The organism is Gracilibacillus sp. JCM 18966, assembly GCF_055392695.1.
The window spans coordinates 4,152,347-4,210,017 of record NZ_AP043883.1; the positions used below are offsets into that span (position 1 = coordinate 4,152,347).

The window sequence follows — 57,671 nt, forward strand, 5'->3', positions numbered from 1 at the left end:
CTTGAGCGAGAAGTTATCCCCTATCAAACACTTGAAATTGGCGAGTCTGATACAAACGGACGCTATGAAGGCGCCTTTCCATTAGAAGCAAGAGAAAAAGCAGAAGCGTTGTTTAAAGACAATGAAAAATATATTATAAAAAATCCGACCGTTACGTTAGACTCAGCAACCTTTGATTTAAAAAGCGAGGAACTAAATACGATGATAACAGATGCAACCTTCAATTATATCTTAGGCGAAATAGACGAAGAAGGCTTTGATCAAGCAATTGCGGATTGGAAAGCAGCTGGTGGAGATGATGTAATCATGGAATACAATCAAGCAAATTTAGAAAATTAAGCGAGGAAGATTGGAAATCCGAACCATCTTCTAACTAGCGGTCACAATCCTATGGTTTGGATTCCCCCCTTCCTCTCATCCATCTTCCTCCCAAAACAAATCATCTAACGTTTTATTTAATGTACGACAAATCGCTATACATAATTGTAGGCTAGGATTGTACTTACCTAGTTCAATTAGCCCGATCGTTTGTCGAGTGACGCCGACTAATTTGGCTAGTTCTGCTTGTGATAGATCATGTTCTGCTCTGGCCATCTTTAGCTTTAAATTTTTCATCCTCTCACCTATTCCTCTAGCTGCTTCTCTATGACTTTGTCACTCTTTTTCTTTGCTGCAGAATAGCTTCCAAGCATTAACAATAATAGAATTGGCATATAAATGATCAGAGTGACGATAAAAACTAGAAAGAAATAATAATAGGCTTGCATTTGACTGTCTGCATATTGATAGGCACTATTTACTCCGAAAATAATACCAAGCAATACGCCAATTCCAATTCCTGAGAAAATCGTTTTTGACTGGTAGCTCCATTTGTTTTTCTGATCGTGAATTTCCACCTCAGCTGAAAAAAGTCCAAGCTTAGCTGATCGTATCGCATAATAAATTCCGCTAACTAATACGATTAACATCTCCGTTCCTACAAGATTTAATGAAATCTCCCCATTCATAATGAACTTATAAACAATAGATAAAAAACAAATTACATATATTAATAAATAAATTTCTCGATAAATCCTATTTTGTTCCGCTGTTACTCGCTCATCTTGATAACGTTTTTTGCGAAATAGCATCTTCATTCCTCCATGTTTTTCTTTTATTATAATTCAACACATTACATTTTGCAATATATATTTGCCTTTAAGAATAATAAACCAAACAAAAAGACTCCTTTTCTATAAAAGGAGTCCCTTCGCTATCGGATTTTATGAAATTTTTGTTCCATTCTCTACTTCCTCATCAGGATGCAGAAGAACAACATCTGTATCATTTGGCACTCCACCTAATACGAGAACCTCTGACTTATACCCTGCTATTCTCATTGATGGAAAATTGACTACAGCAGCTATTTGTCTACCGATTAATCTTTCAGGGGTATAGCGTTTGGTAATTTGAGCAGATGATTGTTTGATCCCTAATTGTTCCCCAAAATCAATTTTTAGTTTGATGGCTGGTTTTCTTGCTTCCGTAAATGGCTCTGCCTCCAGAATTGTTCCTATTCGTAGATCCAGTTTCATAAAATCATCAAATGTCGCCATGCTATCACTCCTATCAATTTCTATCTATTAAAAATATCATAATTAAACAACTTTTTTAATTGGACGATATACTCTATTGGGGCTTATAATTATTTTTATCGTTCATTAAAACACATAAAATTCCTTATTTTATCACTATAAAAAACAGGAAAAAAGTCCTGTTATGGAGATAAATATCTCTATATCAACTATTAGCACTATCTTTTCTATTAAGCTTAATATTTTCCCGAGTTTTTTCTATTGTAAAAAAGAACATTTTAAGATAGAATACAATATATAGTTAAAAAACAAAGAAATTCATCAATATATTGTATTATTTATAATTCTTTCTTTTAAAAAGATAATGATATTTTCGCTCTGATATGGGCGCTTTTATTATGTATATGGAGGTTTTCTTATGACAACAGAAGTTCAATCAATGAAGCAAAGTGTTTCAAAAGCACTGGAAGAGGCGACAGAAAAATATGGTCTAGACACAAAGGATATTCAAAGTAAAATTAACGAATCCATGAAATCTCATGATGAATTAACACAGGAAGCACTATTCTATTCTTTGAACAGAATCTCCATGGATCAACCAAACTGGACGTTTCTAGCGGCACACTTACATTTAACTCAATTATACCAGGAAGCAGCTAAAAATCGAAGCTTTTCTGAAACAGAAAAATATGGTGATTTCTATTCCCTTATCCAAGCATTAACCGATAAAGGTATTTACAATCCTGAATTATTAGCTAGCTATTCTAAAGAGGAAATGGACGAATTACATAAAGCCATTGTGCCAGACAGAGATAAATTATTCAATTATATTGGACTCTTCCTTTTGGCTGATCGATATTTGGCACGTGATCATGACCGTAATTTATACGAGCTACCACAAGAGCGCTTCATGATTATTGCGATGACATTAATGAAAAACGAACCAAAAGAAAAACGTATTGACTTCGTTAAGGAAGCATACTGGGCTCTAAGCCATCTCTATATGACAGTAGCTACTCCAACATTATCTAATGCCGGGAAAAGCTATGGCCAGCTATCTTCCTGCTTTATTGATACAGTAGATGATTCCTTAGATGGTATCTATCTTAATAACTGGGATATCGCCCGCCTGAGTAAGGATGGTGGAGGAATTGGTATCTATTATGGCAAGGTTCGTGCACTAGGATCAGATATTAAAAAATTCAAAGGGAATTCCTCTGGTGTTGTTCCTTGGATTCGTCTGATTAACGATACGGCAGTGAGTGTTGATCAGCTGGGTCAACGTCAAGGTGCTGTCGCTATTTACCTAGACGTTTTCCATAAGGATATTATGAATGGATTTTTAGATCTGAAAACAAATAATGGGGATGAACGCCGTAAGGCACATGATATTTTTACAGGTGTTGCGATTCCTGACTTATTTATGGAGCAACTACAAGAAAAAGATGCGAATGGAAAAAGTATTGGGGAATGGCATACCTTCTGTCCACACCAAGTGAAGCAAATAATGGGCTGGAAGGACGAAGCTGGTAACCCGCTTGGGTTAGAAGATTTCTATGATGAAAAAGATCATAAATATTTTACCGAGAAATATTGGGAGGCCGTGAATCATCCACTACTTCCTAGAAAAACGTATCGTGCGATGGATATTATGGCACGTATTATGGTAGCACAATTAGAAACAGGTACACCATATATGTTCTACCGTGATGAGGTAAACCGTCAAAATCCAAACAAGCATAAGCGCGGAATCGGTAAAACGTCTATTTATTGTAGTAACCTATGTACGGAAATTGCGCAAAACATGTCACCAACTACTATTTCAAAAGAATACCAAGATGAAGATGGCAATATTGTGATTGTCCGTAAGCCTGGTGATTTCGTTGTGTGTAATTTATCCTCTATTAACTTACCAAATGCGGTGCGCGAGAAAGTATTAGAGCGTCTCATCAGCATCCAGGTCAGAATGTTAGATAATGTTATTGACTTGAATACTATTTCGGTTGGGCAAGCACAGGCAACGAATAAAAAATATCGTGCAGTTGGTTTAGGAACTTTTGGCTGGCATCATCTATTAGCATTAGAAAGCATCCATTGGGAATCTGAGGAAGCGGTAGACTATGCTGATAAAGTATATGAAGATATTGCTTATTATACGATTAAAGCATCCATGGAATTAGCGAAAGAAAAAGGAGCTTATTCTGAATTTGAAGGTTCTGAATGGCAATCAGGTGTTTATTTTGATCGTAGAGATTATCACTCTGATCGCTGGAAGCAACTACGTGAAGAAGTTGCCGAAAATGGGATACGCAATGGCTGGTTGATGGCTGTAGCACCAAACTCCTCCACTGCAAAAATCGGCGGATCAACAGATGGAATTGATCCATTATATGCAGTAGAGTATGCAGAGGAAAAGAAAAACTTTAAATTTAAAGTAACTGCACCTGATTTAGACCACGTCACGTATAACTATTACCGCCGCGCACGCCATGAGCTTGATCAAGTATGGAGTATTAAACAAAACGCTAAGAGACAACGCCATATCGACCAAGCGATTAGCTTTAACTTCTATGTGCGCCACGATATAAAGGCAAAGGATTTACTCAACCTACACATTAGTGCATGGGAAAATAAATTAAAAACAACCTATTATGTTCGTAGTACATCACAAACAGAGATAGAAGAATGTGAAGCATGCCATAGCTAATTGTTATGGCTTCGCTTTTCTACTGATTGATATGAAAAAGGAGGCACTATCATCATGGCAAAAACAGACGAAACTTTAACGAAAATAAAGCTACTTAATCCGACATATCCGAATAAAGCAACAGGGATCATTAATGGGGAATCATCAGGACTATTAAACTGGAACGATATTGCTTATCCACAAATGTATGATTTGTATCAAACATTATTGTCTAATTTTTGGAAGGCACAAGAAATTAATATGCAGGATGATATTAAACAATGGGATCATTTAAGTGAAACGGAAAAAGATGTTTTCCTACGTATTAATACACAATTGGCATCACTCGACAGCCTACAAACACCGACAATGACACATGTAATGGACTATGTAACAGACTCTAGCTTCAAATCAATTTTTGCCGTTATTGCCCAACAAGAGGCTGTACACAATGAATCCTATTCTTATATCCTTAGCTCACTTGTACCATTACGAGAGCAAAACGATCGCTTTAACCAAGCGAAGGATGACCCAATTGTTCGAAAAAGAAATCAACTCATTTTAGATAGCTATGATGCTTTCCGAGATAATCCAACACCTCAGCGTCTTTTTGAGCTAGCGATTAACTCCATTAACTTAGAAGGTATTTATTTCTATGCAGGATTTGCCTTCTTCTATCATTTAGCTCGTCAACAAAAAATGTTAAAAACAAGTACAATGATTAGCTATATCCAACGTGACGAAATGCAGCATGCTTATTTCGTTTCACAATTTGTGCGCATTCTACTTACGGAAAATCCGGAGTTAAATACAAAAGAAAATATTGATTTTGTTTACAAAACAATCGATCATGCTGTTCAATTAGAGAAGGAATGGGCAGACTATATTTTAAAGGACATCGATGGAATTAATCTGGAAGAATTCCATGGCTATGTAGAATATTTGGCTAACAAACGTTTCCGCCAAATTGGACTTGATAATTATTATCCAGACCGCGAAAATCCGATGGCATGGATTCATGTTTTTAGTGATGAAATGATGAATGAAACCAAATCAGATTTCTTCGAGCAAAAATCTCGTACGTATACAAAGGTTTCCTCATCTAATGGTTTTGATGAACTATAAGGGATTTTTTATCTAGGCGATCATTTTATAACAAGGAGGTTTCACCAATGAAAGCAGCCATTATCTATACATCTGTAACAGGAAATACATCTACCCTAGCTGAAATCATTCATGAAAAAATGGAAGCACGTGATATCGAAACAGATCTCCTACTAGTGGATGAATGTGATTTTAGTACACTGAAAGAATACGACATGATAGCAGTGGGAACATACTCGTGGGATAATGGAGAATTACCGCTTGAAATGGAAGACCTTTTTGAAGCATTTGAACAGGAAGATATGAAACATGTGACCACAGGTGTGTTCGGAACCGGTGATAGCTTCTATCCATATTTCTGTGGTGCTGTTGATATTTTCCGTGACATGCTTTATGTGCAAACAAATCTTGCTGTCACCTTAAAGGTCGAACTTACTCCACAAAATGATGACTATTTGCGCTGTGAAAAATTCTGTGATCGTCTAGCACGCGAGCTCGTCTATGCATAAGAATGGCTTAACTATTTGACATCTATCTAAAAAATCGATAATCTTATTTCAAGATCGCAAGCAAAATATTTTGTTTGCGATTTTTACATATTCGAGCTCCACTGCTATTTTGCGAGATTCTGGATTATTTTTGCAACTTCGGCTACTTTTTTGCAAGTTCCCGAGTATTTTTGCAGCTTCGGCTACTTTTTTGCGAGTTCCCAATTATTTTTGCAACTTCGGCTACTTTTTTGCGAGTTCCCAATTATTTTTGCAACTTCAGCTACTTTTTTGCGAGTTCCCAATTATTTTTGCAACTCTGGCAATTTATTAAGAGGGTGATCAAGATGGAATCCATCTATCCAATACTAGTACTGATTCATATCATATCTGCGATTGTTGGCATCGGGCCTGGCTTTGTATTAACAAAAATAATTAAGTCGGCGAAAACGATGGATGAAATTCGTTATGCTTTTAGGTTAAAAAAGAGAATTCATGTATTCGTCATGACAGGTGGCATTCTACTGTTAGTCACAGGGCTGCTGATGGGGTTCATCCATCCAATTTTATTTAAACAAGGCTGGTATTTGACAAGCTTAACGCTCTATTTTATTGCAATTGGACTTGGACCAACGTTATTAAAAAAATATGCAGCACCGATTAATGAGATGCTGAAAACACATAAGGGAGACGATGTACCAGAATCTTATGCCGATCATGTTCAAAAGCTACTACGTACAGAATATGTGGAAAACACGTTGCTACTGTTTATTATTATAATGATGATACTGAAGCCATTTTAAGACAAGTCCCCTACCCTCCTCCTAGAACTTGTATATTTAGTGGATAGACATAGGGCTGCTCTGGTTGATCGATTGTCTGGTATTCCTCTATTTCTAGTAAAGGGATGGACGTGCCCTGGTATTCCGTTAGACGAATTGTTCCTGTCACCTCCATCCACGTATCCTCACTCACCGTCATTTCCTGATCAAATTCTGCTAAAAAGCCGATCAAGCCTGCATCTGCTATACAATGTGTGATCAAAAATCTACCAATAACTAGCTGATTGGATGCAAAGTCTTGCTCTCGATAAACAAAACCATTTAAGGTGATTTTTCTCCCATTGAACATATTTATATTTTGTGTGACCTCTTGGTAGATGAGGGCATACAGGGTATCTTCCATTTTCAGATGGGGTTGATGGAACAAATCCTGTTGTATCCACTCATACTCCTCTTTTGAAACCTTATTCTTATAAACATTTGGATCTATTTGATTTGGATCATTCGTAGGTAGAGGCGCAGATTCAACCTCTCTTTCTCCTTGGTTCCTTAAGGAAAGTGTTGCCCCCTTATTCTTAGCAATGGAAGCATCTAATGTTGCAAATGGTAGAAGGAAGCCCGTTGCTAATGGAAAAAGGATGATGAGATAGCTGATTACTTTTTTGATATTTATCGGCTTGTCACCATGATCGTGTCGATGATCTGTATGCTCACAATGGATATGGTTACTTGATACTGAGAAAATGCGAAAAAGCTGCACGAAAGACAGAACGAAGAAAATGGTAGCCCCTATCATACTTAGCGTCTCGTACTTCGGATTGATGAGCTGTAGTATTTCCCCACTATGATGTAATCGATAAATAAAAAATGCAAACAAGAAAAGGATGATCGCTCGTACTAATTGCTGGACATTTATTTTCATCTACCTCCCCTCCATTAAAATAAGAGTTGCCAGCAGCTGATGCTGATAAATACAATGACTGTTACGATCATGACAAAAGCAAAGACAAATCGTGCTTTGAACACACTTAGCATCATGAACGTATTTTTTAGATCAATCATCGGTCCATAGACAAGAAAACCGAGTATGGCACCCTTCGGAAAAATATTGCTGAACGAGGAACCGATAAAAGCATCCGCCTCCGAGCATAGGGAAAGGAAATAGGCTAATCCCATCATAACGAATAAGGAAGTGAACGGCCCGTCCCCAATCGAGACAAGTAGCTTGGTGGATACATATACTTGAACAAAAGCGGCGAGAAATGCTCCAATAATTAAATATTTGCCCATATCAAAAAATTCATCTACCGCATGAAGCAATGTTTTTCTTGCTTTGGTTAGAAGGCTTGTCTCATAATTAGTCTGAGTGGTTGTATGGACAGCTTCTTGTTTTAATTGATTGGTTCGATAGAGAAGGCTGATGATAAATGCGATAATAAGTGCTACAATAAAACCAATTCCCATACGTAGTAAAGCAATTTCTAGGTCATTTCCGAATGCCATATAGGTAGAAAAAATGACGATCGGATTGATCAAAGGACCTGTAAGAAGAAAACCAATCCCCGCAAAAAGTGGTACACCTTTAGCAATTAATCTACGAACAATAGGAACAATTCCACATTCACACGCTGGAAATAATGCCCCAACGACACAGCTCATTAAAATCGCAGCATATTTGTTTTTTGGTATCCATCGCTTCAATTGATTTTCCGTAATAAACATTTGAATAAAACCAGCAATCAACACACCTATTAAAACAAATGGCAGCGCCTCAATTAATATACTAAGAAAGATCGTATTCATTTGATAAAAGGAATCAGGTATTTGAAAAACGCTGTTGTTTGGATTAAGACTAACAAGACAAACAACAGCCGCAAATAATAACAAGAGACAACTATCAATCGTAAGAGAGGACAGGTTTCTTTTCATAGCTTCTCCTTCCATTTTTTTATTAAAACGTAATCATTACGATTATATGCTAGATTCCCGAATAATAGAACCAAAAACTAGCATTCTATTCTGTTTTTATCTTTAAAGCTGATTATGGTACAATGTTACACGTTATCTGTTTTTTTAATAGTTTCTTCTAAGATAGAATAATATAGAGCAGGTTTGGTTATAAGGAGGGAAATACATGTCACAAGAAAATTTGGCACGCACAACAGGTGATCGAAAAATAAATCAGCTAACCTTTCGTCTTGGCCCATTGGGTGCTGCCATTCCTTTATTGTTTTTTGTTATTTGGGCCATCACAACAAGTGTTCTTCAATTATCATCTGAAATCGGCTTAGTGCTTGGAGCTGTATTCGGTATTACACTAGGATTATTTTTCTGTAAAAGTAAATGGGCTGATTATGCACAGGGGTTATTTGACGGACTTGCGCAACCAATTGGAGTTGTAGCAATGGTTGCATGGTTCTATGCAGGGATGTTTGCACAAGTCCTGCAGGTAGGTGGTTTAGTAGAGGGCTTAGTATGGATTGGATCGATTACTGGATTTACTGGTGGATTATTTGTTGGCATGACATTTGTGCTTGCAGCGGTTTTTTCTACCGCAGTCGGAACAGGGTATGGTACTACAGTTGCTTTCTGTACTTTAATGTATCCAGCAGGGGTTGCAACGGGAGCTGACCCAACGATTCTATTTGCTGCGATATTGGCAGGAGCGGTTTTTGGTGATAACTTAGCACCTGTTTCCGACACGACAATTGTTTCTGCTACTACACAAGATGCAGATGTCCCGGGTGTTGTTCGTAGTCGATTCAAATATGCAATTGCTGCCGCTATCCCGACACTCCTTTTATTCATCATTTTTGGTGGTGGAGGCACCATAGAAAATCAGGCGAGTATTGAATCTACAACAAGTCCTACTGGCTTAGTAATGCTGATTCCATTTGCGATTGTTTTAATCTTAGCTCTTTCAGGACATCATATTATTACATCACTGACCTGGGGGATTCTAGTAGCAGTCGGGACGATTGCTCTGTTCCCAATTGGTTCTATTGGTGATATTCTAAGCTTTAATCCTGATTCTGATAGCATTGTCGAAGGCGCCTTAATAGACGGTATTAGTGGTTATATTAATATGGCCATCCTTATTCTATTAATCGTCGCTGCTGCCCATCTTCTTAAGCTTGGTGGGACAATGGAGGTTATAACTAAAACCTTAGTAAAATGGATTAAAAACTCTGTAAGAAGAGCAGAACTTGCCATCTGGAGTATTGTCGCATTACTCAACAGTGCGATTACGATTAATACTGCTGCTGAAATTGCTGCAGCACCTTTCGTTAAAGAAATCGGAGAAAAATACCATATCCATCGCTATCGACGGGCAAATATGCTAGATGCGGTCACTTCTGCATTAGGTTATATTTTTCCTTGGGGAGCGCCAGTTTTACTCGGCTGGTCTACGATTACGATGATGAAGGATACGTATGAGTGGTTGCCTATCGTTGCACCTACTTCCGTATTCCCCTTCGTCTTTCAAGGATGGTTCCTCGTTATTGTCATGCTTGTCGCGGCACTTACTGGCTGGGGACTACGTTACCAAGGCAAAAATGGAGAAGAATTAAAAAAACAAAAATAAGCAAAAGGATCGATGGGGGCTCCATCGATCCTTTGTTTTTATGATTGACTAAGCTCGTCTAGTTGATTTGGCGATAGTTCTCCTTGATAAATACGTAAATCATCGATAGCACCTTTAAATGGTGAATCCCAATGATTCACTGCTAGACCAAAATCTGCCTCAGCATTGGTGAAAATATCAGGGAAATTAGCTCCTAAAAATTCCTCTTTTCCATTTAGATAGAGCTTAACCGTTCCATTGCTAACCGTAAATGCGACATGTGTCCACTCATTTGTTTTGATTTGATAGCTAGCAGGTGCATCATACCAAGCTTCCCCAGACCAAAGCATTGTATTATCACCAGTTGGTCCTTTCGGAACTAAACTAAGCCAACTATCGGCTGTTCCACCAAAGAAGGTGGTCGTATAAGTGGTCAGCTGTTCTGGTTTCACCCAAAAGGAAACGGAGTACTCATGACTTGTAATAAGATCATCAGGTAATAAAATACCAGATTCCCCATCAAAATAGACAGCCTCTCCAGCTACCCCTTGCTCGTAGGAGATAGATCCACCAGTATTCGTGAGTCGATCACCAGTGACCGTCCCACTACCAAAATCACCATGCTGATCTGTTAAACTACCATCAAAAGAAAAATGGCTCGTCATCGATGCATCCTGATATGGCAATACCGTAATATCAAATGACTTTGTTGCTGACTCACTTCCTTTTGTGATCGTAGCTGTTAATGTTGCTGTAGATGGCCCTTCATCTGCAGATGGTCGATGAATCTCACCTGTATTCGTAATCACCGATTCATCGGATGTTTGCCATTCAATGACAGCCCCTGTCGTGCCCTCGGTTGGAAGCACTAAATGACTAACCACCTCTGATGTGTTCCCAAGATCTAGATCCTCCACAATTGCTTGAACTACCTCTTCATCAGATCTGTTTTCTTGTTTACTACCCCAAACGGTTATTCCTTCATCAGATAATGCAGTAAAGGTCATCACATATTTTTCAGCTGCTGGATCCCACTGTGGAGCGAATACCCCTTTATATGTTTGACCATCCAGTGTTAATTCCGCTTGATTGTGGCTTGTTTTTTTCCAGCTACCTTCTACGGCACCTGTTACTTTGTTATTTTTGTGCAAGGTTATATACTCTGATTTTACTATCTCGCCAGAATATTCATTACCATGGTTGATATATTTATAGATTCCAGCAATGTCTTTTCTATTCACCTTTTCTAATTGCTTACCAGTATAGCGGAAAGGTGAAACAACTGGCCATCCCTCTTCATTCATGAAAATGGAGTGAATCCTTACTTCATGTGCTTCCCCTTGATTAGGAAAACGGGTATGGAAGACTAAAAGTTGCTCGTTTGTTTCTTCATCTACATAAACCGAATTATGACCAGGAGATTTATAGCCGAAGCCCTCTCCTTCTCCAGGGTCGCCTACTTTTTGATCAAATAAGAAATTCCCCATTATTTTATTTCCATAAGTATGATTAGATACATTACCTGGTAGTACCGCATCTTGTCCCTTTGCATCTAGATAAGGCCCATCTGGATTTTCGGAGCGGAATACACGCATATTATAGCCCCCATCAGCGCCTAACCATCCATACGTTACGTATAGGTAGTAGTAGCCTGTTTCTTGGTTATAGACAATGTATGGTCCTTCTCCAGATTTAGTATAACCCCCAGCTATTTTCGTGCCGAAATAGCGATCAATCATTCTACCATCCTTTGTTTGTCCATCTTCTCCAGGATGAATCAATTGACCCGTTTCTTTATCAACCTCTAGTAAGAAAATACCTCCAGACCATGAGCCATACGTCATCCATAGCTTGCCATTCTCGTCATAGAATAAGTTGGCATCAATAGCATTCGGATACATCGCATTATTATAGGAACCATCACTATTAAACCAATTTTGATTTTCTGCTGTTAATGTTCCTTCCTCAATCATAGGTTGAATATTCGTGTTTTCCCACTGTTTATTTACATCACTATTGTTATCATATGCCTCATGCTCAGTAAATCCAGAATAAACGACTGTATCCACATATTCATACGGACCCTCAATCTCCTTTGATACAGCGTAACCGATCGCAGAGCGTATATACGTTGAGGATGCACTATAATAAATCATATAAGCCCCTTTGGAGCCATCCTCATTGACGTAATCCTTATTGTAAAAAATATCAGGCGCCCATACGGCAAATCCACCTGCACTATCGGCATCATCCTCCCCTGCCCACTCGAAGGATCCTGCCAAGTTTTCTGAAAGGTCTCCATAAAGTGCATTATTCGGTGTTGTATAACCATTAGTGAATCTCTCCCAGCTCATCAAATCCTTTGACTTCGCCGCTTCAATATGCGTCCCAAATACATAATACGTATCCCCCTCCTTAATGATCGAAGGGTCATGTACAGATACATCTTCAAAATTTGCTGGAGGACCTTTCAAGGATTGTTCTGGTTTATTACTATTTTTATCCTTCATACTAGCACCTACTGTTGACGGAATAATGATCATTGCAAGAAATAATAAAAAAGCCTTAGAGAAAAGTGATTTCACATTTCCACTCCTTTCCATAGTTTAGATCTTACAGGTCTTACCATTACTAATTACTGAAGTATTGCATCCCCCCTTTCAAATAGTAAAAATAAGATTGAATTCGCTTACATAATATGTATGATTAATTTATTAATTAATTGAATTTTATATATTCAGAAAATACCTTTTTATAGTTTACTTAATTGTTAAGTTCATAAACTATTTATGTATAAAAATATATTCATAGATTAACAATAGGATACAACAAGTTATCGCTATTTTCAACAAAAAAATAAAAATGTACGTACGAATAAAAAGACCTATATTCATAGGATCATAGATTAAAAAATACCACTTCACATGTAAAGTAGTGAAATGGCCGGACAAAGTTATCTGTACAAATTTTGATATTTTTTATTGGGAGAAAAGCGAATTTTAGCGAGATACAATGGTGCCTTTTCAAAAATTTAAGTAGTGATCAAATGTACATTAAAAAAGGCAATCGCTTAGTAGCGATGCCTCCAGATTGATTACATCATTTCTTCTATACTTCCATTTTCTTTATTCACAATATACCAGCCCATTGTAGCTGTATGACTAACGTCTCCATTGGATACGGATTCGTACACTTGGATCACATAATTTCCATTCTCGTCCAAATGGTCGACAACGACATTAATTTCGCTATTTGCTCCAATTTGCAAGTGTTCTTTCACTTTATTTATGGCGACGTCCTCTGTTATTTCTGTATTTTCTTCTTTATCAGAAGGTTTTTCAGAGCCATCTGTATTTTCACCTGCTTGTTCTTCATTTGACGGCACACTTACTCCATCTTCCTCTAGTTGTTGCTCTTCTTGATCAGTTGGATCTTGATTTTGTTTGGGATCGTCTGTAGTTTGCTCTACTTTATTCTCTGAATCGGTTTCTTCCTGCGCCTTCCCTACTTGTTCCTCTTCATTTTGTGTACAGGCAACTAATACAAATAATAGTAAAAATAAAGATAATATTTTCTTTTTCAATGTCACCAGCCCCCTTTTTCTAGTATATTTTTACTACTTTTCGTTTCTACTCTAATCATAGCAGATTCCACTTCATGATGACAATTAGTAAATAAGGGCAGTTATTGATTGATCAATTACTAAGGGTGAATTCTACCTCTCTTTAATGCATAAATTGTCTCACTAATGCCTTGTTCAAATGGGGTTTGAGGGATGCTACCCAATTTATTCTTTGTCTTTTCTCCGTTTAGTACAAAAGGTTCTTCTGTTAAATAGAGCATTTCCACTACTTCCTTCATGACAGGCTGAAACAACCCCAAGATAGAAAGACTAAATTTTCCAAGTGGTAAAACTATTTTGTTCGATCCATTCACTTGTTGTGCAATTTTAACAATGTCCCTTCCTGAAATGAGCCCGGGTCCAGGAATATGCCAGTTTTGGCGATAAGCATCGTCATGATAAGCAAGTTCTAGAATCATTTTTGCAGCGTCTGGTAAATAGACAAATTCCCGGGGTATCCTCATATTTCCAAGGAAAAAAGTGGATTTATTTCTTGCGATATCCTTCATCGTCATTCCTAAATAAGAAGCATCATTAGCTGTTGGACCATAGTAATCTGGCAATCTTACTATCATTGGCATTGCATTAGCAAAGCGATTATCGAAGACTAAATTTTCATAATCTAATCTTACCTTCCCTTTTCTTGTATGCGGATTTTTCGGATGAGCTTCTGTTGCCGGTGCCATTGTTCTTTTTCCATAAGGATATATTCCATCTGCAACAATTACTTTCTTTTGGAACCGATGAGCGAATGTCATCACACTTTCCCCAAGGTCTAGTAACTGCTCCTCCATTTTGTGATAGGGAACATTTGCACAATGGAAAATAACATCTGCATTTATCCCTGCTTTTTCGAGATCTGTTGTCTTCATTGCATCCCCAACTGCCAATGTGAACAAATGTGGATGATGGAGTTTCGATTTTAATTGTTCCAATTTTTCCTTTGAACGGCCAAAAAGGATAGACTTCACTCCTCTAATGTCTAATTCATTTGTAATAGCAGCCCCTACACCGCCAGTTGCGCCTAGAACCATTGCTACTTCCATTTGTTCTTCCTCCTTCTTTTTAGTGATTGATTAATCACTAACTGAATCCAAGTATAATATATAGTTAGTGATTAATCAATCACTTTTTTATAATAAAAAGAAGATAAGCGTATAAATCACTTATCCCCTTTTTTTATGAAGTAGTTCAGGCATGTCTAATGCCATGGATACATTACAGAGCATTCCTCTTGCCAAAAAGAGAAAAGCCCGCTCCTCTGAATTTTCTATATTTGCTTCTTTAAAAGCATTTACAACCAATGAATTCACCTCTCGAAATCCCCTTTGCATTTCTGTACGAATGGAGTCATCAGGAATGGTTTGGGACTGCATTTGCAAGAGAATTTCACTTTTATAGGATCGTAAAATCTTTTCATAGGCCTCGATTAGCTCCCATTCTAATTTGTCTGCTGAAGTTATCTCTACCGTTTTTCGAAAGCTTTTGATAATTCTTTCCCAAGATAATTGAAGTGCATTTAGCAATAGCTCTTCCTTTGAAGAAAAGAATTTAAAAATGTACGGTTGGGAAATACTTGCTCGCTCTGCTACTTTTGCTGTTGTAGCACGATAATATCCAATTTCTGCGAATACTTCGATAGCAGCAGATAATATTTCATTTTTGCGATTTGTTTTTTTTGATTCTTTTTCCAATCTTTCTCAACACCTTTTTTTAGTAGTTAGAGATTTCCTCATCATTCTAAAACAAATTCAATTGCCCAATTCGTGCCACTGCGGCCACTAGACGCTCTTCCTTATCCAACAGACCAATCCTTACATAGCCCTCTCCCGCTTGTCCAAAGCCAATTCCTGGTGCAGTAACGACATGTGCCTTTTCTAATAAAAGCTCCGAGAATTGCTCTGAAGTATAGCCTTCTGCGACTGGCATCCAAACAAAGAAAGACCCTTTTGCCACTCCTCCATGCCAGCCTATTTGCGCAGCAGCCTTCAGAAAAGTCGCTCGTCTACCTTCATACACTTGGTTATTTGTTTGCATTGCTTTTTCACCGTGAAGTAAGGCTTCCTTTGCTGCATATTGAATCGCACCAAATATGCTCACATAGAAATGATCCTGCATTCGTTCTATGCTCTCAATTACGGAGGCATTTCCTACAGCAAAGCCGATTCTCCAGCCAGCCATATTAAAGGTTTTCGAGAGGGTATACATTTCCACCCCAATATCCTTTGCCCCTTCTGCCTGTAAGAAGCTTGGTGGCTTCCTATCCTCAAAGCCGATTGCTCCATAAGCAAAATCATGGACGACACAAATATGATGCTCTTTGGCAACTGTGACAGTTTCTTCAAAAAATTCCAGTGTTGCCGTGGCTGCTGTAGGGTTATTGGGATAATTTAAAAACATTAATTTAGCACGATCCAAATCCTCTTTATCCATTAAACCATAGTCAGGTAAAAAATCATTTTCCTTTAACAAAGGCATATAAACTGCTTGCGCATTGGCTATAGCGATTCCAGACATATAATCCGGATAGCCTGGGTCTGGAACAAGCACCCGATCACCAGGATTGAGGAGACATTGGCTGATTTCTACTAGACCTGTCTTCGCACCAAATAAAATCGCTACTTCTTTGTTTGGATCAAGATTGACGCCATACTCTCTCAGATAAAATTCCGCCACTGCCTCCTTTAAAAAGGAATAGCCTTGAAAGGGCGGATATTTGTGAAATTTTGGATTTTCACTTGCTTCTTGTAATGCCTTCACAATAAATTTAGGTGTCGGGAGATCAGGATTCCCTTGCCCTAAATTAATAACATCATGCCCCTTTACTACTAAGGTTTGCACCTTTTTAACGAGATTTGCAAAAAACTGCTCTGGTAATCTTTTTAAAGTGTCTGAGACGTCAAATTTATGCATGGAAATCTCCCTTCACTGATTCATATAAATGTGGGACACGACTTGTAAATATCGGAATGCTTTTACGTGTTTCTGTCACTTTTTCTAGCTGTAGTGTCACATGGAGGCTCGCTTCTTTTTCACTCGGACCACTTGTAACAAGCTTACCTGCAGGATCAATCACAAGTGATTCGCCAGCGAATTGTGTTTCCTTACAACTGCCAGAGCTATTCACTGCAATGATGTAGCATTGATTTTCAATCGCACGAGCATGCAACAGATACTTCCAATGCTCAATCCTCGCGCTTGGCCATTGGGCTACAATATGGATTACCTTTGCACCATTTAATGCTAATGGTCGTAATAGCTCAGGAAATCGGAGATCATAGCAGATGACTACTCCCATCTTCACCCCATCTAATTCAAAATGACCTGCTTTATTTCGACCACCTTCTAAGTACTTAGGTTCATCGAGCATAGGAACTAAATGAATTTTGTCATATCGATGAATGACCTCTCCTTCTCGATTCAACACAAAGCTAGAATTATAGATCCCGTCCTCTTTTTTATTGGCGACAGAGCCGCCCACTATATTAACGGAAAATTCTTTCGCTAAATTACTTAAAAATGGAATCGTCGCTTTGCCATTTTGATCAGCTATTGGTTCTAATTGGTCTAGGGCATAGCCTGTGTTCCACATTTCTGGTAGGACAATGGTATCTGGCTTTGTCTCCATCATTTGCTTTTCTATCCAACTAGCAATCTTCTCGCGATTTTTTTCTGGGTTTGCCACATGGACATTCATTTGATATAAGGCATACTTCATCCAATCACACCTACTAATGATTTTCTTTCTATTGTAAATCATTCGACCAAATAAAGAAATATAGAAAAACCGATAAGCTTTAACTCATCGGTTCTTCCCGTCTAATTCTTTTGTCGACTGCCTATATTGAATTTCGTATGGAACAATAATACGCTTTACTGGCTCTTCTTTATTTTTCGTTCTTTCAATTAAACAACGTGCGGATTGAAATCCTAGCATATAGATTTGAATATCCACAGTAGTTAATGGAGGTGTAGTAATCTCTGATAAATAAAGATTGTTAAAGGATGTAATCGAAACATCCTCCGGACAACTTAAACCTAGCTCTTCTAATGTACTAATCACCCCAAAGGACATTAAATCATCCGCTACGACTAATCCAGTTGGCGGTATATCCAATGCGAATAATTGCTCTACCGCGTCGCGTCCCCCTGATTTCAGAAATTCAGCATGGGCAAAATATTCCGCAGGTAGCTCTAAATTTGCTTCTTTAATTGCCGTTTTATAGCCATTCAGACGGTCAATCGTTACCGTGAGCTCAGGTGCTCCACCAATAAAGGCAATATGTTCATGTCCTAAATCGATTAAGTGGTTGGTTAGTTCCTTACTAGCCTTTACGTTATCATTATCGACATAAGTAATTTCATTTTCTTGTTCTTGCGGTTTACCAACAATGACAAAAGGGAAACCTTTCTCGATTAAAAATTGTTGAACAGGATCAGCAATGCGAGAATAGAGCAGGATAATTCCATCTACTCGGTTCCCATTCACCATCCGCTTTACCTCTTCAAATACCTCTTCTTCATTTCCTCCTGTCGATACATACAAGGAATATTCTGTCTTATGCGCATAGGCGCCAATTCCTCGTAATACCTCTGGAAAAAAAGGATTTTGGAGCGCTTTATCGGCAGAGGATGGCATAATGACACCGATTGCTTGAGACGACCTAACCGCTAAATTCCGCGCATTAAAATTTGGATGGTACCCCAAATCCTTCATTGCTTTTCGCACACGTTTTTTTGTTTCTAAACTGATCCTTGGATTATCTGCAATCACTCTAGAAACGGTGGATGGTGCTACTCCAGCCTTTTTTGCCACATCTTTTATTGTAACTCCCATAAACGACACCTTCTACCAATCTATTCTTATCATTTGTGAAGCTTTCTTCATATTAGCAAATATCAAGTCTCCCCTATTATAATCTATTTTGCTTATCTGGGACACCCTACCCTTTTGTACCACCAGCTGTTAGCCCCGATATGAGGTAGCGCTGCAAGAATAAATAGATTGCTGCGACAGGTACGGCGATAAGAATCGAGCCTGCTGCAAATCGTGTAAAGTTATTGGCAAATTGATCATTAATAAAATTATAGAGGCCTACAGCCAATGTGTAATTTTCCTGACTAGACAAAACAATGGATGGCAATAAGAAGTCAAACAATGGCATCATAAAGTTAAACAAGGCAACAACAGCTAAGATAGGCTTCGCAAGTGGGAGCATCACACTCCAGAAAACACGGAGATGTCCAGCACCATCAATTCTAGCAGCCTCATCTAGCTCTCTTGGTATCGTATCAAAATACCCTTTCACTAACCAAGCATTAAATGGAATTTGTCCACCTAAATAAACAAAAATTAATCCGGTTAACGTATCGAGTAGCCCTATCATGTTTAGAAAAATATAAAGGGCAACCATTGCCATCATTACCGGGAACATTTGTAGTAAAAGGAACACATACAGCCCATTTTTTCGACCGACAAACTTATATCGGGAAAATGCATAAGCTACTAAGGAAGTTAAGACAACACTCCCCAAAGCAACGGATATCGATACAATCATCGAATTTTTATACCAAATTAAATAGTCACTTTGTTCACTAAAAAGCCATTTGTAATGCTCAAACGAGAAATTTTCTGGTATTAAAGAAGAAGAATATAAGCTATTCCCTTGATTTAGTGACATGCCAATTGTCCAAATCAATGGATAAAAAATAATGATCGATGTTAGGATGATAACGAGATACATAAAGGTTAGTTCTACAATCGATTTTTGCTTCTGATTCATTAAATTTCACCTTCTTCTTTAAATGATTTCGTTTGTCTAAATTGGTAGAATGCAAATCCAGAAATAATCAATCCCATGATCAAGGAAATAACAGCTGCCATGGCATAATTATTCGTATCAAAGGTTAGCTTATAGACCCAAGATATGAGGATATCCGTCCCACCTGCGTTTTGGTTTCGCACTGGAGGTCCACCTTCATTAAACAGGTAAATAATATTAAAGTTATTAAAATTCTGTGCATATTGCATGATCAGTAGTGGCGCTGTTGCAAACATCACGTGAGGAAAGGTAATGTATCGGAATTTCTGAAAACGAGTTCCTCCATCTACGTCAGCTGCCTCGTACCAATCCTTCGAAATACTTTGTAGAACCCCTGTAAACAATGCAAAGATAAATGGGAAGCCTAGCCATGTTTGAATCAAGATAACCGCCGTACGGGCATAAATCGGTTCACTTAGCCATGGGATACCATCTCCACCGATAAGTGGAATAATGATATCTCGGTTAATCGCTCCAAAATCGTCATTGAACATGGCAGAAAAAATGAGAATGGTCACAAATGCAGGAACCGCCCATGGTAGGATAAAAATGGTTCGAATTAATTTTTTAAACCGTATTCTCGGATCATTCACGATTAAGGCTAACACTAGCCCAACCGCAATTTGTAAGGTGGTAGCAATAACTGTCCATACAATCGTCCATGCCAGTACACTGACAAAGGTTTCCTGCCAAATAGGAACGGTCACTAATTCTGTAAAATTGGTAAAGCCGACCCAATCTACTAGATTACGAGGTGGAGAATTATAAAGATTGTAGTTCGTAAAAGCTAGTAATACGGAAAATAATAATGGAAAAATAACGACAAATATCATTAGCAAAAGGCCAGGAAAAGTCATCAAATAAGGAAAGGCACTATCATAAAAATCGATAATCGTGTCCTTGAATCCCTTTGGCTTCCAGCCTTCCTTCAGCTTTTTCGCTTGTTTTCTTGCATCAATAATATTAAAGATATACAACACAAGTAGAAAAACCGTGGCAATTAAGGACAACACACCAAACACGAGTAATCGAACCGAATGATCTGTACCCGGTATCGTTCCAAGTGTCCTTAGTCCCCATAATCCAAAATTGATGGAATCAAGTAGTGTTAAGAGAAACGCTACTTCTAATAAGATGAAGATAAATCCTTTTAAAAATCGTCGATTATATAATTGACCAAGCCCTGCAAAAATAATCGATAAAAGCGTTGCTATCGTTGGGTTATGATTTTTAAAAGGATGGTTACTTATTTCTTTTTTCAACAGAATTACCCCCGTTCATTGATGAAAAATACATCCATGTATAAGTGCTACGTTACTTTGCTCTTGGCACATTTTATTAAGTCGGGCTCACCATTATAGGATTCAACTCACATTATGGTATAGCAAACGCCCAAAGCTCTTTACCTCACCACAATAGGAAGCTTTTTTGTCATACTTAGAGGAGCGGGTATCAGACACCCAACTCCTCTAAAAAGTTCTTACTGAGCTCCACCGCTTGCTTCAATATTGGAATGAATATATTCCACTGCCTCTGTTAACACTGATTCAGGATCTTCCCCTTCCGCTAAAAATTGTAGAGCATTGTTCATTGGTTCCCACACTTGTGACATTTGTGGGGTACTTGGCATTGGCACACCATTTTCGATTTGTCCACTAAACGCAGCATAAATCGGGTCTTCAATCGATGCTAAAGCATTGGTATTGGTTGGAAGCTCCCCTGCCACTTCAAAATACTTTTGTTGGTTCACTTCATTTGTAATAAATAACGCTAGATCTGTTGCCCATTCCGTATTTTCTGAGAAATAAGAAACCATCCATGATTTCACACCAACCAGTGTAGACGCAGGTTTACCATTAATTTCAGGGAAAGGTACAAAACCAAGCTTATCCCCCAGCGCTTTTTGGTAGCTAGGTATACTCCAAGGTCCATTAATTACAGCACCGATTTTTCCTTCTGTAAACAATCCATCAATCACATCCGTAGTAGTAGATGCTGGAATCATCCCATCACCAAAGAAAGATTGGTATAACTCTCCACCTTGAATCGCTCCTTCATTAGCTAAGCCTACATCCGTGATATCATATTCCCCTACATCACCACCAAAGATATACGCACCATAGTTCTTAAAGAATGGATAAGCAAAATATAAGTCATTAGGCTTCATTAAAAATCCGTATTTATCCTGTGATGCATCGGTATGTTGTTCCAAGGCTACTTTCAAATCTTCGATTGTACTAGGCTCTTCCGTTATAATATCTTTATTATAAAAAATCCCATATGTTTCAATAACAGCAGGTACACCATATAAATCTGTCTGACCATCATACTCATAAGTAACCGCATCCAATGAAACTTGGCTATAGGAGGCTTGATCTGATTCTTCTATTTCTAATGGTTGAGCGAGTCCTTGAGCGACAATATCACCTATACGATCATGTGGTTGAAAGTATAGATCGGGACCTCTTCCTTCTGGTCCAGCTAGTGCCAACTCATCTAGTTGTTCTAGCATCGATTTCGCCACAACGTTCACCTTAATTCCTTCTTCTTCCTCATATTTGGCAGCGATTTCTTCAATAGCCTGTAATTGCTCTTCTTCGTCATTTGCCCAAATCGTCAGTTCTTCAGGCTTATTATCAGAAGCTTCATTTGTTGATTCTTCACTACCTTCACTATTACTTGCCTCTTCTCGGTCTGGTGCACATCCTACTAATGCTAGAAGGGCAATCAATAGAACCCCAATTGAGAATAAAAATGTTTTCTTTTTCATTTCTAACTCCCCTTTTTATTTAATTTGCGCAATCGCTTGCACTTAATTGTTTACATTATACATCCGCCACTTATTTCGCGCAAGCGTTTTCTTTTTATTTTTGTATTTTAAATTTTTCCTTCATTAAATAACCTTTTTAATAAAATTTTAAAACATATTTTATATTGACTTATTTTATACTTTCTTGTAATAATATATATAACAACAAGATTTATCTTCGATCATAATTTGAGGGCAATGCTTTGGATTTTACCAACAACCCCGGCTTCCAATCGAGAAGTCGGGGTTGTTTTTTTAGAAAGGAGGCTCTGGTGAAAAGTCCAAATTTAGCTGGAAAGGATGAGGATAAATAGTGAAATTTTTAGCAAATTTTGCGAAATCGTTTGCATTTATGTTGCTTTGTTTGCTCGTTTTCCAACAATTTAGCTCGGAAATCGAGGCTTCGTCAAAAGTCGATTATTCCCAAGATGTCATTTATCAAATTGTAACAGACAGATTCTATGACGGTGATCCAACGAATAACCCTACAGGTGAGCTTTATAGCCCAGATGCCAGTAATCTGCATAAATATTTAGGCGGAGATTGGCAAGGAATTATCGAAAAGATTGAAAATGGCTACTTAACGGATTTAGGTGTAACCGCTTTATGGATTTCTCAGCCAGTTGAAAATGTGTATGCTGTTCACCCTGAGGGTTATACTTCTTATCATGGGTATTGGGCAAAGGACTATAAGAAAACCAACCCATTTTACGGAGACTTAGCGGATTTTCAGCAATTAGTAGAGGTGGCTCATGAAAAAAGGATGAAGATTATTATTGATTTTACTCCAAATCATTCTTCTCCCGCTCTTGAGACAGATCCTAATTATGTAGAAAATGGTGCGATTTATGATAATGGTACGTTACTCGGTAATTATTCTAATGATGATCAAGGCTTATTCCACCATAATGGGGGAACTGATTTCTCCTCATTGGAGGATGGGATTTATCGAAACCTCTATGATCTCGCTGACTATAATCTCCAAAACGAAACAATTGATCAATATTTGAAAGAATCGATCAAGCATTGGTTAGATCTTGGGATTGACGGCATTCGCGTCGATGCGGTCAAGCATATGTCCCGAGGGTGGCAGGAAACACTAGTCAATCATATTTACACTCATCAGCCTGTTTTTACATTTGGGGAATGGTTTTTAGGAAAAGGAGAAATTGATCCGAAAAATCATGATTTCGCAAATGAAAGTGGTATGAGTTTATTAGATTTTCGTTATGGTCAAGCGCTCCGCTCTGTATTAAAGGATGAAGATGCTACGTGGACTGACTTTCATGAAATGATTGAGCATACATCTGCTAGCTATGACGAAGTAAATGATCAGGTTACCTTTATTGATAACCATGATATGAGTAGATTTACATCCTCTACTACTTCAAAAACCGACACGGAAATGGCATTAGCCGTGCTTCTCACCTCCCGAGGTGTCCCTACGATTTATTATGGCACAGAGCAATATCTAACAGGAGAAGGAGATCCGGAAAACAGAAAACCAATGCCAGGCTTTGATCAAAATACGAAAGCGTATCAACTGATCAGTAAGCTATCAGCCTTAAGACAAGCCAATCCAGCACTAGGCTTTGGAAATACAACAGAGCGTTGGATCAATCAAGATGTTTATATTTATGAAAGAAAATTTGGAGACCATGTTGTCGTAACTGCTGTAAATAGTGGAGACACCGCATACAATATCTCAAACATGCAAACAGCATTACCAAGCGGAAGCTATAACGATGTACTTGCTGGATTATTAAATGGAAATTCCATCACGGTGAACCAGGATCAACAAGTTAACAGCTTTGAATTGGTTCCAAATGAGGTAGCGGTATGGCAGTATACAGCAGAGAGCAATGGGCCATCTATCGGACATGTTGGTCCAATGGTAGGTCAACAAGGGAATGACATAACGATAACTGGTGAAGGGTTTGGAAGCTCCAACGGAAACGTGTTCTTCGGTAACGAAACAGCAGAAGTAAAAAGCTGGAGTGACTCAGAAATTGTTGTGACGATCCCTGCCCTTGCTGCTGGAAAATATGCGGTTACGGTGGAGACTTCGTCGCAAGTATCAAGCAATAATTACGAGGGATTTGAAATTTTGACAAACCAACTCGTCCCCGTTCGTTTTGTTGTCGATAACGCAGAAACAGATTATGGTACTTCTATTTATCTAGTTGGAAATACACAGGAGCTTGGTAATTGGGATGTAGATAAAGCGATTGGTCCATTTTTTAATCAAGTTATGTATCAATATCCTTCTTGGTATTATGACATAGGTGTACCAGCAGGACAGGAAATCGAATTTAAATTTATTAAAAAAGATAGTCAAGGAAATGTCACCTGGGAAAGTGGCACGAATAGAACCTATTCAACCCCTACCACAGGAACAGACACCATCCAATTTAACTGGAGAAATTAACCTATTGAAGCGGGCAATGCTTTTGATAACAACCCCATTAAATTAATGGGGTTGTTTACTATATATAAAAGGAGTTTTGAACAATGCTAACAGATATTCGTCATCGAGCAATTCTTCCATATGTATATGGCAAGGATAAAGAAACTGTAGAAATTATGCTAGAAACAAAAAAAGAATTCATAAAAAAAGTGGAGCTAATCTATGCCGACCCTTATCATTTTAAAGAAAAGGATTGGCAATATCAGCTCAGTGAAATGAAGCGAACTGGTTCCACTAGAGATATCGATTATTGGAAAATCCAAATAAAACCACCCTATCGAAGATTACGATATGGCTTTCGCTGTACCACCGCGCAAAATAAAACGATCATCGTAACAGAGCGAGGTTATTTTGAGGAAATACCTAAGGAAATTGGCAATTTTTATTGTTTTCCATACCTTCACGAGGCCGATAATTTTCGTGCCCCTAAATGGGTAAAGGATACGGTATGGTATCAAATTTTTCCTGAGCGATTTGCTAATGGGGATCCCTCTCTTAATCCAGAAGGAACCTTACCATGGGGCAGCACTGATCCGACACCAACAAATTTTTTTGGCGGGGATTTTCAAGGAATCATCGATCACCTTGACTACCTAGTGAATTTAGGGATAAACGGCATTTACCTCACCCCTATCTTTAAGGCTTATTCTAATCATAAATACGATACGATTGATTATTTTGAAATTGATCCCCAATTTGGAGATAAGGAAACCTTCCGCCGGCTTGTGAAGGAATGTCATGCACGTGGCATAAAAGTCATGCTTGATGCTGTTTTTAACCATAGTGGCTTTTATTTCGAACCATTCCAGGATGTATTAGAAAACCAGGAAGATTCACGATACAAGGATTGGTTTCACATTTGGGATTTTCCGATAGAAACAGAGCCGAAGCCTAATTATGATGCCTTTGGATTTGTTTCGACCATGCCTAAATTAAATACGGCGAATTCGGAAGTGAAAAAATATTTGCTAGATGTAGCGGAATATTGGGTCAAGGAATTTGATATTGACGGATGGCGACTAGATGTTGCCAATGAGATTGACCATTCCTTTTGGCGTGAGTTTCGACAGGTAGTCAAAAAAGTCAAGCCTGATGCTTATATCCTCGGTGAAATTTGGCATGATTCCTTACCATGGCTCGAAGGAGATCAATTTGATGCTGTGATGAATTATCCTTTCACCAATGGTGCGATAGAATTTTTTGCGAGACAAAGGATGGATAGTCAAACATTTGTGGATAGCATCACGAATGTACTGCATATGTATCCACAAAACGTGAATGAGGTCGCCTTTAATTTATTGGATAGTCACGATACAGCTAGGATACTAACCTTAGCAGATAACGACAAGAGAAGGGCACGACTACTGTATCTATTTCAGTTATCCTTCCTCGGTTCCCCATGCTTGTATTATGGGGATGAAATTGGCTTATCTGGCGGAGAAGATCCAGGATGTCGTGCATGTATGGAATGGGAAGACGAGAATCAAGACCAATCCTTGTTTTCATTTGTTCAACAGTTAATCCAGTGGAGAAAGGAAATTAAAGGCTTCGGCAATTCGGGGGAATTCCAGTTTTTAAAAAGGCAAGGAAATGTCATTGTTTATGAAAAAAGAACAAACACGAACAGGCTAATTTTTGTATTGAATAATGAGGATAAACAACAGGACATTATATTAGATGAATTAGCTAATCTCAGTGCAAAGGAATTGTTCACAAACAGACAGGTAACCTTTCAAGATCAAGCAAAAATTAGTGTACAGGCATATGGCTACTTTTGTTTTCAACTATAGTAACTGACTAGATGCCTCTTTCCGCATAACGTGCCATCATTAGGGAATAATGGAGATGACTAGTTATCAAGGAGGCATCCAAATGGACAAAAATAAGAAGGAAAAGGAAATTTTGACAAACCACCAAGGCCATGACGTGACAGACAATCAAAATGTTCGAACCGTTGGCAATCGTGGTCCAATGACATTGGAGAATTACGATTTTTTGGAGAAAATAAGTCATTTTGATCGTGAAAAAATCCCTGAGCGTATTGTTCACGCCCGTGGTACAGGGGCGCATGGTTATTTCCAGTCATATGGAACAGTAAACGGGGAGCCTATCTCCAAATATACCCGAGCAAAGGTGTTTACCAATACAGAGGTACAAACACCGGTATTCGTGCGATTTTCTACTGTTGTTCACGGCAAGCACTCTCCAGAAACGTTGCGTGACCCTCGTGGCTTTGCGATTAAATTTTACACAGAGGATGGCAACTGGGATTTAGTCGGGAATAATTTGAAAATATTCTTTATCCGTGATCCATTAAAATTCCCTGATATGATCCACGCATTCCGCCCTGATCCAGTGACGAACTACCAAAACCTTGAGCGTATGTTTGACTTTGTCAGCAGGTCCCCAGAGGCGATGCATATGATTACATTTGTCTATTCTCCTTGGGGGATTCCAGCGACTTATCGCCATATGCAAGGCTCTGGAGTACATACGTACAAATGGATCAATGCGGAAGGTAAGGCTGTTTTAGTGAAATATCATTGGGAGCCTGTGCAAGGAATTAGAAACTTGACACAGCAGGAAGCCAATAAAATTCAAGGACAGAACTTCAACCATGCTACTCAAGATCTCTACGAAGCCATTGAGGAAGGCAATTACCCTGAATGGGAGCTTTATGTACAGATTATGGAGGACGGAGAGCATCCGGAACTAGATTATGATCCGTTAGATCCGACAAAGATTTGGTATAAGGAAGATTATCCATGGCATAAGGTTGGAAAAATGGTGTTAAATAAAAATCCTGATAATTTCCATGCGGAAGTAGAGCAATCGGCATTCGGTACAGGGGTGCTAGTCGATGGGCTTGATTTTTCCGATGATAAGCTTTTGCAAGGGAGAACCTATTCCTACTCTGATACACAGCGCTACCGTGTAGGTGCGAATTATCTTCAGTTGCCAATCAACCGTCCACATAAAAAGGTTGTGACAAATCAAACGGGTGGACAAATGGATTTCAGAGAGGACTATGGGGAACATAAGAATCCTCATATTGATTATGAGCCATCCTTACTTGGCGGGTTAAAGGAAGCGAAAAATCCAGGCGTTGAGCATGAGCCACATGTGGAAGGAAATCTCCAACGTAAAGCTATTTCTCGCGAGAACAATTTTGGTCAAGCGGGAGAAACCTACCGTCGTTTAGCGGATTGGGAGAAGGATGATTTAATCGCAAACCTTGTGAATGCCTTGGCTAGTTGTCACGAGGAAATTCAGCAAAAGATGGTGGAGATGTGCTATCAATGTGATCAAGACTATGGTAAACGATTAGAGGATGGACTGAAGAATGCGACAAGCAGTCGTGAAGAGAAAATGGAAAAAGCGGTTGATATGGCAGAGGAAATGTCCAAGCCTTCAGATCCTTATTAAAATTAGGAGGGCCACTTCTTTTTAAACGAAGCGGCCCTTTTCCTATTTATGATGACAATATGCTACTACTTCCTGGTAAGATAACTCCCCACCGAAAATATCTAAGGCACTTCCAATAGTAATATCAAGCTTACCTTTCGATAGCTCGCGAAAATGGTCTAGATCCTCCATCGAACGAATCCCACCAGCATAGGTTGTTGGAATCAATACCCAATCTGCGAGCTTTTCCACTAAATTTGCTTCAAATCCACTTCTCTTCCCTTCCACATCTGCTGCGTGAATCAGGAACTCATCGCAGTATTGCTCAAATTCTCGAATCGTCTCTTGATTGATTTCAATCTGGCTGAACTTTGTCCATTTATCTGTGACGACAAACCATTTTCCATCCTTTTGCTTACAGCTCAAATCAATCACAAGCTTGTCTTTTCCAATGGTATCAAGCAATTTCTCTAATCGTTCTTTATTCAACTCACCATTTTGAAAAATATAGGAGGTGACAATAACGTGAGAGGCACCATTTTCAAGATAAAACGATGCATTATCTGCATTCATCCCCCCACCAATTTGCAGTCCGTTTGGATAGGCATTTAAAGCTTCTAAGGCTGCTTCTTGATTTCCATCTCCTAGCATAATAACATGCCCACCTTTCAGCCCATCTCGTTGAAACATTTCCGCATAGTGATTACTTTTATAGGTTGATATGTAATTTTCGACAACAGGCTTTCCCACTTCGTTTAACGTATCTCCAACGATTTGCTTTACTTTTCCTTGATGCAAATCAATACAGGGTCTAAAGTCCAAAGCGATCACGTACCTTTCTTCTTGTTTCTTCCTTTCATTCTAAATCATTTTTGAGAAAAAAACATCTAGATTGGGGGATTTAGTTGTGTACTTCTTTCAGTTTTTACTTATGTCCTCCATCCCTACAATAAAAGCACTGTCGGTATTAAGGTAATCTTCTTCTTGAATTATTCCATAAACCGCACAGTCTTTATATTGGTTTTTGGCATTACGAATCATATGTCTAATAACTCCTTCTTGAACCAGTCCAGCTTTAACCATTACCTTTCCAGAAGCCGGATTATCGGTGTTATGGGCTGCCGCAATTTTATGTATGTTCATATATCGGAAACCAAATTCCACTACTGCTTTTAAGGCTTCGGTCGCATACCCTTGATTCCACCATGTGTGTCCTATCGAGTAACTTACTCACAGTTTCCTGTATGGTTATCAAAATCATACAAGTCGATTTCACCAATTAATTCGCCATTGACTTTTCGCTCAATAGCCCACCAACAAAATTCCTTTCTGTCATAATTCTTGACTATCTTTTCTACCCTCTCCATTGTTTCGATAACAGTTTTATGCGCCGCACTAACTCGATTATCCGATACGCGTTCATCAGAAAGCCAGTGATTAAATACCTTTTGAGCATCAGACAACGCCATCCTTCTTAGGATCAATCGAGTGGTTTCTATCTTGGGTGTTCCTAGATAATGTATCATTATGCCACCTTCCTCAATCATTTATAAGCGCTAATAAATTTTCAGGAACTAGACGTAGCTTACCATTTTGGAACTCGCTCAAGGGCTGCCAGAACAACTTGATGATCTTTCCATTGTCTTCTATACCCTCAAAATAACTTTTCTTATATAATGATGTATCAACAAATGTAACATCATATACCAATACGATCTCATGTCCAATCTCACCGTTGTATGAAAAGATGTTCTCTAACGTTCCTAAGTACTCTATATTAGTGATGCTTGCCTTTATTTCTTCTTGAATTTCTCTCTTTAATGCATCGGAGCTCATTTCCCCAAATTCAATTTCTCCACCGATTGGGCGATAATAATATTCTTTGCTAATGTTGTCGTATCCTTCTGCAACAAGAATGGATTCCTTGTTACGAAAAAGACAAATTACTAGTGGTCGAACTACTCCCTTTTTCATCAAGAACCTCCATTTGACCGAACATTATTTTAATAAAAACGCATTTTTCATGATTACAGGGAAGTTTAAAATTTTGTCCAAATCGCTTTTGTATAAGCAATCTTCATTCCTGCTCTTTCCATATTTTTTTGACTTATACTTCCATATGACGCTTGACCAACAATCAAATGACAATGGCGTCGTTTGACTTCATGTAACCGTTTTAATATTAGAGCACTGTGTATACCTTTATTTCTTAATTTTGGTATCGTAGCTGATGCAGCAAGTGTCCCTATTCCATCATATTCGAATAAGACTCCAATTCCAGCAGATTCTCCCTGATAACTCGCCAAATAGAAAGTCCAGTGCTTATCACGATGTAATACTTTATTATTTTGCGCAATATGATCCTTTATGAAAGAAGGCATATTAAAGCCTTTTATATATAAATCTCCGAAGATATCAAACTCATGTTCCTTCAGTTCGCGGATAGAAATAGATGTGTCCATTTTTTTGTTTGAAATGAAATCATAAGATGGTGAACCGCAGAGAACCGTGTGAAACCCGCATTGACTGTAACCTTTCTTAGAAAGGGACTTGAACAAATCGGTTGAAGAATGAGCAGGTGTTATTTCAAATCTAGCAGGGACCTCTCTCTTATGATAGAAATCTAAGATACAATCAATAAATTCAATTTCCTTTACACTAATACCCTTAATCGTATTAAAGGAAGGTCCAGGTATATTTTTGGCTGAAAACGCAGTAGCATTACCAAACTTTTTTATCTCTATATCCATCGGGTTACCTTTTATTTCTTTAATAGCTAAAAGTCTAGACTCTAAAGCCTGTAACTCTGATTGTTCTATTCTTTGGGCAAGATCTTTAGTCATTACAATTGACATGTTACACCTCATTTAGCCTTCTAATTTTCAAATAAACTGTTAATCCATAAACTAATCCATAAAAGAGAGTCATTATCAAAGAATATGAACCATAACTTAAGTCCAATAGGATATTGCCGCCGAATAGTGGAGCGATAAAAATGAAATAAAATGGATACTGTAAGGAGGTAATCAAATCTAATATACTATGATCAAGCATGGCTTGTTTAAAAGATGAGATAACAAAAATGAATACACCTGATATTACTCCTAATAATGCGAATACCTTTAAGTTTTTACTGCCTTCCTTAGAGGATATGATTAATACGAACATAAAAAATAAAGTTGCTAATAAATGGATAACATTTATGCTCATATCTGGATGTTTTATAGCTGGTAATAGATTTACTGTAAAGGCTAAGCAATATGAGCCTACTAGGAAAATTACGTATTTATAATTGATAGGAAATTCCCCCTATTAGTCAGATTCCTTCACTTTTTCTGATCTCCTCTTCTACTGTTTTTTTAAAAATATACTAAATAAACTTCATAAACTTCTTTAGAATAAACCAACAAGTATTCCTATTACAAAATTAAGTATATATGAGATGAGTTTTTATTCATAATATCCCCTCCGATTTAAAAATGTGTTCTAACAATTAATCTCATTCCCTGTACTCTCTCTTAAAATAAAAAACTGTTCCGTTAACCCCCGACAGCTCCCAACCCTCATTACCAAGGGAATTTAACTTTTTAGTCATTGCAGTCTTGAAATCAAGTTCGGATTTTAATTGGAATTGAATGTCTTCTACACTGTATTCAAATTGTTGCAGTTAAAAACTCCTCCTCGAATTGTGTGGTAATTTTAACAAATGACTTCTTAACCGAAATTACTATTTTACCAACACCACTCTGTTTTAATATAAATATCCAATTCAAAGAATGATAGTTACTATACAATATAACCCAAACATAAAGAAACGCAATCTCTACATAATGATTGCGCATTACCTGTACCTAATATCATTTCAATCATCTGAGGTCTTTAATGCTTCCTGTATATAAAGATATAAGCCAGTATCCAATCCAAATTGTAATGCAGCTTCTGGATTATCGGCATAAAATGCCTCGGCGTTTTTCTCGATTTCTGGGTTATTTTTCGAAAAGGAATAGGTAATATTTTTCCATCTTACTGCTAACTCTATTACTGTTTTTGATTTAGGGGATGATCCTCTCTCTTTTTCTAAACGTAAATTCCTTAGGAGCCATTCGAATTCCTTCTCTACATCTTTTAAGGTATTGGTATCCACTTGATCATAATACATTTTCATTTCTTCTAATTGTGAGTTTGAAAAATACTTTGAACGGTTCATTTTCATAAGCTCGAATAATGTTGTCAGTTCTTTAATCGAAATATCTTTATTATTTGCAAGCTCTTTTTTCGTTTGTTCTAATTGAGAAAGTAATTGTTGTTGAATTTTTATATCCTCTCGAATACGGTCTATTTGTTTATCAACCGTCTCTATTGCGGAATGATAATCTTCATTTTCCGTAATTTCCTTGATTTCCTCTAATGATAGCCCCATCTGCTTTAAGACAAGTATCTTGTGCAATTTTTGCAGATCAGCCTGGCTATAACGACGATGACCTGATGCTGTATAATCAGAAGGGGAGAATAATTTGATTTGGTCATAGTATCTTAAAGTGCGAATCGACAGGCCAGTTAATCTCGCTAGTTCGCCGACTTTCCAATAAATTGTCATGTTAATCCTCTTTCTTTAATAAGTTTTTAAGCTCAGAAGGATAAAAATGATAAACCTTTCCACAGATATGACAAGCTGATTCGATTGGTTTGTTAGCCTGAATATATTCCAACAACTCATTTTCTTTCAATTGATAAAGCAAACCATAAAACATCTCTTTTGAGCAACCACACGAAAATTGAACGGGCACCTGATCGATAATCTCGAGATCATTGATATAGTTAGCTCTCAGCTCTTCTTGAAGCTGATTACCATTTGACCACTTACATTTATGGAAAAAGCTTGTGTTCGTATTTATTTTTTCCTTCAATAGCGTCAAAAGCTGTTGTGGAGCACCAGGAAGTAGTTGAGCATAGAGGGCATAGCTGTAGAGAACAGCATTGTCTTCGTCTATAGCTAAATTTGTTTCCAGATATGTTTCCAATTGCTCACTTTGTCTAAAATAATACGACAGATCTTTATCAATATCTCGGTAAGGCATGTCCGTAATTCCCGTAAATTGATGCATTTCTGTTCCTTTAATCATTCGAATGGAAGCATTATTACCAATTAAGTTTTGTAAGCTATTATTTTCATTCACAAAATTTTGATTAGCATAACCCCGTACATTTCCACTGGCATCTGTGTCTGCGAAGATTTTGTATTTAGGATTACTCATGATTAGTGTAGCACTAAGCCTCTGCTTCTCCTTCAATGTTGCAGATAGGAGGCTAATTCCAGATAAGGTTTTTCCTAGAGCTACATTTGTGATTCGATTGTGTTGATGGTTTCTACGAATAATTTCATTAATGAGTGGAGTATTGTCAACAAAATACAAACGTAGTTGTTTATCAAAGATTAATGCCTTTATTATGTTATTTTTCATCTAAAGTTTCCTTTCCTTACGTAATGTCTTAACCTACTATAAATCATTCCCTTACGTAAGGTTCAAGTACAATATTAATTTTTATTTGTTTTGTATTTTTTCCAAAATAGAAAGGATCTCTTTATTCTGTCTTCTTATATTTTCCATATCGAATAGTAAAATGATGGCTACTACAATAAAAAAGGCTGCAAGCATATTGGTTCCTCCCTCCCTCAATAAATTAATATATTCTTAGAATTTCATCGTTTTCCTTCCAATATCTCTTGATTACTTGAAGTCCATGATAGGCCACTTTACTATTATTTATAAATCATGATAAATATGGAATTCAATCGTCATACTTCTAACAAGGTATCGGATTTATTTTCCATTAAATGGTTATTGGTGTATGATCGCACAATGGATCTCCACTTGCACATGGCGGTGAACCCTCCCACGTCTCTCGGCGTCTTTGCGCGTAAATTCCTTCGTTCGACCTGACCATGGTGGAGGCCGGAAATGCTCCTATAGTGGGTCTATGCCCTAATGGATAAAATAACGACCGGCTACTCCGTGCTTCAATTGTCAAGAATGTTTTTTGTAAACGATGTTCTACTTTCTATTAAGCGACTTTCTGTTTGTTCGAAATCATTGGGATATCCCGAAGCATTCGTTCTTCACTGAATGCGCATTGGCGTGTTCCTATCGTGAAAAATATCTTAATTAGTTTCCTGCTTAATGCGATAAACGATTGTTTACCTGACAACGGATTATTCGATCGATAGCGATAGTATTGGTGCAGCTGTTTAAAACCTTCATTGTGTAACGATAAGGGTCTTGCCACTTGATACAATAAATTCCGCAATCTTTTGCGTCCACGTTTGGTGATGGTTGTCTGTCCTTTGAATAAACCTGATTGATTCATCTTTAAGTTCAATCCCGCTAATTTTATGATTTGGCGTGGATCTTGATAATTAGATAAATCACCAACTTCTGCGTAAAATCCAGCGACAGTGATGACACTTACCCCTTTAATTGCTAACATTTGATCAGCACCAGGAAGATGGAGAACGAGTTCTTCCAGTTGTGCTTCCAGAGCGATTAATCGTTCTTCCAACATCCTATACTGATCAAGAAGATACCGAATTTCTTGGCGTGCCATGCTTAAACCTACCTTCAGGCCAATACTATTCTCAGCTGCTTCTTTTAAAGCTTGGACACGTTTGATGCCAACTGCTCGTGTCGCAGCCTGTTTCACCTCGGAAAGCAATGCTTCTTCGGATGTTTTTCGAATATCTTCTGGCAAATAGCCCTTATCTAATAAATGGAGGGCAGCTTTTCCCGTCCAGTCTTTAAAGACGGTCAGAAATTCTGGGAAATATCGATCGAGTGCATTTTGCATTTGCGCTTTAATGGACGCTACATCCTCTTGAATGATGTCATACAGCTTCATGCCTTCCCGCAATTCTGCGTACACGTCCTCGGGTAAAGTAGGCTCATGATAACGACCGTCACGCATGATTTGTGCAATTACTTTCGCATCCTTTGTGTCATTCTTTGTTGGGGAGTCGTCGTCCATTTCCTTGAATCGCTTTACCTTCATCGGATTCACAACCACCACGGATACTGCTTGTGCTTTCAAATAATAGGCTAAATTAAGCCAATAGTGACCAGTTGGTTCCATCCCAATCATGAGGTTTGGTCGACCATGTTCTTCTGACAAGTTTTTGGCCCAATCTATCAGCTCGGAGAAACCTTGATAGGAATTCGTGAAGACAAGCCGTTTCACCAGATCTCGTCCACGATCATCTATCGCCCGAGCGACATGTTTGCGTTTCGCTACATCTACTCCAATAATTAATGTTTCTTCATTGATTTGCGCAATTCGCTTATTTTGTGTAAAATCCATACTAGAAGTCCTCCTTCGGTACTTAATTCGAGGTCATGCATGACACTCTCTATCGTACCAGGGGGGCTTTTTTTATGCATTTCTCAAATTCAGTGATTATCCCTCAAATTTTCTTATAACAGGAATGCTCCTATTTTGTGAAAATTTTATTATAGTGGGAAATCATATCCAACATAGTTAAATATATTTTTGAAGCCTAGCTTCTCTGCCACTGTGACCGAAGGCTGGTTCATCTCCATGCAATCCCAATATGGAACGATATCATTCTCTAAACAATCTTTAATAAAACAATGAGCAAGCTTTTGAGCTAATTTCTTTCCCTGATGAGCTTCTAATGTTTCAATTTCTATGCAATGTATGTTACCTGCAACAAATCCTGAAAAACAAACACTAATGATTTCATTTTTGTAGATTATACAATAACCAATCCCATGGTGAAAGAAGTGATTAAAAGAGGACCAAAACTCTAATATTTTTGAACGTAGAAATTCAATGTTTTTTATTGAGTTATTGTCAAGGATAGTAGGTCTAATTTTTACCACTTGATATTCTTGCCCTAGTATAGGTTCATCATTATCTTTGTAATCGGACCGCTGTAAGGTATAAACTCTCTGATTCCAGCTCCCTAGTTTTCGATGTTTAAAAACGCTTTCTATGGCACTATTCCATTTTTCGTGGTTGCCGATTCCTTCAAACCATTTGAGTTGGGCTTTTTTTGCTTCTTGCTGAATGACATTGTCAATAAAATCGTTTAGTTCCTTATTAAATTCCTCGTTTTGCTCACTTCCAAAGAATATAAATCCATCATTATTCCCTAACCAAATAAGCCCCGAGGTTGAGTTATCCAAATCATCCACAAAAAATACGACCTGGATTTATATTCTCAACGACTGCTATAGCTTCTAATTGACCATTTTCATTTAGTAATTTTCTACATTTACTAAATTGGGTTTTATTCAATTCTGTTATCATAAACCTATCCCACCTCTTATAGCTTGTAAAAAAACAATTCGAATCCTAAGGAATTAACTTAATACTAAATATACTGGCGAATATAACAAATGCAGCCGTGAGAAAAGAAATAATGGCATATCCTTTGCGTTTTGCTTGAAGTTCATTAATTCCCATAGCCAAGAGCATGAATCCTAAGATTAATTGTGCATATGGAATTATACTAAAACTCCCAGTAACTAAAGCATATCCTGACAAACAAACAACGAAAACTGCTAAAATAACTTTTAATAATTTCAACAATAATCATTCCTTTCCCTAATATTACTCCCCATTTACTATCCTAGTACTTGTGACTTTTTCCATCCATTAATCGAATAATAATCGCGAGTGTACCCCATTCCTTTTCCTTCTCTGGAGAATATATTTGATAGGTTTGTTCGACCATTTCTCCGATCGAACTACCAACTGCATCAAAATCACTTGCTGGGATATTTTCATACATATCTTTGAAAGACGAATACTGCTTTAGACCGATAACCTCGACTGTTAATGTTTCGTTGCCTTCAGGGATTTTTGTGAATGTTATTGTATCTCCTACTTTTACTCTTCTTCTTTTCTCATCATTTAATCTGACCTCTACTTTTTTTCTCCCAGATTTCATTGAATAGAAAGGTGTTTCATTTAGGCGCATGGTGTGTTCCATTTTCTCAACTCCTAATAATCTTTTTGCCATTTTATCACCAGACTCCATCTTATATTAACATAAATATCCAATATCACAGATAATATTATTGGCCTGATCGCAGAGGGGATTACTATTCTTACAATAAAAAAACTGCACCCTATTTGTTCACAAATTGGGGTGCAGGGCATTTCGTTAGTATTTTTAAAATCCTCGCTCGTATTGGACAGGTATTTCGATTTCCTGGTGTAATTGGCGGGCAGCATGAATGGCCCAGTATGGATCTCTTAGCATGCCACGTCCGACTGCCACGAGATCGGACGCTTTATTTCCGATAATAGCATCAGCTAGTGCTGGGTCTTCTAAGCGTCCTACCGCAATAACAGGAGCTTGCAATGCATTACGCATTTCTTGTGCAAATGGTATCATATATCCCGCATGTCCTCCTGGATTACGAGATGGGGCTATTGCTCCTTCTCCTCCAGCACTGACATGAATCATATCTACTCCTGCATCCTTATACACTTGGGCGAGTTTGACACCATCCTGTAGCTCATAGCCATTTTCGGCAAATTCTGTTGCAGAGATTCGCATAATTAATGGCATATCTGCAGGCATCTCACTTTTAGCTGCTTTGATTACTTCTACACCAAATTTGGTGAGATCCGCATATTCATCCTCCCGCTTATTGGTTAGATGGGAATGAAATTGATGAATTAAATAACCATGGGCACCGTGGAGCTCAATGGTATCAAATCCCGCTTTGACTGCTCTTCGTACCGATAAGCGGAATTTTTCCACCATTTCCTTGACTTCTCCTGTTGTTAACGCTCGTGGAGTTTTGTAGTTCCCATCAAAACGAATTGCAGATGGTGCGACAGGCAGATCTGCATCCTCCGCTTTACGTCCTGCGTGAGCGATTTGAATACCGATCTTAGCACCATTCTCATGGACCGCATCCACAATCCGTTGATAGGCTGGAATTTGATCATCAGACCAAAGGCCTAAGCAATGATTCGAAATCCGTCCATCTGGCTCCACATTTGTCATTTCCACAATCACCAGACCCGTACCACCTATTGCTCGACTGACATAATGGGTATAATGCCAATCATTTGGTGTTCCGTCTTTTTTTGAAACGGAATATTGACACATCGGTGGCATTACCACTCGATTTTTTAACGCTAAATTTTTTATGTTAAATGGGCTAAATAATGTATCCAACTTGTTTTCCCCCTTTAGAAAATAACTTCGATGGATAGTATACCAAGATTTTGCCAAACATTCACTTAATTGAACTCACGGTAAAATGATCACAAATATTAGGCTAAAGCATAGAATAAGTACAGATACCTATCTTAGGAAAAGGAAGTGAATCTATGTTTTATCATATAAAAGAATTGCAGTATCCTGCCAAACCAGATAGGCCGGATCCTCTATTCGCAAAGAAATTACAAGAGGTGTTAGGTGGACAGTTTGGCGAAATCTCTGTGGCTATGCAATATTTATTCCAAGGCTTTAATGTTCGAATGGATGGAAAATATAAAGACTTGTTAATGGATGTAGGAACAGAAGAGTTAGCACATATTGAAATGCTCGCTACTATGATAGCACGTCTGTTAGATGATGCTCCTGTCGGGGACCTTGAAGAGGCAGCAAAGGATCCTGTAATGGCTGCTATTATTGGTGGGATGAATCCGCAGCACGCTATTGTTTCTGGATTAGGTGCCATGCCTGCTGACAGTGTAGGTAACAGGTGGACTGCCGATTATATTATTTCTAGTGGGAATTTATTAGCTGATTTTAGAGCAAATTTAAATGCAGAATCCCAAGGAAGACTTCAGGTTGCTAGACTGTACGAAATAACCTCTGACCGTGGTGTGAAAGATATGCTATCCTTTTTAATTGCAAGGGATACGATGCATCAAAATATGTGGCTTGCAGCAATTGAAGAACTTGAGCAAAAAGAAGGGGTAGTCGTTCCTTCTACCTTCCCTCGCCAATTAGAAAAACAACAGGTTGCCTATGATTTTTATAATTTCTCTCGAGGCGAGGAATCGGCACAAGGTAGATGGGCACATGGTCCAAGCATGGATGGATGTTCTACCTTCTGTTATGTTCAAAACCCACCTGCCTATGGATCTGCTCCTAAATTATCTGCAGCTCCTCCCTATACATTTAACACGAATTTTCATATTCCTCCATCTTTATGTTAGGCGATTTCCCTCAGTTATTTTACTGAGGGGATTTTTTATTGCATTCTATTTTTATTAATAGGGGTTACGGACAATCCATGCTATGATAGAATGAACCTATAACATGCAAGTGGAGGTTGCTATGAAACTCATTTCAGATAAAGATTTACAGGCAGATTGTGAGCAATGCTTTGGCCTATGCTGTGTGGCATTACCCTATGCAAAATCAAGTGACTTTGCCTTTCAAAAAGCTGCAGGTGTGCCTTGTCGAAACCTAGAAGATGATTTTCGATGCAGCATACATAAAGAACTAAGAACCAAAGGCTTCCGTGGCTGTTCAGTCTATGAATGCTTTGGGGCTGGACAAAAAGTGGCCAAGCAAACATATTCCAACAAAAACTGGCGGGACCATGAAGATATTGCCCAGGAAATGTTCGAGGTTTTTCCCATTATGCAACAGCTGCATGAAATACTCTATTATTTGAATGAAGCGATGGATAGAGAAGAAACGGCTTCCTTCCATGCTGATATAGAAAAAGCCTTTCACAGCATAGAGGATTTGACGTATCTTTCCCCAGCGGCTTTATTAGAATTAGATATTCAGCATCATCGCTCCCAAATTAATCCACTACTCGTCCAAACAAGTGAAGTGATTCGGGCAAAACACACTCGAAAACATCGAAAATTACCTAAAGAATTAATAGGAGCAAATCTAAGTAATAAAGCAATACAAGGAGTTCCTCTTCGCGGTGCCTTACTTATTGCAACAGATTTTAACAATACCGATTTAAGAGGTGCTGATTTTCTCGGTGCGGATCTGCGTGATGCGAATTTAAGTGGCGCTGATTTAAGAGAGTGTATTTTTCTGACACAAGCACAGTTAAATGCAGCAAAGGGAGATAGCGAGACAAAACTACCTTTACATTTACGCCACCCTGCTCATTGGTCTTAAGGCTGTTATTAGAAAAGTAGGTGATTTAATTGATTATTTGGGTTAATGGAGCTTTTGGTTCCGGGAAAACACAGACTTCTTTTGAATTACATAGAAGAATTCCTAATTCCTTTGTGTATGACCCGGAAAACATTGGATTTTTTATTGATAAGAATATACCGAAAGAAATTGGTAATGGAGATTTCCAAGATTATGTCATCTGGCGTGAGTTCAACTATACCCTTTTGAAGTATATCGAAAGCGAATATGATGGAGTTATCATTGTGCCAATGACCATAGTCAACCCTCTGTATTTTGATGAAATTATTGGCAGGCTTAGAAAGGAAAAAATGATCGTTAATCACTTTGTATTATGGGCCTCCAAAGAAACGATACAAAAGAGATTACGGAAGAGAGGTGAAAGAAACAATTCCTGGTCAGCAAAACAAATAGATAGATGTTTACAAGGATTATCAAATGATATATTTCAACAGCGGATAAATACGGAAAATAGGACGATTGAAAATGTAGCAGAATTAATTGCATCACAATCTCGTATTGACTTATTACCTGATAATAGAAATAAGTTCAGAAAAAAATTAGATAGAATGAAGACACAACTAAATCATATTCGATTTTTCAATTAAAGTGATGGTGTCTACGTCTCCATAATAATATTTGCAATCCAAAAATACAAACTAAAAGCCAGGCTAAACCTAAAGAGACACCTGCCAATACATCTGTAAAATAGTGAACACTTAAAACTGTCCTACTTAACGGTATCAGTACAATGAGCAGACTTAACACACTGTTACAGAGCCATTTTGTCCTGCTTTTCCAACGACTTCTTGCAACAAGGTAGATGCAAAAACCGTAAAAGGCGATTGATCCTGTGGAGTGACCACTTGGAAAACTGAAGCCCGTGCCATCATATTGCATCAGAATTTCTGGCCGATCTCGTTGAAATATTAGCTTCAAGCCTTTGGTAAGCAGGCTGATTCCAACCATGTTAATCCCAAAAAAGATCGCTTCCCATTTCCTTTTCTTAAAAAGAAATAAGTAGCTGACCAACACGATTGTTGCGATCGTTAGTATTGGGACAGAGCCTAACTCGGTTATGGTTTCCATCAAGGAATGGAACCATGTATCTCGTGCAGATTCCATTACATCTTGGACAACCTGATCTATATAAAACTTTTCATCCTCTAAAATATCATCGGCAATCTCAATAAAAAGAAAGGTTGAACCAATGATAAAGGCAAATCCTATGATCAAAATGATTAACGCCATTTTAGAAGAATCTTTCGGTATCCACTTTTTCCAATACAAGCTTATTCACCCTTTACCGACTTTTCCTCCCTTTTCCCTTTTCTACGATCACAAAACCTACTGCAAATGCTTCGGCGGATCTTGATCATGAGATTGCTTGCTCACTTCCGTAAATAGATTATTGGTGGAAGGATTTGGCTGAGAGGTAGTTAGGATTTGCATCAATTGTTGAAATTCTTTTTTGGTTACTGGTTGAGCCTCTTGTTTTAAGGTATACCCTATCTGACCATTTGGTTCCAATGTGGCAAACTCCACATCCTTTATATTCGCCACATTACTCTGTCTTAGCATCATTTCTAGCTGGTCGACGGTTAAACGCAATTTTTTTAAATTTTGTTCATTTATTGTTCCATTCTCTATCAATATTTTGGATTTTCCTGTGATTAATTTTTCAATACTATCTGATTTCATTTGTAGGTATTCCATTGTAATGAGCGTGATAACTAACAAGGCCCCAACGATTAAGGTTGTCCATATATTTTTTCCCGACACTGGCTGAATAAGCAAGGTTCCGATTGAAATCATGATAATCGTTTCAGCTAGTGTCATTTGTGATATCGTTTTTCTTCCGGCAAATCTTAGTAACAATGTACCTGCTAGTACAATAAGGATTGCTTTCCAAACTAAATCCCATTCCATTGAAACGACCTCCTCTTTGATTGGCTTTCCCTATCTTTTCCATTCTTCTTGAAGTTATTCCATATAGAAAAAAGCCATCGTGAAATGGCTTTTTAGGTTCCTTTATCTCATGTATTTGGTTAAAAATTCGGTTAGCTTCGTCTGATATTGCTCTCGATAAATGGCATATGCCTCTCCGTGACTTGCTTCAGCAAATAGCATGATCTCTGCTTTTTCCGTGTTCTGGTAAAGCTTACTCGCCATTTTAGTTGGAACAAAATCATCATTTTTACCATGAAAATATAAGATTGGAACATTTGCTTTCTTTACCTGTTCAAGCGCAGAGGCTTCTTTCAAGGAGTAATCTGCTCTTATGCTTGTGATCAGACTTGTTGTCGGTAGAATGGGGAATGCAGGTAGATGATACATTCGATTCATCTGATATTTAAAGAGGTCGTACACACTTGTGTATGCGCTATCAGAGATAATGGCCTTAATATTTTCTGGTAGGCGCTCGCCACTCATCATTAATACTGTTGAGGCTCCCATCGAAAGTCCATGAACGACAATTTCTGCATCTTTTCCGACGCGATTGATTACTTTGTCGGTCCAATCTAAATAGTCAAGGCGATCATGCCAACCAAAGCCAATGTAATCTCCTTCACTCCCCCCATGGCCTCTTAAGTCTGCTGTAAAAATATTATAGCCTAGCTCTTCATAATAATATTGGCCATATAATCCCATATCCATCGCATCGCCTAAATATCCATGTGCTAAGATTACTGTCTTATTTGTCGGCTTTTTTGCTTCTAAAAAATAACCATTAAGATGGAGTCCGTCATAGGATTCTAGTTGCCATTGTTCAAAATCCTGATTCGCTACCCAACTACGCCAATCTCCCTTTAAAAAAACATCCATCGCTGCAGTGGAGACAGTTAAATCCTCATTTCCTTGCAGAAACTCCTTCTTCTCTCTTTTAATGGCTAAATCATAAAAGAAATTACCTGCAATTAAGTCTATGATTAATAGAATACTAATAAGTGCAAAACTAAGCTTTATCCAAGTTTTTCTCCTCAAGATGATCCCCTTTCTAAGCTGCTTATTCTATTATATCAAGAATAGCGGATCATTTGAGCTATTAATTTTTTGTAGGAATAGTATATTATGGATTTTTCCCGCCACTATTATAAGTGATACCGCCATTAGCTCGCTTAAAAGAAAAAAGCAAAATCGGTCTGATTTTGCTTTTTACTCTACAGCTATTTTTTTAGCTTCGACTTTCGTTTCTGCGTCTTGCTGATGTGGTGGCTTCACGCGTTTAATAAATAATGCTAAAATCAGCGCGAGACATGCAATTAAGGTAGAGACAAAAAAGCTAAAATTAATTCCCGCAAGCATTCCTTCATGCAGCACATCTAATGGGATCGAACCAGCTTGCTGTGCACCTGTCTCTACATTTCCTGCACCATTAGCTAGTAAGTCTTCAATTTTGTCATCTCTTCGATTGTTCATCACAGATACTAACAATGCTGATCCAATCGCACCTGATACTTGCTGTAAGGTATTATTCATTGCTGTACCATGCGGGTTATTGATAGCTGGTAATTGATTCAAACCATTTGTCATGACAGGCATCATCACCATAGACATACCGAACATTCGAAAGGTATACAATAACACTAGTGTAGAATAGGCTGTATCCATACTAATTTTACTAAAGAAGTAGGAGGTGACGACGGTAATCGTTAGACCGATTACTGCCAATGCTCTTGCACCGTATTTATCAAAAAGTCGTCCGGTAATTGGTGACATAATTCCCATCACAATTGCTCCTGGTAGCATTAATAAGCCTGAGTCAATTGGAGAAATACCTCTTATTGTTTGTACATAGATCGGCATTAAGATCATCGCTGAAAACATCGCAACTGCAATGACAATCGCGATAGCAGAAGACAATGCGAACATGGGATATTTATAGATACGAAACTCTAGCATTGGTTCATCCATTTTCAATTGGCGGATGATAAATAAGATAAGTCCAATAGCTCCTGCTATGATTGTTCCATATACAACAGGATCATCCCAGCCTCTATCCCCAGCATTACTAAAACCATAGAGCAATCCGCCAAAACCGATACTGGATAAAATCAATGATAAAATATCGAGCTTAATAGAGCGTTGGCCCGTAACATCCTTCAGTTTAAAGATAGAGATGACTAAGGTTAAGAGGGCAATTGGTAAGACGACATCAAACAGCATCCTCCAGCTATAATGCTCCACTAACCAGCCTGATAATGTTGGTCCAATAGCAGGTGCTGTGATCATGACAATACCGAATGATCCCATTGCTGCTCCTCTTTTTTCTACTGGAAAGGCTGCGAGCATTACGTTCATTAATAATGGCATCATAATCGCAGAGCCTGATGCTTGAATCATTCTAGCGAGTAATAATACCCAAAATTCTGGTGCAACACTTGCTAGAAAAGTACCAAGTGTAAATAAAGACATGGCAGTAATGAATAATTTCTTGTCAGAAAAACGTTGAATAAAAAAAGCACTGGCTGGAATTAATATTCCATTTATCAACATATACCCAGTTGATAGCCATTGCACATCTGTTTCATCCACAGCAAAGTCTGCCATAATAGACGGTAAGGCAACATTTAATAAGGTTTCATTCAAAAGTGCTACAAAAGCTCCAATAAACAAAATAGCAATCATGCCATAAGGAGGCTTTGCATGCATCGATGTTTCGTTAGTCATGTATTTTGTTTCCTTCTTTCCATTAATTTGTTTTAGTACTTCATTATTTTATACCTATAGTTCAATTTTTTCAATAATAAAATTTGTTTCAAGTAATAAATATTGATATAATAAGGTTTATACAAGTATACTTACGTTATAAAAGGGTGAAAAAATGAGTAAAAAAACAAGAACCAAAATCATAGAGGCCGCCCATCAATTATTTATTCAAAAAGGTTTTGATACTACTTCTATTCAGGATATTTTAGATAAAGCTGGGATTTCCAAAGGGACATTTTATAATTATTTCCAATCTAAAAATGATTGTTTAATCGCTATCATCTCGGTTGTTAGGGAAGAAATTATCGATAAAAGAAGAGAATTGGCTTTTGGGAAGGACAAAGCAGATGAAGAAGTCTTCATTCAACAAATTGCCATTCGAATTAATATGAATCGTCAACATCATCTAATGACGGTATTTGAGACGGTATCTTTTTCGGAGGACAAGGAATTAAAAGAGCATATAACCGATGCCCATCAAGGAGAAATTAGGTGGATTGCTAAACGATTAGAGGACTTATATCCATCAGAAGGCCATCCCTATACACTAGATCATGCTATTATGTTGATCGGAATCACCCATCCCATGCTATACGCAGCAAGACTTGGCGTTGATGAGCATATTACGACAGAAACGATCATTCGTTATGCGATGAGAAGATTGAGGTCCATGCTAGACGAGCAAATCAGCCAAAAGGATCTATTTTTTCCGAAGGATTGGTTTGTACAAACAGATGTGAAAGAAAAGCAGGAACAGGAGCACATCCTAAAAAATCGACTAGTAGCACTCCAGCAGGTCGTAAAAGAAGAGAAAGAGAGACAATACTTATCGTTCTTATTAAAGGAGATACAAGAGGATGAACCTCGCCATTTCTTACTCGAAAGTGTGTCTGCGTCTTTAGAACAGCTCGCCATAGGAATGACATATGAGCATAAGGTAAAGCAAGCTGTTCAATGGATGGCAAGAAGATTTCATTGGTAAAAATTACTCCATTGTTTTATAGCGGAAATGCTTCACTTTTTTCTCCAAATCTTGGACGATTTCAGTGATGGATTTATTCGTAGTATCATATAAAAAAGGGATATTGGCTTGCTTTGTCGATAATTCTTGTAATAATTGAGAGGATCTGTGAAGTAATTCGATATCTCCTCTTTTTTCTATTCTATCTCTGATGGCTTCATCATTGGCGATTAATACAATATAATAGACTTCGACGTTTTCATTCGTTAATTGGCTAATAAACCAATCTAGTTCATCCTCTACTACATAATCAATAACAACATTCAAATTAGATTGTAGTGCATTATTTGTCACAGACAATATATTTTGCCATGTAATCGCTAATTTTTGTTCCCAGTTCATCGTTTGATCAGATATCATATGAAAGAGTAGGTCTCCTTCAACGAGCATCGTTTTTTCTATGTTGTTGACTAACGCCTTTGTGATCGTTGATTTTCCCACACCACATGGTCCAGATATGATTACTACGGAAAGCTTCATGACAATATCTCCTCGTATATTATATTTAAGCCCATCTGTTGGACTCACTATTTTCCTCATTTGACCTGCAATAAATTTCAAAAAACACTTGGACGTCTTGTGATGTTCCTAGATAATGGTCTTAAGGATCATTTGGGACAATTCTGTCATCTCCTGTGGCTAACCACATTTAAAGACTGTTTCCCAGTGTACGTGCAGACCTTCCTACTCGCAGGCTGTGCACTCTGTCCCTCGAACTTGGATGATAGTAGCTCCAAGGCGGCTTTCGATACAGAGATAGTACTGATACACGAGGTTGTTGATCGGCGTTCACACTAGGGATATCCCGAGGCGTCCAAGATAGGTTCCAATGATTCTAATTTAGAAAGGAGGGGAATTCCCCATGCGATTATTTGTCGGATTAGATGTTAGTTCTTTTGATATCAAGGTTTGTTTGTTAGATAGTGAAGGTGTAAAGTTATCTTCCTTCACCGTGTCGAATGATTTACCTGGTGCTACTGCTTTACGTGAAGCTATTTTTCGTACCATGGATGGACAATCTGTGGAAGTATTAAAGATTGGCTTAGAATCCACTTCCGTGTACAGTTTTCATCCAGCGATGTTTTTTCATCAGGATGAAGAGCTCCGTAAGCTTGGTGCACAAGTATTTGTGATGAATCCAAAACAGATTGCCAACTTCAAAAAGAGTTATCCAGACATGGACAAGACCGACGAGATTGATGCATTTGTGATTGCCGATTATTTACGATTTGGTCGTTTATCGATGTCGGTGGTCAAAGAGAGTCAATACGTTGCCCTACAACAGTTGACACGCTCTCGCTACCAACTCGTACATCAGATGACCAAAGAAAAGCAACATTTTCTTCAACACTTGAGTTATAAGTGTAATACGTTTCAAGAAAACGTCGAATCTTCCGTGTTTGGACAAGCTATGATGGACTTATTCTTTGAAAAATATAGCCTGGAAGAACTCGCTCAGATGTCGATCGAAGACCTAGCTGATTACCTCCAAACCAAAGGTAAAAATGGTTTTCACGACCCTGAAAAAGTGGCCAAGTCCATTCAAAAAGCAGTACGTTCTTCCTATCGTTTGGATAAGGTAGTGGAAGACTCGATTGATCTCATCTTGGGCACTATTATTGAGCTGATTCGCACCATGAAGGCACAAATCAAGCAAATCGATAAAGCGATCACTAAAATCATGGCTGGCTTACCCAATACCCTGCAATCCACACCCGGAATTGGACCTGTATTCGCTGCTGGTATCATCGCAGAAATCGGTCAGATTGAACGATTTGAAGCAGAGGCCAAAATAGCCAAATATGCAGGACTATACTGGCGAAAACACCAATCAGGCAGGTTTACGGCAGATGATACTTCCTTATCTCGTAACGGGAATCAGTATTTGCGTTATTACCTTGTTGAAGCCGCCAACTCGGTGAGAAGGCATCTACCTGAATACCAAGCTTATTACGAGAAGAAATACCGTGAAGTACCGAAACACCAACATAAAAGAGCACTCGTCTTAACCGCTAGAAAATTAGTGCGTTTGGTGGATGCGCTACTACGCAACCATCAAATCTACACGCCACAAGGGAGCGTGAAACATGAAGCTTAGAAAGTAGCTTCTACAACCCTTGTGTAATTACCATTAATTTACATTTGATTAATGGTCTAGTTTCCTATTGCCTTTTTTAACAAAATTGCACCTTGATATCTAAATCTTTTTTATTTTGTATCTTGACATATTACCGCAGGTCTTTTATTCAGTAAAATTAGTTTCATACCCACCACTAATGTGGTAATAAATATAATATAACACAAAATAAGGAGTGGAATAATGACAATACCTGAAGTAACATTGAATGATGGCATTCGTATACCAATGATTGGTTTAGGAACCGCTAAAGTGAAAGGAAGTGATGGTGTCCGTGCTATTACATCTGCGCTGGATGGCGGTTATCGCTTAATAGATACTGCCTATAATTATGAAAATGAAGGCACAGTTGGGGCTGCCATTCGAAGAAGCTCAGTAAAGCGGGAGGATTTACGGATTTCCTCAAAACTCCCGGGTCGATATCATTCCTATCAAGAGGCAGTAACTGCCATACAGGAGTCCCTTTACCGTGCGAATTTGGATTATTATGATTTGTACCTGATTCATTGGCCAAACCCTAAGCAGGATCAATATGTGGAAGCATGGCAAGCATTAATCGATGCAAAGAAATGGGGACTCATTCACTCGATAGGTGTCAGTAACTTTTTACCAGAACATCTTAAAAGATTAGAAGAAGAAACTGGTGTGTTACCGAGCATTAACCAAATTGAGCTTCATCCATTCTTTAACCAAGAGGAACAAAGAAAATGGCATGAACAGCATGGGATTGTCACCGAGTCGTGGAGCCCTTTATTCCGAACGAGTGAAATACTTCATCAGGAAGTCCTTCAAGAGCTTGCGCATAAGCATCACAAATCGGTTACGCAAATCATCCTACGTTGGCACTATCAGCTTGGGGCTGTTTCGATTCCGAAATCTTCTTCCCCTGAGCGTCAATTAGAGAACATCTCCATCTTTGATTTTTCTTTGGGTCAGGAGGATATGGATAAAATAGCGAACCTTACAAGGCCTGATGGTCGTATTAATGATCAGGATCCAGCTGTTTATGAAGAATTTTAGGGAGCTAGCAGGTGCTAACTCCCTAAATTATTATTATTTATCCTCTTCTGATTGTGAAGTGTTTTGGCTTTTTTTCTTATCCTTTTCATTTTTTAAATCTATTTCTAGATCTCTTAGCGGGATTTCGTCGACATGCTGTGGCTCTCTTCTTTTATCGTCGTTTGACTTCCTTTCCATTCTCTTCACCCTCCTTATATTAAGCAATGATGATGGTGACTTTGCTTTCTGGAAGACTCGGGATCTCACTCATGCTGTAATCTAAGTCCTGCTTAGGAAAATGATAGGAAACATCATGCAGGAAAAATTTCAGGGTCACTTTTAAAATGGCTAGCGTAATAAATTCTCCTGCACAACGATGACCTATATCGTATTCCCCACCACCCTGTGGAATAAAATCAAATGGACTTCCCTCCCACTCTTTAAATCGACTAGGATTAAATTGGTCTGGAGCTTCCCATAAGCTTGGATCATGATTAGTTCCATATAAATCTAATAAGGTAAGGGTTCCTTTTTTAAAGGGATAGTCGTTCCAAATAAAATCCTGTTTTACTCTTGCTGTAGCAAACGGGAAGAATGGGTAATAACGTCTAACCTCTTGAATAAAATTCTCGTAGCTAAATTCCTTTTGATGCAATTTATCGACCTGTTCTGGATACTGATGCACTGCTAATATAGTGAAATCCACGTAAACAGATATAGCGACAATTGGTCTAAGGAGATTTAGTACTTCCACAGCTGCAGTTTGTTTATCTAACAAGTTGCCATCTAGCCCTTGGTGCCAAGCAAACTGATAAATGGGACTTGACTTGGCTACTTTTATTTTTTCCTTACGAATGTCCTCGATTAATTGCTTTAGCCATTTCTCTGCTTTGGATCTTGACCTTCTTGCTTTCCAATGCTTTGGTCCTACGTTTGACGCATTTTCAAACATGGCACTCAGTTCATCTACCCATTTTTCTGATTCCTGTCTATCTAGTGGAATGCCTGTCCATTGCATAGCAACCCTTGTTAGAACATGTTTAGCCATATCATAAACGGTGACCTGTTCTGCTGAATGACGAGAAATTTCTTGACTCCATTCCGCTTCTGTAAGCTCTTGGATTTCCTTTAGCATCTCTCTTGTCATTAGTGACATGAACATAGCTTTTCGATGATGATGCCGATTTTCATCTAACCCTTGCACACCACCCTCGCCAAGCAATGTTTTTTGCAATCTTTTCGGTGCTGCCCCTTTGCGTTCAAATTTCTCATTGTCATAAAATAATTTTGCTTGTTCTTTTCCAACCATACAAATGACCTTTTCGCCTAAGAGCTTTGTTTCAAAAATTCTTGATTCGTACTTGTTCTTACGATTTTGGATAAAGGTATAGCCTTCCTTCAGTAATTGCAATGTATGATCAATGCCTTTTTCCTTTGGCATGTTTATCTCTTCACTAGACATCGTTCACCCTCCAAAAAACATTTTGTTTGTCTATATTTTCCCCTTTTTTGGAAAGCTAAACAATAAAATGAAAGATTGTGACCGCAGCCACTAACGGAAGCAGTTCGAGATGAAGCCAGACAACTGGATCGATCATCCCATCAAACGGAATAAATAAAATCCATGATGAATGGCAATGCCGCACCAACTGGAACTCCATTTTTGGGGGAACGGCTTAGATGAACAAATGATTCTTTGCTTGGAAATGCTGCCTGTTTTCTTATTTTGTCATGAAGGATGTCAATATCTTGTTCGATTAAATATGGAGAAAGATGGCCACCGAGAATAACTTCTCGATCAATGACTTGATGAACATTACCAATCGAGAAAGCTAGATGCTTTAAAAAGTCATCCCATCTTAACACATAGCTTGTCACCCCTTCACGCAGCTCCGAGAAAAAGCTGTCTAGGGTTTCCTCTTCTCGCAAAAGCGCACTGACTGAACAAAAGGTTTCCATACAACCTTTTTTACCACAATAGCAAGGCGGACCATTAGGGTCAATGGTCATATGCTCTACCGTGCCACTATAGCCTTCATTACCCATTTCAATCTGGTTATGAATAATAATAGCCCCACCAAGATGCATGCCGATAGATAAATAAATGGCATCACCAATATCGTTCCTGATCCATAGCTCTGTTGTTGCAGCACATTTGGCGTCATGCAAAAATCTACAAGGGTAATCTAAATAAGTAGAAAACCTTTCGATTCTTAAACCAGTACAATCCAAAATCTTTCCATAAATAATTTCCTTACCATCTTTAGTAGTCAATGCCTGTACCGCAAAGCCAATGCCTAGTACCTGCTCTTTTGAAACTTCTAATGAATCGATAAAGGCTTTTACTTTATTACATAAAGTGCGGAAATAATGATCCTCTTGAGCAAAACGGAGAGAAAACTCGGTTTCTTGAAAAACATGACCTAGTAAGTTGACCGCTAGCATTCTAATGGAGTTTCGTTGAATTTCTACCCCTATGCTAATACGTGCCCCTGGTCGGAGTGCATAAGCCGTAGCTCTACGTCCAACAGAAGATTGAAATTGTCCACTTTTTTCAATCAATTGCTCCTTTTCTAGCTTCACGAGATTTTGTGTGATTGTAGGTAAGCTTAATTGTAACTGATGAGCAATTTCTTGCTTCGAAAGCTTTTCATTATGATAGATCAAATGAAAAATGGCGGAATAATTACTGTTTTTAATATCTTTGAATGTGACCATATACATAACCTCATTAAATCAATATATTTTATAAAATAATTTTCTTTAAATATAGCACACGAATCATGACTAGCTCAAAAATTTGCTAATAGAAGGAAAAATTTAATGTTGACGTTTTCATTATTGCGTTTTATTATATAAATATATTTTATAAAACTATTTTACAAAATACATTAATAAAAGAGAGGTTTTACACATGGGAATTATCGAAAAAATGCGACTGGATGGTAAAAAGATCTTTGTAACAGGGGGAGCTCGTGGAATTGGCAAAAGTGTTGCAACTGCTTTTGCCGAGGCAGGGGCGGATATTGCCATTGTAGATTTAGATATCAAGGAAGCAACAAAGACAGCGGAAGAAATTAGTACAACTAATGGAACAAGGGCCATTGCAATCGAAGCCGATGTTACCAAGCCTGATGATGTTAACCACATGATGGATCAGTTTCTTCAAGCATTCGGGCGCTTGGACGTTGCTTTTTGTAATGCTGGAATTTGTATCAATGCCCCTGCAGAGGATATGAGCTTTGAACAGTGGAAAAAGGTAATCGATATTAATCTAACAGGGGTATTTCTCAACGCCCAGGCTGCTGGCAAGATCATGCTCGAACAAGGTGGTGGCTCTATTATTAATACAGCATCGATGTCTGCTCATATCGTGAACCATCCACAACCTCAATGTGCCTACAATGCGTCTAAAGCAGGTGTGATTCAACTAACCAAATCACTTGCGGTGGAATGGGCTACTAGAAATGTACGAGTGAATTCGATAAGTCCAGGATATATGGGAACAGAGCTTACTCTAAACTCCCCCAGTCTACAGCCATTAATTAAACAGTGGAATGAAATGACGCCAACGAAGAGGATGGGAAAACCTGAGGAATTACAATCCATCTGTGTTTATCTTGCGGGAGATACTAGTAGCTTTACAACAGGATCGGATTTTGTCGTAGATGGTGGTTTTACAAGCATTTAAGCTTAGATAATATTCGATAAGGATGTGAGGAAATGGGGAAATGGAACAAAAGAATCGGATATGGTGTAGGGGATTTAGGCTGTAATCTCGTTTTTAGTACGATGGCATCTTACTTAATGTTTTTTTACACAGATGTTTTCGGGATTACCGCAGCAGCTGCTGGTACATTAATGCTCGTTACCAAAATAATCGATGCCTTAACAGATACTGGCATGGGGCTCATTGTAGATAGGACAAAAACACGATGGGGACAGGGCAGACCATATTTCTTAATCGGCGCCCTTCCGTTTGCCATCTTTACGGTTTTAACTTTTATTGTACCTGATTTTAATATGACCGGAAAAATCATCTGGGCATATGTTACCTATTGCCTGTTAAGTACTGCTTATACGGTGGTCAATATTCCGTTAAATACGATTGTTCCTAGATTAACCTCTGATAATCATGAAAGAAATGTGTTGGTGACCTCTCGGATGATTTTCGCGCTTATTGGAACCGCTTTAGTGATGTCGATTACAATGCCACTAGTCGGATTATTCGGTCAAGGTAATATGCAAAAAGGGTTCTTAATCACCATGAGTATGTATGGATTGATTGCGATGCTGTTATTTGTGTATACATTTGCTAATACAAAAGAGGTAGTCCCTCCTTCCGTGACACCAGGAAAATCGTCTATTTTACAAGACTTAAAGGGATTAACTGGCCAAACGATTATTTTTTTAGTGATCAATTTCCTGTATTTCGGTTTGTTTGTTATTCGAAATACGACCGTTATCTATTATTTTACCTATAACCTTGGTCGGACAGAATGGTTAACATTTGTTGGGCTATTCGGAATTCTATCTGGCTTACCTATGCTATTTGTCCTACCATGGCTCCAGAAGAAAATGTCTAAGAAAAGTGTGCTCATATTAAGTGCTGTCATCTACATCATTGGCGATTTACTAATCTTTCTCGGAAAGCCATCTCCTAGTCTATTAATTGTTGGTCTAGCCATAACTGGTCTCGGGATCTATGGAATCTTTGGTAGTACCTTCGCAATTCAGCCAGATGTAATTGACTACTCTGAATATAAGAAAAACCGTAGTATTGCTGGTATGATTGCAGCATTTCAAGGCTTTTTCGTTAAAGGAAGTATGGGGCTTGCCAGTGCGTTCATTGGATTATTATTAAGCATGGGTGGCTATGTTCCTAACGTGGAACAAACCACTATCGCCCTTCAATATATTGAAATTAGCTTTATATGGACACCTATCGTCATTTGCTTACTCATTATAGGTGTCATGTACTTCTATCATTTGGATCATAAGCGAGCAGAAATGGATGTGGAGCTAGAACATAGACGTTCTTTAACCGAGAAGGCGATGATGAAGGAAAATATGACGATGCAATAACGAGAAAAGGCACTGCCTTTTCTCGTTTTATTTAGGTAATTTGTACCAAAAAGCAAAAAACGATTCAGAATGCTCATGTTTCCTTTGAAATGATATGTTAATCTAAAAATGACCACTGAGTTCTACATAAAACTAATTGGTCACTTTAGTTGATGGGAGGTTTTAAATTGCCAACATATGCAGTGGTGGATAAGGAGACTTGTATTGGCTGTGGAAATTGTGAAGGAATAGCTCCAGATGTATTTGATTTTGACGATGAGGGATTAGCATTTGTTAAGCTTGACAACAACCAAGGCAAAAAGCAGATTCCAACCGATCATATGGAGGATCTAATCGAAGCTACAGGGTTATGCCCAACAGATTCTGTAAAGTTGTCCGAGCTACCATTTAATCAAAAATAGAAGGGAGTTACCTTATATGGCAGTGGAAGTCATTTCATTAAAGGAAATCACCAAATTCCAATCACGTGCGGAGGAGTTTTTTCCAATCAAATGGTACCAAGAAATGCTAGAAAATTCCCCTGTTTATTATGATGAGGCAACAAACACCTGGCATGTTTTTAAGCACAAGGATGTATTAGAGGTACTTACGAATTATGAGTATTTTTCAAGTGTCGGTACGAGAACGACGATTCCTGTTGGTGCGGATAACAAAGAAGGTTCACTACCAGAAAAAACAAATATCAATTTCGTTGACCCACCTGATCATCGAAAAAGACGCTCCTTATTATCTGCTGCATTGACACCAAGAAGTTTAAAAAATTGGGAACCTCAAATCCAACAAATTACAGATGAGCTAGTCGATCAGATGAAAACAAAGTCTACTGTTGATTTGGTTAATGACCTGGCTGCTCCTTTACCTAGCATCGTCATCACTGATTTATTCGGTATTCCCATTCATGATAGAATGCAATTTAAAGAATGGGTCGACATCCTTTTTCAGCCAATTGATACAACCAAAAAAGCGGAAAGTGAATGGAAGAAGCAAGAAGCAGCAAAAGCATATTATCAATACCTTTATCCTATTGTCGTCAGCAAAAGAGAAAATTTAGCTGATGATATAATCTCTGATCTGATCAGAGCAGAAGTTGACGGAGAAAGGTTTACAGATGATGAGATTATTAGAACCACCATGTTGCTTTTAGGGGCAGGTGTAGAAACAACGAGCCATTTACTTGCCAATACCTTCTACTCGCTACTTTATGATGATACTTCTGTTTATCAGGAATTAAGAGAGAACCTGGATCTTGTTCCGAAGGCAGTTGAAGAAATGCTCCGATATCGTTTTCACTCTTCCAAAAGAGATCGTACAGTAAAGAAGGACAATCATTTATTAGGTCATGATTTAAAAAAAGGAGATGTTGTCGTTGCATGGATGAGTGCAGCGAATTTGGATGGAGATGTATTTGAAAATCCTTTTACATTAGATATTCACAGACCGAACAATGTAAAGCATCTAACCTTTGGTAAGGGTCCCCATTTCTGTTTAGGTGCACCACTTGCTCGATTAGAAGCAAAAATTGCATTAACGACCTTTTTACAGGCATTTAGTCGGATCGAAGCGATTCCGACCTTTGACCTAGAGAAAAATTTAACAGATTCCGCAACGGGACAATCTTTACTATATTTACCTGCTAGGATATATTCATAAATTAGATGGGAAGGGCCAAATATTTATTTGGCTCTTTTCTCTAATTGTAGGTTTTCTTCTAGCTTTAATCTCGTAGCTTCGATTTCCGTAATATCACCAAGGTTATGTAGCATGCCTCTTAAGATAACCGGCCTTGGCTGCATACTAATTAATTCTTGTTCCATAATGGCTAAGGTTTCGATTGCTTCGGCTCGCTTTTCGCTTGATATGGCTAAGCTGTTCAATTCTTGCTTTAATTGTTTGATCAAATGAAGCGGGTGTTCTTTTTCTTCTACATTTTCTTGTAAATATAAGGACCATAAATTCTCGTTGATGAGCGGTTCATCGTTATTTGCCAGCATGCCCTTGAGAATATAATCGATTTGTGTAAAAAGTTTATGAACGATTTTATGAACATCCAACGGGAAATGCTTCCAATAGATTAACTCGATATACTGTCTTATCATTCCCATTAATAAAAAGGCACCATCTGATACAAATGGTTGGATTTTGTCCCCATATATTCTCAATAAATACTGTTCTGTCCATTTAATTTGAGCGATATTTTGACGATGTAAATATGGAGAAATTTTATTAGATGCTAATTCAAAAAGATCTCGACTTTGTAACCGATAAAACTCATGATGGTTCATATAGTGTTTGATTTTTATTTCGAGCTCCTTCCTGAATTTTTCAGTGGTCGTGAGCGTCGCATCTAATTCGACCTGAGCAATTTCATCCTCGATACTTTGGAAATAATGCTGAAGGATGTTCAATAGCAGGTCTTCTTTTGATTTAAAGTACACATATAAGCTACCCTTTGACACACCACAAACATCCGCCACTTCCTGCATCGAGATTCGATGATAGTTTTTCGTTGAAAAAAGCTTCCTTGCTGTGATTAGTATGTGCTTTTCCTTGTCGGCATCTTTTCGTCTCATTTTTAAAGCCTCCACTTAAACTCAAAGCCTGTTATATTTTTCTTGCCATTTGCTGTAATGGATCCCACACACCATTATAAGGTGGTGCATAGGCAAGATCTAGATCGAGTAGCTGTTTGACTGTCATTTTATTATATAAAGCTGTTGCTAAAACATCAATGCGTTTATCGACACCTTTTTTACCAATCACTTGTCCACCAAGTAAGGCATAGCTGTTTTTATCATAGATTAGCTTGATATGTAGGGTTTCCCCATCAGGGTAATATCCTGCTTGATTGTTTGCCTCTGACACTTCCACAGCAAAGGGAAGCTTTAAATGGTTTGCTTCTTTTTCTGTTAATCCTGTGCGGCCTAGAGTCAGGTCAAAAAACTTTATGATGGATGTTCCGACAATTCCTTTAAATGTCAACGGATTTCCGGCCATATTTGCACCAGCAATTCGTCCTTGCTTATTAGCAGTTGTTCCAAGCGGAATGTGGTCATCTAATTGCTTCACGCGATGATACTGTGTAGCACAATCGCCCGCTGCATATATATGAGGGATGGAGGTCTGCATATAGGCATTTACATGAATCGCCCCTTGTGTGTTCATCTGAATGGCAGAATTTTGTAAAAAATCGGTATTTGGTTTCACACCAACGCTTAAGAGCACTAAGTCAGTGGAATAGCTCCCT

56 protein-coding genes and 1 pseudogene (2 of these 57 running past the window's edge) are annotated in these 57,671 nt (G+C 38.1%); 19 read left to right on the forward strand and 38 right to left on the reverse strand.

What is annotated here, in order from left to right; translation table 11 throughout:
* A protein-coding gene (locus ACZ5N5_RS20145; protein WP_464373003.1) for an extracellular solute-binding protein crosses the window boundary here: on the forward strand, nucleotides 1-339 show its end. It extends 1,146 nt beyond the left edge of the window; only the last 339 of its 1,485 coding nucleotides appear in the window; its start codon lies off the left edge, out of view; the stop codon is at nucleotides 337-339.
* Nucleotides 340-414: 75 nt separating this feature from the next.
* Here the strand turns inward: ACZ5N5_RS20145 and ACZ5N5_RS20150 are convergent, their stop codons facing one another.
* From ACZ5N5_RS20150 to csaA, 3 genes are all read right to left on the reverse strand, one after another.
* Entirely contained in the window at nucleotides 415-615 is a 201-nt protein-coding gene (locus tag ACZ5N5_RS20150; RefSeq protein WP_054787166.1) for a helix-turn-helix domain-containing protein, read from the reverse strand.
* 8 nt (nucleotides 616-623) lie between these two features.
* Nucleotides 624-1,130 (reverse strand): DUF6773 family protein, encoded by a 507-nt coding sequence (locus ACZ5N5_RS20155; RefSeq protein WP_109983745.1) that lies wholly within the window; start codon nucleotides 1,128-1,130, stop codon nucleotides 624-626.
* Between the two features lie 132 nt (nucleotides 1,131-1,262).
* Nucleotides 1,263-1,595, reverse strand: coding sequence for a chaperone CsaA (gene csaA / locus ACZ5N5_RS20160; RefSeq protein ID WP_054787165.1), 333 nt, complete (start codon nucleotides 1,593-1,595; stop codon nucleotides 1,263-1,265).
* Nucleotides 1,596-1,992: 397 nt separating this feature from the next.
* Between csaA and ACZ5N5_RS20165 the strand changes: the two genes are divergently transcribed.
* From ACZ5N5_RS20165 to ACZ5N5_RS20180, 4 genes are all read left to right on the forward strand, one after another.
* Nucleotides 1,993-4,281 carry a ribonucleoside-diphosphate reductase subunit alpha gene (locus ACZ5N5_RS20165; RefSeq protein ID WP_109983746.1) on the forward strand — a complete coding sequence of 763 codons (2,289 nt, stop codon included), beginning with the start codon at nucleotides 1,993-1,995 and terminating at the stop codon, nucleotides 4,279-4,281.
* Between the two features lie 54 nt (nucleotides 4,282-4,335).
* Complete coding sequence (locus ACZ5N5_RS20170) at nucleotides 4,336-5,385, forward strand: ribonucleotide-diphosphate reductase subunit beta (RefSeq protein ID WP_109983747.1); 1,050 nt, start codon at nucleotides 4,336-4,338, stop codon at nucleotides 5,383-5,385.
* Nucleotides 5,386-5,432: 47 nt separating this feature from the next.
* On the forward strand, nucleotides 5,433-5,873 hold the full coding sequence (locus ACZ5N5_RS20175; protein WP_054787164.1) for a flavodoxin domain-containing protein: 441 nt from the start codon (nucleotides 5,433-5,435) through the stop codon (nucleotides 5,871-5,873).
* Nucleotides 5,874-6,199: 326 nt separating this feature from the next.
* Nucleotides 6,200-6,655 (forward strand): DUF2269 family protein, encoded by a 456-nt coding sequence (locus ACZ5N5_RS20180; protein WP_054787163.1) that lies wholly within the window; start codon nucleotides 6,200-6,202, stop codon nucleotides 6,653-6,655.
* A 10-nt stretch (nucleotides 6,656-6,665) separates the two neighbouring features.
* Here the strand turns inward: ACZ5N5_RS20180 and ACZ5N5_RS20185 are convergent, their stop codons facing one another.
* Together ACZ5N5_RS20185 and ACZ5N5_RS20190 are read right to left on the reverse strand one after the other, a co-directional pair.
* Nucleotides 6,666-7,556 (reverse strand): TIGR03943 family putative permease subunit, encoded by an 891-nt coding sequence (locus ACZ5N5_RS20185; protein ID WP_109983748.1) that lies wholly within the window; start codon nucleotides 7,554-7,556, stop codon nucleotides 6,666-6,668.
* 14 nt (nucleotides 7,557-7,570) lie between these two features.
* On the reverse strand, nucleotides 7,571-8,563 hold the full coding sequence (locus ACZ5N5_RS20190; protein ID WP_464373004.1) for a permease: 993 nt from the start codon (nucleotides 8,561-8,563) through the stop codon (nucleotides 7,571-7,573).
* Between the two features lie 205 nt (nucleotides 8,564-8,768).
* On the opposite strand from ACZ5N5_RS20190, the gene ACZ5N5_RS20195 reads away from it, so the two are divergent.
* Entirely contained in the window at nucleotides 8,769-10,220 is a 1,452-nt protein-coding gene (locus ACZ5N5_RS20195; RefSeq protein WP_109983750.1) for a Na+/H+ antiporter NhaC family protein, read from the forward strand.
* A gap of 38 nt (nucleotides 10,221-10,258) precedes the next feature.
* Here the strand turns inward: ACZ5N5_RS20195 and ACZ5N5_RS20200 are convergent, their stop codons facing one another.
* The 10 genes from ACZ5N5_RS20200 to ACZ5N5_RS20245 all read right to left on the reverse strand — a co-directional run bounded on the left by ACZ5N5_RS20200 (nucleotide 10,259) and on the right by ACZ5N5_RS20245 (nucleotide 22,413).
* Nucleotides 10,259-12,742 carry a LamG-like jellyroll fold domain-containing protein gene (locus ACZ5N5_RS20200; protein WP_464373803.1) on the reverse strand — a complete coding sequence of 828 codons (2,484 nt, stop codon included), beginning with the start codon at nucleotides 12,740-12,742 and terminating at the stop codon, nucleotides 10,259-10,261.
* A 551-nt stretch (nucleotides 12,743-13,293) separates the two neighbouring features.
* Nucleotides 13,294-13,782, reverse strand: coding sequence for a hypothetical protein (locus tag ACZ5N5_RS20205; protein ID WP_054787161.1), 489 nt, complete (start codon nucleotides 13,780-13,782; stop codon nucleotides 13,294-13,296).
* A gap of 119 nt (nucleotides 13,783-13,901) precedes the next feature.
* Nucleotides 13,902-14,867, reverse strand: coding sequence for an NAD-dependent epimerase/dehydratase family protein (locus tag ACZ5N5_RS20210; RefSeq protein ID WP_464373005.1), 966 nt, complete (start codon nucleotides 14,865-14,867; stop codon nucleotides 13,902-13,904).
* 120 nt (nucleotides 14,868-14,987) lie between these two features.
* Nucleotides 14,988-15,515, reverse strand: a complete 528-nt coding sequence (locus tag ACZ5N5_RS20215; RefSeq protein WP_464373006.1) for a TetR/AcrR family transcriptional regulator — start codon at nucleotides 15,513-15,515, stop codon at nucleotides 14,988-14,990.
* Nucleotides 15,516-15,561: 46 nt separating this feature from the next.
* Nucleotides 15,562-16,734: an aminotransferase class I/II-fold pyridoxal phosphate-dependent enzyme gene (locus ACZ5N5_RS20220; RefSeq protein ID WP_464373007.1), complete on the reverse strand. Its 1,173-nt coding sequence runs from the start codon at nucleotides 16,732-16,734 to the stop codon at nucleotides 15,562-15,564.
* Nucleotides 16,727-17,539, reverse strand: coding sequence for a carbon-nitrogen family hydrolase (locus ACZ5N5_RS20225; RefSeq protein WP_054859723.1), 813 nt, complete (start codon nucleotides 17,537-17,539; stop codon nucleotides 16,727-16,729). The genes ACZ5N5_RS20220 and ACZ5N5_RS20225 overlap by 8 nt, the downstream gene beginning before the upstream one ends.
* A gap of 84 nt (nucleotides 17,540-17,623) precedes the next feature.
* On the reverse strand, nucleotides 17,624-18,658 hold the full coding sequence (locus tag ACZ5N5_RS20230) for a LacI family DNA-binding transcriptional regulator (protein ID WP_109983755.1): 1,035 nt from the start codon (nucleotides 18,656-18,658) through the stop codon (nucleotides 17,624-17,626).
* A 106-nt stretch (nucleotides 18,659-18,764) separates the two neighbouring features.
* Nucleotides 18,765-19,604, reverse strand: a complete 840-nt coding sequence (locus tag ACZ5N5_RS20235) for a sugar ABC transporter permease (protein WP_109983756.1) — start codon at nucleotides 19,602-19,604, stop codon at nucleotides 18,765-18,767.
* On the reverse strand, nucleotides 19,604-20,905 hold the full coding sequence (locus tag ACZ5N5_RS20240; protein ID WP_109983757.1) for a carbohydrate ABC transporter permease: 1,302 nt from the start codon (nucleotides 20,903-20,905) through the stop codon (nucleotides 19,604-19,606). The genes ACZ5N5_RS20235 and ACZ5N5_RS20240 overlap by 1 nt, the downstream gene beginning before the upstream one ends.
* 218 nt (nucleotides 20,906-21,123) lie before the next feature.
* Entirely contained in the window at nucleotides 21,124-22,413 is a 1,290-nt protein-coding gene (locus ACZ5N5_RS20245; protein WP_464373008.1) for a sugar ABC transporter substrate-binding protein, read from the reverse strand.
* A gap of 352 nt (nucleotides 22,414-22,765) precedes the next feature.
* Between ACZ5N5_RS20245 and ACZ5N5_RS20250 the strand changes: the two genes are divergently transcribed.
* The 3 genes from ACZ5N5_RS20250 (at nucleotide 22,766) to ACZ5N5_RS20260 (ending at nucleotide 28,345) form a co-directional block, all read left to right on the forward strand.
* Complete coding sequence (locus tag ACZ5N5_RS20250) at nucleotides 22,766-24,880, forward strand: alpha-amylase family glycosyl hydrolase (RefSeq protein ID WP_464373009.1); 2,115 nt, start codon at nucleotides 22,766-22,768, stop codon at nucleotides 24,878-24,880.
* Nucleotides 24,881-24,963: 83 nt separating this feature from the next.
* Nucleotides 24,964-26,709, forward strand: coding sequence for an alpha-glycosidase (locus tag ACZ5N5_RS20255; protein ID WP_464373010.1), 1,746 nt, complete (start codon nucleotides 24,964-24,966; stop codon nucleotides 26,707-26,709).
* A 49-nt stretch (nucleotides 26,710-26,758) separates the two neighbouring features.
* Nucleotides 26,759-28,345 (forward strand): catalase, encoded by a 1,587-nt coding sequence (locus ACZ5N5_RS20260; RefSeq protein WP_464373011.1) that lies wholly within the window; start codon nucleotides 26,759-26,761, stop codon nucleotides 28,343-28,345.
* A gap of 42 nt (nucleotides 28,346-28,387) precedes the next feature.
* On the opposite strand, the gene hisA is transcribed toward ACZ5N5_RS20260, so the two are convergent.
* The 13 genes and pseudogenes from hisA to ACZ5N5_RS20325 all read right to left on the reverse strand — a co-directional run bounded on the left by hisA (nucleotide 28,388) and on the right by ACZ5N5_RS20325 (nucleotide 38,534).
* Nucleotides 28,388-29,146 carry a phosphoribosylformimino-5-aminoimidazole carboxamide ribotide isomerase gene (hisA, locus tag ACZ5N5_RS20265; protein WP_464373012.1) on the reverse strand — a complete coding sequence of 253 codons (759 nt, stop codon included), beginning with the start codon at nucleotides 29,144-29,146 and terminating at the stop codon, nucleotides 28,388-28,390.
* A gap of 96 nt (nucleotides 29,147-29,242) precedes the next feature.
* Nucleotides 29,243-29,542, reverse strand: coding sequence for a GNAT family N-acetyltransferase (locus ACZ5N5_RS20270; protein WP_464373804.1), 300 nt, complete (start codon nucleotides 29,540-29,542; stop codon nucleotides 29,243-29,245).
* 8 nt (nucleotides 29,543-29,550) lie between these two features.
* Nucleotides 29,551-29,850 carry a GNAT family N-acetyltransferase gene (locus ACZ5N5_RS20275; RefSeq protein WP_464373013.1) on the reverse strand — a complete coding sequence of 100 codons (300 nt, stop codon included), beginning with the start codon at nucleotides 29,848-29,850 and terminating at the stop codon, nucleotides 29,551-29,553.
* Between the two features lie 13 nt (nucleotides 29,851-29,863).
* Nucleotides 29,864-30,298, reverse strand: a complete 435-nt coding sequence (locus tag ACZ5N5_RS20280) for an NUDIX hydrolase (protein WP_054787159.1) — start codon at nucleotides 30,296-30,298, stop codon at nucleotides 29,864-29,866.
* A gap of 65 nt (nucleotides 30,299-30,363) precedes the next feature.
* Nucleotides 30,364-31,179, reverse strand: a complete 816-nt coding sequence (locus tag ACZ5N5_RS20285; protein WP_277678309.1) for a GNAT family N-acetyltransferase — start codon at nucleotides 31,177-31,179, stop codon at nucleotides 30,364-30,366.
* 1 nt (nucleotide 31,180) lies between these two features.
* Nucleotides 31,181-31,534 carry a hypothetical protein gene (locus tag ACZ5N5_RS20290; RefSeq protein ID WP_277678308.1) on the reverse strand — a complete coding sequence of 118 codons (354 nt, stop codon included), beginning with the start codon at nucleotides 31,532-31,534 and terminating at the stop codon, nucleotides 31,181-31,183.
* A gap of 652 nt (nucleotides 31,535-32,186) precedes the next feature.
* A complete protein-coding gene (locus ACZ5N5_RS20295; protein WP_464373014.1) occupies nucleotides 32,187-32,921 on the reverse strand; it encodes a MerR family transcriptional regulator in 735 nt (244 codons plus the stop codon).
* 1 nt (nucleotide 32,922) lies between these two features.
* A complete protein-coding gene (locus ACZ5N5_RS20300; RefSeq protein ID WP_464373015.1) occupies nucleotides 32,923-33,786 on the reverse strand; it encodes an Hsp33 family molecular chaperone HslO in 864 nt (287 codons plus the stop codon).
* 601 nt (nucleotides 33,787-34,387) lie between these two features.
* Complete coding sequence (locus ACZ5N5_RS20305; RefSeq protein ID WP_464372779.1) at nucleotides 34,388-35,674, reverse strand: IS110 family RNA-guided transposase; 1,287 nt, start codon at nucleotides 35,672-35,674, stop codon at nucleotides 34,388-34,390.
* A 149-nt stretch (nucleotides 35,675-35,823) separates the two neighbouring features.
* Nucleotides 35,824-36,646: pseudogene (locus ACZ5N5_RS20310) on the reverse strand (GNAT family N-acetyltransferase).
* A gap of 45 nt (nucleotides 36,647-36,691) precedes the next feature.
* A complete protein-coding gene (locus tag ACZ5N5_RS20315) occupies nucleotides 36,692-36,925 on the reverse strand; it encodes a DUF3953 domain-containing protein (RefSeq protein ID WP_054789269.1) in 234 nt (77 codons plus the stop codon).
* 43 nt (nucleotides 36,926-36,968) lie between these two features.
* Nucleotides 36,969-37,331, reverse strand: a complete 363-nt coding sequence (locus tag ACZ5N5_RS20320) for an ASCH domain-containing protein (protein ID WP_277678305.1) — start codon at nucleotides 37,329-37,331, stop codon at nucleotides 36,969-36,971.
* 183 nt (nucleotides 37,332-37,514) lie between these two features.
* Nucleotides 37,515-38,534, reverse strand: a complete 1,020-nt coding sequence (locus ACZ5N5_RS20325) for an NADH:flavin oxidoreductase/NADH oxidase (protein ID WP_277678304.1) — start codon at nucleotides 38,532-38,534, stop codon at nucleotides 37,515-37,517.
* Nucleotides 38,535-38,689: 155 nt separating this feature from the next.
* Here ACZ5N5_RS20325 and ACZ5N5_RS20330 point away from each other — a divergent pair, with 155 nt between their 5' ends.
* The 3 genes from ACZ5N5_RS20330 to ACZ5N5_RS20340 all read left to right on the forward strand — a co-directional run bounded on the left by ACZ5N5_RS20330 (nucleotide 38,690) and on the right by ACZ5N5_RS20340 (nucleotide 41,083).
* The gene (locus tag ACZ5N5_RS20330) at nucleotides 38,690-39,526 is read left to right on the forward strand and encodes a manganese catalase (protein ID WP_054789270.1); all 837 of its coding nucleotides are present in this window, start codon (nucleotides 38,690-38,692) and stop codon (nucleotides 39,524-39,526) included.
* Between the two features lie 103 nt (nucleotides 39,527-39,629).
* The gene (locus ACZ5N5_RS20335; protein WP_054789271.1) at nucleotides 39,630-40,457 is read left to right on the forward strand and encodes a pentapeptide repeat-containing protein; all 828 of its coding nucleotides are present in this window, start codon (nucleotides 39,630-39,632) and stop codon (nucleotides 40,455-40,457) included.
* Nucleotides 40,458-40,486: 29 nt separating this feature from the next.
* Complete coding sequence (locus tag ACZ5N5_RS20340) at nucleotides 40,487-41,083, forward strand: AAA family ATPase (protein ID WP_054859713.1); 597 nt, start codon at nucleotides 40,487-40,489, stop codon at nucleotides 41,081-41,083.
* On the opposite strand, the gene ACZ5N5_RS20345 is transcribed toward ACZ5N5_RS20340, so the two are convergent.
* From ACZ5N5_RS20345 to ACZ5N5_RS20360, 4 genes are all read right to left on the reverse strand, one after another.
* Complete coding sequence (locus ACZ5N5_RS20345) at nucleotides 41,076-41,765, reverse strand: phosphatase PAP2 family protein (protein ID WP_277678303.1); 690 nt, start codon at nucleotides 41,763-41,765, stop codon at nucleotides 41,076-41,078. The two genes, ACZ5N5_RS20340 and ACZ5N5_RS20345, sit on opposite strands and share 8 nt — an antisense overlap.
* A 57-nt stretch (nucleotides 41,766-41,822) precedes the next feature.
* Nucleotides 41,823-42,404: a DUF421 domain-containing protein gene (locus tag ACZ5N5_RS20350; protein WP_277678302.1), complete on the reverse strand. Its 582-nt coding sequence runs from the start codon at nucleotides 42,402-42,404 to the stop codon at nucleotides 41,823-41,825.
* Nucleotides 42,405-42,506: 102 nt separating this feature from the next.
* Nucleotides 42,507-43,463, reverse strand: a complete 957-nt coding sequence (locus tag ACZ5N5_RS20355) for an alpha/beta hydrolase (RefSeq protein WP_425454567.1) — start codon at nucleotides 43,461-43,463, stop codon at nucleotides 42,507-42,509.
* A 168-nt stretch (nucleotides 43,464-43,631) separates the two neighbouring features.
* Nucleotides 43,632-45,146: a DHA2 family efflux MFS transporter permease subunit gene (locus ACZ5N5_RS20360; protein WP_464373016.1), complete on the reverse strand. Its 1,515-nt coding sequence runs from the start codon at nucleotides 45,144-45,146 to the stop codon at nucleotides 43,632-43,634.
* Nucleotides 45,147-45,300: 154 nt separating this feature from the next.
* Between ACZ5N5_RS20360 and ACZ5N5_RS20365 the strand changes: the two genes are divergently transcribed.
* Complete coding sequence (locus ACZ5N5_RS20365) at nucleotides 45,301-46,167, forward strand: TetR/AcrR family transcriptional regulator (RefSeq protein ID WP_464373017.1); 867 nt, start codon at nucleotides 45,301-45,303, stop codon at nucleotides 46,165-46,167.
* Nucleotides 46,168-46,170: 3 nt separating this feature from the next.
* Here the strand turns inward: ACZ5N5_RS20365 and ACZ5N5_RS20370 are convergent, their stop codons facing one another.
* Nucleotides 46,171-46,767: a P-loop nucleotide/nucleoside kinase family protein gene (locus ACZ5N5_RS20370; RefSeq protein WP_464373018.1), complete on the reverse strand. Its 597-nt coding sequence runs from the start codon at nucleotides 46,765-46,767 to the stop codon at nucleotides 46,171-46,173.
* Between the two features lie 301 nt (nucleotides 46,768-47,068).
* On the opposite strand from ACZ5N5_RS20370, the gene ACZ5N5_RS20375 reads away from it, so the two are divergent.
* Together ACZ5N5_RS20375 and ACZ5N5_RS20380 are read left to right on the forward strand one after the other, a co-directional pair.
* Nucleotides 47,069-48,304, forward strand: coding sequence for an IS110 family RNA-guided transposase (locus ACZ5N5_RS20375; protein ID WP_464373019.1), 1,236 nt, complete (start codon nucleotides 47,069-47,071; stop codon nucleotides 48,302-48,304).
* 222 nt (nucleotides 48,305-48,526) lie between these two features.
* Complete coding sequence (locus ACZ5N5_RS20380; RefSeq protein ID WP_054788662.1) at nucleotides 48,527-49,363, forward strand: aldo/keto reductase; 837 nt, start codon at nucleotides 48,527-48,529, stop codon at nucleotides 49,361-49,363.
* A gap of 33 nt (nucleotides 49,364-49,396) precedes the next feature.
* On the opposite strand, the gene ACZ5N5_RS20385 is transcribed toward ACZ5N5_RS20380, so the two are convergent.
* From ACZ5N5_RS20385 to ACZ5N5_RS20395, 3 genes are all read right to left on the reverse strand, one after another.
* Complete coding sequence (locus tag ACZ5N5_RS20385; RefSeq protein WP_181397442.1) at nucleotides 49,397-49,540, reverse strand: hypothetical protein; 144 nt, start codon at nucleotides 49,538-49,540, stop codon at nucleotides 49,397-49,399.
* Nucleotides 49,541-49,559: 19 nt separating this feature from the next.
* On the reverse strand, nucleotides 49,560-50,804 hold the full coding sequence (locus ACZ5N5_RS20390) for a cytochrome P450 (RefSeq protein ID WP_464373020.1): 1,245 nt from the start codon (nucleotides 50,802-50,804) through the stop codon (nucleotides 49,560-49,562).
* A gap of 140 nt (nucleotides 50,805-50,944) precedes the next feature.
* The gene (locus tag ACZ5N5_RS20395) at nucleotides 50,945-52,060 is read right to left on the reverse strand and encodes an ROK family transcriptional regulator (protein ID WP_464373021.1); all 1,116 of its coding nucleotides are present in this window, start codon (nucleotides 52,058-52,060) and stop codon (nucleotides 50,945-50,947) included.
* A 196-nt stretch (nucleotides 52,061-52,256) separates the two neighbouring features.
* On the opposite strand from ACZ5N5_RS20395, the gene ACZ5N5_RS20400 reads away from it, so the two are divergent.
* From ACZ5N5_RS20400 to ACZ5N5_RS20415, 4 genes are all read left to right on the forward strand, one after another.
* On the forward strand, nucleotides 52,257-53,033 hold the full coding sequence (locus ACZ5N5_RS20400) for an SDR family oxidoreductase (protein ID WP_464373022.1): 777 nt from the start codon (nucleotides 52,257-52,259) through the stop codon (nucleotides 53,031-53,033).
* 32 nt (nucleotides 53,034-53,065) lie between these two features.
* Nucleotides 53,066-54,427 carry a glycoside-pentoside-hexuronide (GPH):cation symporter gene (locus ACZ5N5_RS20405; RefSeq protein ID WP_464373023.1) on the forward strand — a complete coding sequence of 454 codons (1,362 nt, stop codon included), beginning with the start codon at nucleotides 53,066-53,068 and terminating at the stop codon, nucleotides 54,425-54,427.
* 167 nt (nucleotides 54,428-54,594) lie between these two features.
* A complete protein-coding gene (locus ACZ5N5_RS20410) occupies nucleotides 54,595-54,828 on the forward strand; it encodes a ferredoxin (RefSeq protein ID WP_109983776.1) in 234 nt (77 codons plus the stop codon).
* 16 nt (nucleotides 54,829-54,844) lie between these two features.
* The gene (locus ACZ5N5_RS20415; RefSeq protein ID WP_464373024.1) at nucleotides 54,845-56,077 is read left to right on the forward strand and encodes a cytochrome P450; all 1,233 of its coding nucleotides are present in this window, start codon (nucleotides 54,845-54,847) and stop codon (nucleotides 56,075-56,077) included.
* Between the two features lie 23 nt (nucleotides 56,078-56,100).
* Here ACZ5N5_RS20415 and ACZ5N5_RS20420 read toward each other — a convergent pair whose 3' ends face one another.
* Nucleotides 56,101-56,997: a TetR/AcrR family transcriptional regulator gene (locus ACZ5N5_RS20420; RefSeq protein WP_464373025.1), complete on the reverse strand. Its 897-nt coding sequence runs from the start codon at nucleotides 56,995-56,997 to the stop codon at nucleotides 56,101-56,103.
* 31 nt (nucleotides 56,998-57,028) lie between these two features.
* Nucleotides 57,029-57,671, reverse strand: partial view of a CoA-disulfide reductase gene (locus ACZ5N5_RS20425; protein ID WP_464373026.1) — the final stretch only. The gene runs 686 nt beyond the window's last position; only the last 643 of its 1,329 coding nucleotides appear in the window; the start codon falls outside the window, past its right edge; its stop codon occupies nucleotides 57,029-57,031.

Coding starts and splice junctions, on each gene's coding strand:
- ACZ5N5_RS20150 (WP_054787166.1), bottom strand. CDS start 615: ATGAAAAATTTAAAGCTAAAGATGGCCAGAGCAGAACATGATCTATCA.
- ACZ5N5_RS20155 (WP_109983745.1), bottom strand. CDS start 1,130: ATGCTATTTCGCAAAAAACGTTATCAAGATGAGCGAGTAACAGCGGAA.
- csaA (WP_054787165.1), bottom strand. CDS start 1,595: ATGGCGACATTTGATGATTTTATGAAACTGGATCTACGAATAGGAACA.
- ACZ5N5_RS20165 (WP_109983746.1), top strand. CDS start 1,993: ATGACAACAGAAGTTCAATCAATGAAGCAAAGTGTTTCAAAAGCACTG.
- ACZ5N5_RS20170 (WP_109983747.1), top strand. CDS start 4,336: ATGGCAAAAACAGACGAAACTTTAACGAAAATAAAGCTACTTAATCCG.
- ACZ5N5_RS20175 (WP_054787164.1), top strand. CDS start 5,433: ATGAAAGCAGCCATTATCTATACATCTGTAACAGGAAATACATCTACC.
- ACZ5N5_RS20180 (WP_054787163.1), top strand. CDS start 6,200: ATGGAATCCATCTATCCAATACTAGTACTGATTCATATCATATCTGCG.
- ACZ5N5_RS20185 (WP_109983748.1), bottom strand. CDS start 7,556: ATGAAAATAAATGTCCAGCAATTAGTACGAGCGATCATCCTTTTCTTG.
- ACZ5N5_RS20190 (WP_464373004.1), bottom strand. CDS start 8,563: ATGAAAAGAAACCTGTCCTCTCTTACGATTGATAGTTGTCTCTTGTTA.
- ACZ5N5_RS20195 (WP_109983750.1), top strand. CDS start 8,769: ATGTCACAAGAAAATTTGGCACGCACAACAGGTGATCGAAAAATAAAT.
- ACZ5N5_RS20200 (WP_464373803.1), bottom strand. CDS start 12,742: ATGATCATTATTCCGTCAACAGTAGGTGCTAGTATGAAGGATAAAAAT.
- ACZ5N5_RS20210 (WP_464373005.1), bottom strand. CDS start 14,867: ATGGAAGTAGCAATGGTTCTAGGCGCAACTGGCGGTGTAGGGGCTGCT.
- ACZ5N5_RS20220 (WP_464373007.1), bottom strand. CDS start 16,734: ATGCATAAATTTGACGTCTCAGACACTTTAAAAAGATTACCAGAGCAG.
- ACZ5N5_RS20225 (WP_054859723.1), bottom strand. CDS start 17,539: ATGAAGTATGCCTTATATCAAATGAATGTCCATGTGGCAAACCCAGAA.
- ACZ5N5_RS20230 (WP_109983755.1), bottom strand. CDS start 18,658: ATGGGAGTTACAATAAAAGATGTGGCAAAAAAGGCTGGAGTAGCACCA.
- ACZ5N5_RS20235 (WP_109983756.1), bottom strand. CDS start 19,604: ATGAATCAGAAGCAAAAATCGATTGTAGAACTAACCTTTATGTATCTC.
- ACZ5N5_RS20245 (WP_464373008.1), bottom strand. CDS start 22,413: ATGAAAAAGAAAACATTTTTATTCTCAATTGGGGTTCTATTGATTGCC.
- ACZ5N5_RS20255 (WP_464373010.1), top strand. CDS start 24,964: ATGCTAACAGATATTCGTCATCGAGCAATTCTTCCATATGTATATGGC.
- ACZ5N5_RS20260 (WP_464373011.1), top strand. CDS start 26,759: ATGGAGATGACTAGTTATCAAGGAGGCATCCAAATGGACAAAAATAAG.
- ACZ5N5_RS20275 (WP_464373013.1), bottom strand. CDS start 29,850: ATGATACATTATCTAGGAACACCCAAGATAGAAACCACTCGATTGATC.
- ACZ5N5_RS20280 (WP_054787159.1), bottom strand. CDS start 30,298: ATGAAAAAGGGAGTAGTTCGACCACTAGTAATTTGTCTTTTTCGTAAC.
- ACZ5N5_RS20285 (WP_277678309.1), bottom strand. CDS start 31,179: ATGTCAATTGTAATGACTAAAGATCTTGCCCAAAGAATAGAACAATCA.
- ACZ5N5_RS20290 (WP_277678308.1), bottom strand. CDS start 31,534: ATGAGCATAAATGTTATCCATTTATTAGCAACTTTATTTTTTATGTTC.
- ACZ5N5_RS20295 (WP_464373014.1), bottom strand. CDS start 32,921: ATGACAATTTATTGGAAAGTCGGCGAACTAGCGAGATTAACTGGCCTG.
- ACZ5N5_RS20300 (WP_464373015.1), bottom strand. CDS start 33,786: ATGAAAAATAACATAATAAAGGCATTAATCTTTGATAAACAACTACGT.
- ACZ5N5_RS20305 (WP_464372779.1), bottom strand. CDS start 35,674: ATGGATTTTACACAAAATAAGCGAATTGCGCAAATCAATGAAGAAACA.
- ACZ5N5_RS20320 (WP_277678305.1), bottom strand. CDS start 37,331: ATGGAACACACCATGCGCCTAAATGAAACACCTTTCTATTCAATGAAA.
- ACZ5N5_RS20330 (WP_054789270.1), top strand. CDS start 38,690: ATGTTTTATCATATAAAAGAATTGCAGTATCCTGCCAAACCAGATAGG.
- ACZ5N5_RS20335 (WP_054789271.1), top strand. CDS start 39,630: ATGCAAGTGGAGGTTGCTATGAAACTCATTTCAGATAAAGATTTACAG.
- ACZ5N5_RS20350 (WP_277678302.1), bottom strand. CDS start 42,404: ATGGAATGGGATTTAGTTTGGAAAGCAATCCTTATTGTACTAGCAGGT.
- ACZ5N5_RS20360 (WP_464373016.1), bottom strand. CDS start 45,146: ATGACTAACGAAACATCGATGCATGCAAAGCCTCCTTATGGCATGATT.
- ACZ5N5_RS20365 (WP_464373017.1), top strand. CDS start 45,301: ATGAGTAAAAAAACAAGAACCAAAATCATAGAGGCCGCCCATCAATTA.
- ACZ5N5_RS20375 (WP_464373019.1), top strand. CDS start 47,069: ATGCGATTATTTGTCGGATTAGATGTTAGTTCTTTTGATATCAAGGTT.
- ACZ5N5_RS20380 (WP_054788662.1), top strand. CDS start 48,527: ATGACAATACCTGAAGTAACATTGAATGATGGCATTCGTATACCAATG.
- ACZ5N5_RS20385 (WP_181397442.1), bottom strand. CDS start 49,540: ATGGAAAGGAAGTCAAACGACGATAAAAGAAGAGAGCCACAGCATGTC.
- ACZ5N5_RS20390 (WP_464373020.1), bottom strand. CDS start 50,804: ATGTCTAGTGAAGAGATAAACATGCCAAAGGAAAAAGGCATTGATCAT.
- ACZ5N5_RS20395 (WP_464373021.1), bottom strand. CDS start 52,060: ATGGTCACATTCAAAGATATTAAAAACAGTAATTATTCCGCCATTTTT.
- ACZ5N5_RS20400 (WP_464373022.1), top strand. CDS start 52,257: ATGGGAATTATCGAAAAAATGCGACTGGATGGTAAAAAGATCTTTGTA.
- ACZ5N5_RS20405 (WP_464373023.1), top strand. CDS start 53,066: ATGGGGAAATGGAACAAAAGAATCGGATATGGTGTAGGGGATTTAGGC.
- ACZ5N5_RS20415 (WP_464373024.1), top strand. CDS start 54,845: ATGGCAGTGGAAGTCATTTCATTAAAGGAAATCACCAAATTCCAATCA.
- ACZ5N5_RS20420 (WP_464373025.1), bottom strand. CDS start 56,997: ATGAGACGAAAAGATGCCGACAAGGAAAAGCACATACTAATCACAGCA.